The sequence below is a fragment of the Pseudomonas sp. Choline-02u-1 genome (assembly GCF_002836515.1).
Taxonomy (GTDB): domain Bacteria; phylum Pseudomonadota; class Gammaproteobacteria; order Pseudomonadales; family Pseudomonadaceae; genus Aquipseudomonas.
Genome location: NZ_PJBC01000013.1, coordinates 1 through 55,524 on the forward strand (window position 1 = coordinate 1; position 55,524 = coordinate 55,524).

General features: G+C 60.3%; 56 protein-coding genes (1 of these 56 only partly in view). 18 read left to right on the forward strand and 38 right to left on the reverse strand.

Features of this window, described 5'->3' with window-relative positions:
• Positions 1–18 precede the first annotated feature (18 nt).
• The 4 genes from CXF97_RS09980 to CXF97_RS09995 form a co-directional block, all read right to left on the reverse strand.
• Positions 19–972, reverse strand: a complete 954-nt coding sequence (locus CXF97_RS09980) for a hypothetical protein (protein ID WP_101158361.1) — start codon at positions 970–972, stop codon at positions 19–21.
• Between the two features lie 17 nt (positions 973–989).
• The gene (locus tag CXF97_RS09985) at positions 990–2,705 is read right to left on the reverse strand and encodes a proline--tRNA ligase (protein ID WP_101158362.1); all 1,716 of its coding nucleotides are present in this window, start codon (positions 2,703–2,705) and stop codon (positions 990–992) included.
• 129 nt (positions 2,706–2,834) lie between these two features.
• Positions 2,835–4,394: an AmpG family muropeptide MFS transporter gene (locus tag CXF97_RS09990; protein WP_101158363.1), complete on the reverse strand. Its 1,560-nt coding sequence runs from the start codon at positions 4,392–4,394 to the stop codon at positions 2,835–2,837.
• Positions 4,395–4,437: 43 nt separating this feature from the next.
• A complete protein-coding gene (locus tag CXF97_RS09995) occupies positions 4,438–4,791 on the reverse strand; it encodes an MGMT family protein (RefSeq protein WP_101158364.1) in 354 nt (117 codons plus the stop codon).
• 165 nt (positions 4,792–4,956) lie between these two features.
• Here CXF97_RS09995 and CXF97_RS10000 point away from each other — a divergent pair, with 165 nt between their 5' ends.
• Complete coding sequence (locus CXF97_RS10000; RefSeq protein ID WP_101158365.1) at positions 4,957–5,964, forward strand: DUF481 domain-containing protein; 1,008 nt, start codon at positions 4,957–4,959, stop codon at positions 5,962–5,964.
• A gap of 167 nt (positions 5,965–6,131) precedes the next feature.
• Here the strand turns inward: CXF97_RS10000 and CXF97_RS10005 are convergent, their stop codons facing one another.
• Positions 6,132–6,341 (reverse strand): cold-shock protein, encoded by a 210-nt coding sequence (locus tag CXF97_RS10005; RefSeq protein WP_002554837.1) that lies wholly within the window; start codon positions 6,339–6,341, stop codon positions 6,132–6,134.
• Between the two features lie 355 nt (positions 6,342–6,696).
• Here CXF97_RS10005 and dcd point away from each other — a divergent pair, with 355 nt between their 5' ends.
• Together dcd and CXF97_RS10015 are read left to right on the forward strand one after the other, a co-directional pair.
• Positions 6,697–7,263 carry a dCTP deaminase gene (gene dcd, locus CXF97_RS10010; RefSeq protein WP_007940589.1) on the forward strand — a complete coding sequence of 189 codons (567 nt, stop codon included), beginning with the start codon at positions 6,697–6,699 and terminating at the stop codon, positions 7,261–7,263.
• Positions 7,264–7,371: 108 nt separating this feature from the next.
• Positions 7,372–7,581 carry a hypothetical protein gene (locus CXF97_RS10015; RefSeq protein ID WP_016771389.1) on the forward strand — a complete coding sequence of 70 codons (210 nt, stop codon included), beginning with the start codon at positions 7,372–7,374 and terminating at the stop codon, positions 7,579–7,581.
• 44 nt (positions 7,582–7,625) lie between these two features.
• On the opposite strand, the gene pdeM is transcribed toward CXF97_RS10015, so the two are convergent.
• The 10 genes from pdeM to CXF97_RS10070 form a co-directional block, all read right to left on the reverse strand.
• Positions 7,626–8,279, reverse strand: a complete 654-nt coding sequence (gene pdeM / locus CXF97_RS10020; RefSeq protein WP_371918378.1) for a ligase-associated DNA damage response endonuclease PdeM — start codon at positions 8,277–8,279, stop codon at positions 7,626–7,628.
• Positions 8,276–10,765 carry a ligase-associated DNA damage response DEXH box helicase gene (locus CXF97_RS10025; RefSeq protein WP_101158367.1) on the reverse strand — a complete coding sequence of 830 codons (2,490 nt, stop codon included), beginning with the start codon at positions 10,763–10,765 and terminating at the stop codon, positions 8,276–8,278. Before CXF97_RS10025 ends, pdeM begins: the two co-directional genes overlap by 4 nt.
• Positions 10,766–10,947: 182 nt before the next feature.
• Positions 10,948–11,712, reverse strand: a complete 765-nt coding sequence (locus CXF97_RS10030; RefSeq protein ID WP_041478066.1) for an ABC transporter ATP-binding protein — start codon at positions 11,710–11,712, stop codon at positions 10,948–10,950.
• 12 nt (positions 11,713–11,724) lie between these two features.
• The gene (locus CXF97_RS10035) at positions 11,725–12,843 is read right to left on the reverse strand and encodes a succinylglutamate desuccinylase/aspartoacylase family protein (protein WP_101158368.1); all 1,119 of its coding nucleotides are present in this window, start codon (positions 12,841–12,843) and stop codon (positions 11,725–11,727) included.
• Between the two features lie 28 nt (positions 12,844–12,871).
• Complete coding sequence (locus CXF97_RS10040; protein ID WP_039762607.1) at positions 12,872–13,582, reverse strand: ABC transporter permease; 711 nt, start codon at positions 13,580–13,582, stop codon at positions 12,872–12,874.
• Positions 13,579–14,307, reverse strand: a complete 729-nt coding sequence (locus CXF97_RS10045; RefSeq protein ID WP_101158369.1) for an ABC transporter permease — start codon at positions 14,305–14,307, stop codon at positions 13,579–13,581. The genes CXF97_RS10040 and CXF97_RS10045 overlap by 4 nt, the downstream gene beginning before the upstream one ends.
• Positions 14,308–14,363: 56 nt before the next feature.
• Positions 14,364–15,146, reverse strand: coding sequence for a transporter substrate-binding domain-containing protein (locus CXF97_RS10050; RefSeq protein ID WP_042608231.1), 783 nt, complete (start codon positions 15,144–15,146; stop codon positions 14,364–14,366).
• Positions 15,147–15,473: 327 nt separating this feature from the next.
• Positions 15,474–17,162 (reverse strand): ATP-dependent DNA ligase, encoded by a 1,689-nt coding sequence (locus tag CXF97_RS10055; RefSeq protein ID WP_101158370.1) that lies wholly within the window; start codon positions 17,160–17,162, stop codon positions 15,474–15,476.
• The gene (locus tag CXF97_RS10060) at positions 17,159–18,193 is read right to left on the reverse strand and encodes a ligase-associated DNA damage response exonuclease (RefSeq protein ID WP_101158371.1); all 1,035 of its coding nucleotides are present in this window, start codon (positions 18,191–18,193) and stop codon (positions 17,159–17,161) included. The genes CXF97_RS10055 and CXF97_RS10060 overlap by 4 nt, the downstream gene beginning before the upstream one ends.
• A gap of 188 nt (positions 18,194–18,381) precedes the next feature.
• Positions 18,382–20,832: a penicillin acylase family protein gene (locus CXF97_RS10070; protein ID WP_101158372.1), complete on the reverse strand. Its 2,451-nt coding sequence runs from the start codon at positions 20,830–20,832 to the stop codon at positions 18,382–18,384.
• A gap of 201 nt (positions 20,833–21,033) precedes the next feature.
• Between CXF97_RS10070 and CXF97_RS10075 the strand changes: the two genes are divergently transcribed.
• Complete coding sequence (locus CXF97_RS10075) at positions 21,034–21,591, forward strand: cysteine hydrolase family protein (RefSeq protein ID WP_101158373.1); 558 nt, start codon at positions 21,034–21,036, stop codon at positions 21,589–21,591.
• 147 nt (positions 21,592–21,738) lie between these two features.
• Here CXF97_RS10075 and CXF97_RS10080 read toward each other — a convergent pair whose 3' ends face one another.
• The 4 genes from CXF97_RS10080 to CXF97_RS10095 all read right to left on the reverse strand — a co-directional run bounded on the left by CXF97_RS10080 (position 21,739) and on the right by CXF97_RS10095 (position 23,534).
• Positions 21,739–21,942, reverse strand: coding sequence for an SEC-C metal-binding domain-containing protein (locus tag CXF97_RS10080; RefSeq protein WP_003198420.1), 204 nt, complete (start codon positions 21,940–21,942; stop codon positions 21,739–21,741).
• Between the two features lie 5 nt (positions 21,943–21,947).
• Positions 21,948–22,433, reverse strand: a complete 486-nt coding sequence (locus tag CXF97_RS10085) for an LEA type 2 family protein (protein WP_101158374.1) — start codon at positions 22,431–22,433, stop codon at positions 21,948–21,950.
• 122 nt (positions 22,434–22,555) lie between these two features.
• Positions 22,556–23,032 carry a YchJ family protein gene (locus tag CXF97_RS10090; protein WP_101158375.1) on the reverse strand — a complete coding sequence of 159 codons (477 nt, stop codon included), beginning with the start codon at positions 23,030–23,032 and terminating at the stop codon, positions 22,556–22,558.
• Positions 23,033–23,036: 4 nt separating this feature from the next.
• Positions 23,037–23,534, reverse strand: coding sequence for a DUF6231 family protein (locus CXF97_RS10095; protein WP_101158376.1), 498 nt, complete (start codon positions 23,532–23,534; stop codon positions 23,037–23,039).
• Between the two features lie 199 nt (positions 23,535–23,733).
• Here CXF97_RS10095 and CXF97_RS10100 point away from each other — a divergent pair, with 199 nt between their 5' ends.
• The 4 genes from CXF97_RS10100 to CXF97_RS10115 all read left to right on the forward strand — a co-directional run bounded on the left by CXF97_RS10100 (position 23,734) and on the right by CXF97_RS10115 (position 26,435).
• Positions 23,734–24,429, forward strand: a complete 696-nt coding sequence (locus tag CXF97_RS10100) for an OmpA family protein (protein WP_101158377.1) — start codon at positions 23,734–23,736, stop codon at positions 24,427–24,429.
• A gap of 90 nt (positions 24,430–24,519) precedes the next feature.
• Positions 24,520–25,242, forward strand: coding sequence for an OmpA family protein (locus CXF97_RS10105; protein ID WP_101158378.1), 723 nt, complete (start codon positions 24,520–24,522; stop codon positions 25,240–25,242).
• A 160-nt stretch (positions 25,243–25,402) separates the two neighbouring features.
• Complete coding sequence (locus CXF97_RS10110; RefSeq protein ID WP_101158379.1) at positions 25,403–25,684, forward strand: DUF1145 domain-containing protein; 282 nt, start codon at positions 25,403–25,405, stop codon at positions 25,682–25,684.
• Positions 25,677–26,435, forward strand: coding sequence for a collagen-like protein (locus CXF97_RS10115; RefSeq protein WP_101158380.1), 759 nt, complete (start codon positions 25,677–25,679; stop codon positions 26,433–26,435). Before CXF97_RS10110 ends, CXF97_RS10115 begins: the two co-directional genes overlap by 8 nt.
• Before the next feature lie 42 nt (positions 26,436–26,477).
• On the opposite strand, the gene CXF97_RS10120 is transcribed toward CXF97_RS10115, so the two are convergent.
• Positions 26,478–26,936 carry a CopD family protein gene (locus tag CXF97_RS10120; RefSeq protein WP_076566254.1) on the reverse strand — a complete coding sequence of 153 codons (459 nt, stop codon included), beginning with the start codon at positions 26,934–26,936 and terminating at the stop codon, positions 26,478–26,480.
• A 97-nt stretch (positions 26,937–27,033) separates the two neighbouring features.
• On the opposite strand from CXF97_RS10120, the gene dinG reads away from it, so the two are divergent.
• From dinG to CXF97_RS10150, 6 genes are all read left to right on the forward strand, one after another.
• Positions 27,034–29,178 carry an ATP-dependent DNA helicase DinG gene (gene dinG / locus CXF97_RS10125; protein WP_101158381.1) on the forward strand — a complete coding sequence of 715 codons (2,145 nt, stop codon included), beginning with the start codon at positions 27,034–27,036 and terminating at the stop codon, positions 29,176–29,178.
• Between the two features lie 95 nt (positions 29,179–29,273).
• Positions 29,274–31,742 carry a beta-galactosidase gene (locus CXF97_RS10130; RefSeq protein WP_101158382.1) on the forward strand — a complete coding sequence of 823 codons (2,469 nt, stop codon included), beginning with the start codon at positions 29,274–29,276 and terminating at the stop codon, positions 31,740–31,742.
• Positions 31,743–31,929: 187 nt separating this feature from the next.
• Positions 31,930–33,075 carry a serine hydrolase domain-containing protein gene (locus tag CXF97_RS10135; RefSeq protein ID WP_101158383.1) on the forward strand — a complete coding sequence of 382 codons (1,146 nt, stop codon included), beginning with the start codon at positions 31,930–31,932 and terminating at the stop codon, positions 33,073–33,075.
• A gap of 113 nt (positions 33,076–33,188) precedes the next feature.
• Positions 33,189–34,298: an OmpA family protein gene (locus tag CXF97_RS10140; RefSeq protein ID WP_101158384.1), complete on the forward strand. Its 1,110-nt coding sequence runs from the start codon at positions 33,189–33,191 to the stop codon at positions 34,296–34,298.
• 24 nt (positions 34,299–34,322) lie between these two features.
• Positions 34,323–34,970 carry a pyridoxamine 5'-phosphate oxidase gene (gene pdxH, locus CXF97_RS10145; protein WP_101158385.1) on the forward strand — a complete coding sequence of 216 codons (648 nt, stop codon included), beginning with the start codon at positions 34,323–34,325 and terminating at the stop codon, positions 34,968–34,970.
• A 180-nt stretch (positions 34,971–35,150) separates the two neighbouring features.
• Positions 35,151–35,615, forward strand: coding sequence for a glycine zipper 2TM domain-containing protein (locus CXF97_RS10150; protein ID WP_016771369.1), 465 nt, complete (start codon positions 35,151–35,153; stop codon positions 35,613–35,615).
• 73 nt (positions 35,616–35,688) lie between these two features.
• Here the strand turns inward: CXF97_RS10150 and CXF97_RS10155 are convergent, their stop codons facing one another.
• From CXF97_RS10155 to nhaA, 5 genes are all read right to left on the reverse strand, one after another.
• A complete protein-coding gene (locus tag CXF97_RS10155; RefSeq protein WP_101158386.1) occupies positions 35,689–35,940 on the reverse strand; it encodes a pyocin S6 family toxin immunity protein in 252 nt (83 codons plus the stop codon).
• Between the two features lie 44 nt (positions 35,941–35,984).
• Positions 35,985–36,209: a colicin E3-like toxin immunity protein gene (locus tag CXF97_RS10160; RefSeq protein ID WP_371918379.1), complete on the reverse strand. Its 225-nt coding sequence runs from the start codon at positions 36,207–36,209 to the stop codon at positions 35,985–35,987.
• The gene (locus CXF97_RS10165) at positions 36,203–36,454 is read right to left on the reverse strand and encodes a colicin E3-like toxin immunity protein (protein WP_101158387.1); all 252 of its coding nucleotides are present in this window, start codon (positions 36,452–36,454) and stop codon (positions 36,203–36,205) included. Before CXF97_RS10165 ends, CXF97_RS10160 begins: the two co-directional genes overlap by 7 nt.
• Before the next feature lie 7 nt (positions 36,455–36,461).
• Positions 36,462–37,676, reverse strand: coding sequence for an S-type pyocin domain-containing protein (locus tag CXF97_RS10170; protein ID WP_101158388.1), 1,215 nt, complete (start codon positions 37,674–37,676; stop codon positions 36,462–36,464).
• Positions 37,677–37,839: 163 nt separating this feature from the next.
• On the reverse strand, positions 37,840–39,030 hold the full coding sequence (gene nhaA / locus CXF97_RS10175) for a Na+/H+ antiporter NhaA (protein WP_101158389.1): 1,191 nt from the start codon (positions 39,028–39,030) through the stop codon (positions 37,840–37,842).
• Positions 39,031–39,279: 249 nt separating this feature from the next.
• On the opposite strand from nhaA, the gene CXF97_RS10180 reads away from it, so the two are divergent.
• Entirely contained in the window at positions 39,280–40,374 is a 1,095-nt protein-coding gene (locus CXF97_RS10180) for a PLP-dependent cysteine synthase family protein (RefSeq protein ID WP_101158390.1), read from the forward strand.
• A gap of 134 nt (positions 40,375–40,508) precedes the next feature.
• Here CXF97_RS10180 and CXF97_RS10185 read toward each other — a convergent pair whose 3' ends face one another.
• Both CXF97_RS10185 and CXF97_RS10190 read right to left on the reverse strand, forming a co-directional pair.
• Entirely contained in the window at positions 40,509–42,122 is a 1,614-nt protein-coding gene (locus tag CXF97_RS10185; RefSeq protein WP_101158391.1) for an NAD(P)/FAD-dependent oxidoreductase, read from the reverse strand.
• A gap of 95 nt (positions 42,123–42,217) precedes the next feature.
• On the reverse strand, positions 42,218–42,871 hold the full coding sequence (locus CXF97_RS10190; protein WP_101158392.1) for a COG3650 family protein: 654 nt from the start codon (positions 42,869–42,871) through the stop codon (positions 42,218–42,220).
• A 137-nt stretch (positions 42,872–43,008) separates the two neighbouring features.
• On the opposite strand from CXF97_RS10190, the gene CXF97_RS10195 reads away from it, so the two are divergent.
• Positions 43,009–43,356 (forward strand): hypothetical protein, encoded by a 348-nt coding sequence (locus CXF97_RS10195; protein ID WP_101158393.1) that lies wholly within the window; start codon positions 43,009–43,011, stop codon positions 43,354–43,356.
• A 5-nt stretch (positions 43,357–43,361) separates the two neighbouring features.
• Here the strand turns inward: CXF97_RS10195 and CXF97_RS10200 are convergent, their stop codons facing one another.
• Positions 43,362–43,961, reverse strand: a complete 600-nt coding sequence (locus tag CXF97_RS10200) for a short chain dehydrogenase (protein WP_101158734.1) — start codon at positions 43,959–43,961, stop codon at positions 43,362–43,364.
• Positions 43,962–44,065: 104 nt separating this feature from the next.
• Between CXF97_RS10200 and CXF97_RS10205 the strand changes: the two genes are divergently transcribed.
• Positions 44,066–44,980, forward strand: coding sequence for a LysR family transcriptional regulator (locus tag CXF97_RS10205; protein ID WP_101158394.1), 915 nt, complete (start codon positions 44,066–44,068; stop codon positions 44,978–44,980).
• Positions 44,981–45,077: 97 nt separating this feature from the next.
• Here CXF97_RS10205 and CXF97_RS10215 read toward each other — a convergent pair whose 3' ends face one another.
• From CXF97_RS10215 to CXF97_RS10255, 9 genes are all read right to left on the reverse strand, one after another.
• Positions 45,078–45,554, reverse strand: coding sequence for a DoxX family protein (locus CXF97_RS10215; RefSeq protein WP_101158395.1), 477 nt, complete (start codon positions 45,552–45,554; stop codon positions 45,078–45,080).
• On the reverse strand, positions 45,551–46,309 hold the full coding sequence (locus CXF97_RS10220; RefSeq protein ID WP_101158396.1) for a DNA-binding domain-containing protein: 759 nt from the start codon (positions 46,307–46,309) through the stop codon (positions 45,551–45,553). Before CXF97_RS10220 ends, CXF97_RS10215 begins: the two co-directional genes overlap by 4 nt.
• The gene (locus tag CXF97_RS10225; protein WP_101158397.1) at positions 46,306–47,193 is read right to left on the reverse strand and encodes a DUF692 domain-containing protein; all 888 of its coding nucleotides are present in this window, start codon (positions 47,191–47,193) and stop codon (positions 46,306–46,308) included. Before CXF97_RS10225 ends, CXF97_RS10220 begins: the two co-directional genes overlap by 4 nt.
• A 25-nt stretch (positions 47,194–47,218) precedes the next feature.
• Entirely contained in the window at positions 47,219–47,524 is a 306-nt protein-coding gene (locus CXF97_RS10230) for a DUF2282 domain-containing protein (protein WP_101158398.1), read from the reverse strand.
• 297 nt (positions 47,525–47,821) lie between these two features.
• Positions 47,822–48,523: an ABC transporter ATP-binding protein gene (locus CXF97_RS10235; RefSeq protein WP_101158399.1), complete on the reverse strand. Its 702-nt coding sequence runs from the start codon at positions 48,521–48,523 to the stop codon at positions 47,822–47,824.
• Complete coding sequence (livG, locus tag CXF97_RS10240; protein ID WP_101158400.1) at positions 48,524–49,291, reverse strand: high-affinity branched-chain amino acid ABC transporter ATP-binding protein LivG; 768 nt, start codon at positions 49,289–49,291, stop codon at positions 48,524–48,526.
• A complete protein-coding gene (locus tag CXF97_RS10245; protein WP_101158401.1) occupies positions 49,288–50,544 on the reverse strand; it encodes a high-affinity branched-chain amino acid ABC transporter permease LivM in 1,257 nt (418 codons plus the stop codon). Before CXF97_RS10245 ends, livG begins: the two co-directional genes overlap by 4 nt.
• Entirely contained in the window at positions 50,541–51,464 is a 924-nt protein-coding gene (livH, locus tag CXF97_RS10250) for a high-affinity branched-chain amino acid ABC transporter permease LivH (protein WP_101158402.1), read from the reverse strand. The genes CXF97_RS10245 and livH overlap by 4 nt, the downstream gene beginning before the upstream one ends.
• Before the next feature lie 229 nt (positions 51,465–51,693).
• Positions 51,694–52,821, reverse strand: a complete 1,128-nt coding sequence (locus CXF97_RS10255; RefSeq protein ID WP_101158403.1) for a branched-chain amino acid ABC transporter substrate-binding protein — start codon at positions 52,819–52,821, stop codon at positions 51,694–51,696.
• 352 nt (positions 52,822–53,173) lie between these two features.
• Here CXF97_RS10255 and CXF97_RS10260 point away from each other — a divergent pair, with 352 nt between their 5' ends.
• Positions 53,174–53,479, forward strand: coding sequence for a DUF2288 domain-containing protein (locus CXF97_RS10260; protein WP_101158404.1), 306 nt, complete (start codon positions 53,174–53,176; stop codon positions 53,477–53,479).
• 283 nt (positions 53,480–53,762) lie between these two features.
• Here CXF97_RS10260 and CXF97_RS10265 read toward each other — a convergent pair whose 3' ends face one another.
• On the reverse strand, positions 53,763–55,524 hold the 3' portion of the coding sequence (locus tag CXF97_RS10265) for a hypothetical protein (RefSeq protein ID WP_101158405.1). 437 nt of this gene lie beyond the right edge of the window; the window shows 1,762 of its 2,199 coding nt (coding positions 438–2,199); the start codon falls outside the window, past its right edge; the stop codon is at positions 53,763–53,765.

A 55,524-nucleotide genomic window follows, 5' to 3' on the forward strand; every position in this document is an offset into this window, starting at 1 on the left:
GCTTCTAGCTTGTGCTTTTTAATTCGGTCCCGGATCAGCCACTAAACGCCCGGCATCCTTGGCCAGAGACTTGAGAAACTCAGCCTGCAACTCAGGGTCATTGCGGGTGAGTTCGATCAGGCTCTGCTCCAGTTCGCTGGCTTCTTCTTCCAGGCCCAGTTCCGACAGGCGTTTGACCCGGTGCACCCACTGGCTCACCTCGTCATCTTCCAGATCGTCATAAATCAGCCCGTGTGCTTCCAGCAATTTGCCGCGCAGGTGGCCGCTGAGCATCAGCGTCGAGTCTGAATGCACGTCGTCCTTGGCGTCTTCGACGCTGATCTGCAAGCGGCCGATATGATTGAGGTCATGCTCGGCAAACGGACTGTCGAGCAGATTCAAACGCAGCACGCCGTTGCGATCGGTGGTCATGTCGAAGGTCTGCTTGCCGGCCTTGACCTGCACCGGTCGCTCGCTCCAAGGCAGGCTCGAATACTCCGTGCGCTTGTCGCGCTGGACTTCATCGATGCCCGCAAGGTTCTGCTGTGCGCGGCCATTGGACTGCACATTCATGAACGGGTTGAGCCCGGCGAAACCGTAGCTCAGCCAATCTCTGGTGACGCTGTCCGGCAGGTTGCCGAGGGCGAACACGTTGACTACGTTCGCACCGACACCACCGACCACGGCTACCGCACCCAGCGGAATCTCATAGACTTCGCGCCAGGGCTGATAAGGCGTGTAACGGTCGTAACGGCGGGTAACCTCGAACTCGGTGACTTCGAAAGTTTTCTGCTCGTTGATCTTCACGCGTCGCTGCGGCAGCTCGAGCACCTTGGGCTCGCCGACATCGATTTGCAGGCTGTGATCAAGCAACTTTCGCTCGACCCGCTCTTCGTGCTCGCTGCGTTGCGACATGTGATTGGCGCAGCCGCTGACCAGCAGGGCGCCGCACAGGGCGGCGCCACCGAGGCCTAAGGTGTTTCGCTTGAACATGACGTCTCTATCTGGTTTCAGCGGCGGATACGGGCCTGAAGGAAGGACACAACATCGGCCACCGGCAGCGCTTGCGCCTCTGCTTCGGAACGACTCTTGTATTCCAGGTTGCCTTCGGCGAGGCCACGGTCGCTGACCACGATCCGGTGTGGAATGCCGATCAGTTCCATGTCTGCGAACTTGATGCCCGGGCTGGTTTTCTTGTCGCGATCGTCCAGCAGCACTTCGAAGCCGGCCGCCGTCAGTTCGGCATACAGCTTGTCGGTGGCTTCGCGCACCTGCTCGGTTTCATAGCGCAGCGGTACCAGAGCGATCTGGAATGGCGCCAGGGTGTCGCTCCAGATGATGCCGTTGGCGTCGTTGTTCTGCTCGATGGCCGCAGCCACCACGCGGGAAACGCCAATGCCGTAGCAACCCATTTCCAGGGTGACCGGCTTGCCGTTCTCGCCCAGGACTTCGCATTTCATCGCCTTGCTGTACTTGTTGCCCAGCTGGAAGATGTGCCCGACTTCGATGCCGCGCTTGATTTCCAGCGAGCCTTTGCCGTCCGGGCTTGGGTCGCCTGCGACGACGTTGCGCAGGTCGGCAACGGTCGGAACCGGCAGGTCACGCTCCCAGTTCACGCCGAAGTAGTGCTTGTCGTCGATGTTCGCGCCAATACCGAAGTCGCTCATCATCGCGACCGAGCGGTCGATGATGATTGGCAGTGGCAGGTTCAGCGGGCCGAGCGAGCCGGCACCGGCGCCAATCGCGTCACGCAGTTCGGCGTCGGAAGCCATGACCAGCGGGCTGGCCACGCCAGGCTGGTTGGCAGCCTTGATTTCGTTCAGTTCGTGGTCGCCACGAATCACCAGCGCGATCAGCTTGCCTTCTTCTTCGGCATGCACGATCAGGGTCTTGATGGTCTTTTCAATCGGCAGATTGAATTTTTCCACCAGCGCCGCGATGGTTTTGGTGTCTGGCGTGTCGACCAGGCGCAGCTCTTCGGTTGGCGCCGGGCGCGAGGTTTCCCGTGGCACGGCTTCGGCTTTTTCGATGTTCGCCGCGTAGTCGGAACCGTTGCTGAAAACGATATCGTCTTCGCCGGACTCGGCCAGCACGTGGAATTCGTGGGAGCCGGCGCCGCCGATCGAACCGTTGTCGGCTTCAACCGGGCGGAATTTCAGGCCCAGACGCGTAAAAATGTTGCAATAGGCTTCGTGCATGCGGTCATAGGTGACCTGCAGCGACGCCTGATCGGCGTGGAAGGAGTACGAGTCCTTCATGATGAATTCGCGGCCGCGCATCAAACCGAAGCGTGGGCGGATTTCGTCACGGAACTTGGTCTGGATCTGGTACAGGTTGATCGGCAGCTGTTTATAGCTGCTCAACTCGTTGCGCATCAGATCGGTGATCACTTCTTCGTGGGTCGGGCCCGCGCAGAAGTCACGACCGTGGCGGTCTTTGATGCGCAGCAGCTCAGGGCCGTATTCTTCCCAGCGCCCCGATTCCTGCCATAGCTCGGCCGGTTGGGTGCTCGGCATCAACACTTCCAGAGAACCGGCGGCGTTCATCTCTTCGCGAACGATGGCTTCGACCTTGCGCATGACTCGCAAGCCCATCGGCAGCCATGTGTACAGGCCGGAGGCAAGCTTGCGGATCATGCCGGCGCGCAGCATCAGCTGGTGGCTGATCACGACCGCGTCGGAAGGCGTTTCTTTCTGTGTGGCGAGCAAAAATTGACTGGTGCGCATGGTTGGCCGTTGTCGGTTGCTATGACTGGAAATGACGAAGCAGTGTACCGGCGAGTTTTGCTGACGTACAGAAGTGTGGCCGGCGTAAAGATCCAGCGGCGGGATTGCTCCCGCCATTGGCGAAGTGTCTTACGATTCTTCGGTGACGGGCGTCGGTGCTGGCTCGGGCGACGGTGTCGCGCCTTCGCGGCGGCGCTCCTGAAACCAGTGCAGCGCAATCAGCACCAGCGTCGGCACGCCGAGCAGGGCGGTGATGAGGAAGAAACTGTGGTAGCCGAACTTCTCGACCAGAACGCCGGAATAGCCGCCCATCAAGCGCGGCAGCAGCAACATGATCGAGCTGAGCAGGGCGTATTGCGTGGCCGAGAACTTCAGGTTGGTCAGGCTCGACAGGTAGGCAACGAACGCCGAGGTCGCCAGACCCGAGCTGAAATTGTCCAGGGAAATGGTCACGACCAGCATCTGCAGGTTCGGGCCCATGTCCGCGAGCATGACGAACAGCAGGTTGGTCCCCGCCGAAGCCACGCCGCCAATGAACAGGATCGGCAAGATACCGAAGCGCACGATTAACAGGCCGCCCATGCCGGCGCCGACGAGGGTCATGATCAAGCCGAAGATCTTGCTGACACTGGCGATCTGATCTTTGGTGAAGCCCTGGTCGATGTAGAACACGTTGGCCATCACGCCCATCACTGTGTCCGACATGCGATAGGTGGCGATCAGGCCCAGCAGCAAAAGCGCCTGCCAGCGATAACGCAGAATGAAGTCGTTGACCGGCGTCAGCACCGGTGCCAGGCCGCGCCGGCCCATGGCTGACAGACACATCCCCGTCAGCAACGTATAGAGAATGGCGCGCAGAAAGGCGCGGTCTTCGAGCAGCAGGTCGAGCGGGCTCATGTCGCCGAACAGCACGCCAGCGAAATCGGTGTTGTACAACTGAGTGAACATCGCCGGTACCGACACCAGCAGGATGATCAGCACGAACACCGACATCAGTTGATGCATGAAGGTGTAACGCCCGGCCTGCAACTGCGTGCGCAGCGGCACCGGCGGCTCGCGCATAAACAGCGAGGTCAGCAGCGCCGGCACCATCAATACGCCGAACAGCACATAAGTGCCGGTCCAGGCTGAATGCTTATAGTTGAAACCGGTGGAGCCGAAACCTTCGGCGAAAAACAGCGCGCCGGCGGTAGCGAGCAGGGCGGCGACGCGGTAACCCGACATGTAACTGGCGGCCAGGGCAGCCTGGCGGCTGTCATCGGCGATTTCCAGGCGATAGGCGTCGACCGCGATGTCTTGCGTGGCAGAGGCAAATGCGACGACCACGGCAATAGCGATCAGCCAGGACAGATGCTTCTGCGGATCACAGAAACCCATGCCGATCAGGCCGAGAATCACCAGTGCCTGTGAGAGCACCAGCCAGGAACGGCGGCGGCCGAGCTTGCCCAGCAAGGGCAAGCGCCATTGGTCGAGCAGCGGCGACCAGACCCATTTGAACGCATAGGCCAGACCGATCAGGCTGGCGTAGCCGATGGTTTCACGGGCCACGCCCGCTTCACGCAGCCACACGGAGAGCGTCGAGAACACCAGCATGTACGGCAGGCCGGCGGCAAAACCGAGCAACAACAGCACGAGCGTCGAAGGACTGGCATAGGCGGCGAGCGCGGCGCGCCAGGTTTTACGGGGCATGGGCTGAAGTCTGCCTCAAGATTGCGGAAACAAAGCGCGCACTCTAACCGCTGTGCTCTACCGGACGCCAGCCATGGCGCCGAATATCCACACGATTGTTCTGGACGCAAATGCCTTCCATGCGCAGTCGCGCGCGTTGTTCGTCGCCGGACGGGCTGCCTACTGGCAGGCTGATGCGTCCGCCGGCGCCGAGTACGCGGTGCCAGGGCAGCTTGGTATCGTCAGGCAACTGGCTCAAGGTACGGCCGACCCAGCGCGCGGCGCGGCCGAGTCCGGCGAGTTCGGCCAACTGACCATAACTGACGACTTTGCCTTCGGGCACTTGGGCAAGTGTCGAGTAGAGTGCCGTGCGTCGGATGTGCGCATCGTTTTCGACACTGTCGAGCGGGTCTTTCACGTGCGCGGCTCCTGAACATTGGTGTGGCGAAGGCGACAAGCGTAATCGCTCGCGGCCCAGTTGAGAAATGAACTCAATTGAAATAGTCCGGTCAGTCCTTGTCATGGGCAAAATCCTACGGATAATGCCGACCCTTTTCGCCAACTCTGAGCCCCCGATCTGCTTATGTTCTCCAGAACCTTGTTGTGCCTCGCTGTTTTCAGCGCGTCCACGCCCCTGCTTGCCGACACCGTCTGGTTGAAAAACGGCGACAAGCTGAGCGGCACTATCACGGTATTCGATGGCGGCAAGCTGTTGATCCAGACCAAATACGCCGGTGCGGTGGCGATTGACTGGAAAGAGGTCAAGACCCTGGACAGTGACCAGCACCTGCTGGTGAAGCAGGACGCCTACGCCGGCGAAGTGTCGAAATCGCTCACAGCGGCCGACGACGGCAAGGTCACTCTGGCCAATGGCGAGGCGCCGAAGACTGTCGAGCTGGCGAGCATTCAGCAGATCCTCAAGCCCAAGCCGATCGTCACCGACCTGGTATGGAAGGGCAACGTCGACCTGGCTCTGGATTATCAGCGCGCCGAGAAAGACACCGATGACTACGACGTCGCGTTCAAGACCTCGGCGCGTCACGGTCGCTGGCGCCATACCGCTGAAGGTGAGTACAACCGCGAAGTGCAGGATGCGCAAACCACCACCAACAACTGGCGCGCCGAATACTCCCTCGACCGCTTCATTACCGATCAATGGTTCTGGCAGGGTCGCCTGAACTACAAGCGGGATCACATCGAAGAGCTGGCGCGCCAGCGGGTGGTCGGTACCGGTCCTGGCTACCAGTTCTGGGACGATGAGTTGGGCGCTTTCTCGCTGGGCTCGTTGCTCAACCGCACTGATTACGAGTATCGCGATGGCAGCAAGGACAACTTTTATTCCGTCGCGATGAAGTGGGATTACAACCGCTATCTGATCGGCAAGAAGGTCGAGTTCTTCACCAACGGTGAAGTCGGCAAACCGCTGTCGGGCGTTGCCGATTATGCGCTGGATGCCGAGCTGGGCCTGCGCTACAAGGTCACCGACTGGGCCTCGCTCAACCTCAAGGCCGAGCGTGACATCATCAGCGGCACCAATGATGCGGATCTGAACAAGACGCGCTATACCGCAGGGTTTGGCGTGGCTTGGTAAAGGCTTTAAGCCAAAGATCGCAGCCTTTCGGCAGCTCCTGCAGGGTGCGCATCAACCCTCTGTAGGAGCTGCCGAAGGCTGCGATTTTTTTTGCGCCGTGGAAAAACAGACGCCCACAAAAAAGCCCCGCTTTTAAGGGCGGGGCTCTTTTCTAAAGAAGCTACAAGTTAGATAACTTGTACTTCTTCAGCTTGCATGCCTTTCTGACCGCGGGTAGCGATGAAAGAAACCTGTTGGCCTTCTTTCAGGCTTTTGAAGCCGTCGGATTGGATAGCTTTGAAGTGAACGAACAGGTCGTCACCGGATTGTGGGGTGATGAAGCCGAAGCCTTTTTCATCGTTGAACCACTTAACGGTACCGGTTTGGCGATTAGACATGGTGTAACTCCTTGAACAAAGATAACTGCGACTCAGGAAGAACCCTGGCCGAGACTGAGTGCAAAGAGCAGGAAAAATTCTTGTAGATGGTTGGATCGAAATTCAACATATCGTGTAGAGATTCTCAGTGACACAAGCAGCACAGTGGCGCCACCTTAACCCTTTTTCCGGAACGTGCCAATGCTTCTTGCAAAGGTTTCTCTGTTTTAGGGATCGGCGGTGCGACGGTTCGTCGCCACATCGCGTAAATACGGGGCGTTCGCCGAGAATTGCGTTGCGCACTTTGAACGAGGCGACGCGCCCGGTAAGATGCCGGACAGAATTTTTCCACCTCGCTATTCAGGACAACCCCGCCATGAGCATCAAATCGGACAAGTGGATTCGCCGCATGGCGCAGGAACACGGCATGATCGAACCGTTCGTCGAGCGCCAGATGCGCGGCAGCGACGACAGCCGGGTGATTTCCTACGGCGTGTCGAGCTACGGCTACGACGTGCGCTGCACCAACCACTTCAAGGTGTTCACCAACATCAACTCGGCCATCGTCGATCCGAAGAACTTCGACGCTGGCAGCTTCGTCGACATCCACAGCGACGTCTGCATCATCCCGCCGAACTCCTTCGCCCTGGCCAGCACCGTCGAGTACTTTCGCATTCCACGCAATGTGCTGACCATCTGCCTGGGCAAAAGCACCTACGCGCGCTGCGGCATCATCGTCAACGTCACGCCGCTGGAACCCGAGTGGGAAGGCCACGTGACGCTGGAGTTCTCCAATACCACCAACCTGCCGGCGAAAATCTACGCCAACGAAGGCGTGGCGCAGATGCTCTTCCTTGAATCCGACGAAGAATGTGAAGTTTCTTACAAGGATCGTGGCGGCAAGTACCAGGGCCAGCGTGGCGTGACGTTGCCGCGCACCTGAGGTCACCATCCGACGGATGTCGGGAATTCTTTGGCGGGCAGACACTCTATGGGGTGTACTGCCCGTTTTTGTTACACACAAAGACGGGCCTTCACTGAGGAGTGCCCTATGAAGATCGATCCGCGAATCAGCGCTGAACTGGCAAGGCTTGAGCCCAATCAGATAGGCGTTCTGGCCTGGTCGCTATTGGCGAATCCGTCGTTGAGCCTGTCCGGCGGCGTACCCGGCCAGCCCGATCCTGATACTCCCAACGAACAACCGACCGAACCCGGCGAACCGACACTTCCGGATGAACCGCCTCCGGCGCCTGTCGCCTGATCCACTGTCACGAATATGGCCCATTGGTCTGATCGTTTTACGATTTAGCTGACGGGCCATATTTCGTTGTCGCCGATCACAAAGACTTTGCAGTTGTCGTCGCGCTCGACCTGATAACCACCGGTAAACGCTCCAAACGCCGGCATCAGGCTGATGCGCTCACCCAACCTGAAACACGCCAGGCGCAAGCTTTGCCGGCCTTTTCCATGCAGTCGATAGACCGGGTGCACATGGCCGGCCAGCACGTGTCGGTCGGGATGCGCGTCGGGCTCGTGCTGCAACGCGAACGGCCCGAGCAACAGCGGTTCGGGCACCACGCGGATATTCAACGACGCCGGCGGGTCGCCCGCGCGTTTGTCATGGTTGCCGCGAATCAGCGTCATCGGCAGATGAGCGTGGCGTGCTCGCCACTCTGCCAGAGCGTTCAGTGTCGTCGGGACATGGGAGCCAGGCCCATGCAGAAAATCACCGAGAAAAATCAATTGGCGACACGGCAGCCGTGCCAGCAACGCGTCGATCACCTCGATGTTGCTCGCCGTCGTGCCATGCGGCACCGGTTGGCCAAGGCTGCGATAAGCCGCTGCTTTGCCGAAATGCACGTCGGCGATCAGCAGTGCTTCCTGCGCGGGCCAATACAGGGCTTTCTCCGGCAGCAACCACAACTCTTCGCCGGCCAGACGTATCGGGTACGCACTCACGACGATTTGCCGTTATCAGCGGTTTTTTCCAGGTCACCGACCATTCTTCTGATCCTGTCAGCCAGTTTTTCCGAACTCATGCTCTCGCGCATCCGCTCCACCAGCAGCGGAAAGCCCAGCGGTGTAGGACGTTTAACCTGATGCACGTCCAATTTCATCTGAGTTATGCGCTCCAATGTCTGTTCCAGACGATGAATATCCAGTTCTTCACGTAGAACTTCTTCCCCAGCCTGGGCCAGCAGCAGGTTGTCAGCGTCATATTGTTTGAACACCTGGAAAAACAGGCCGCTCGACGCCTGCACTTGGCGGGTACTTTTCGGCGCGCCGGGATAACCGGCAAACACCAGCCCGGCGATCCGCGCGATTTCGCGGAAGCGGCGCAACGCGAGTTCACCGGCGTTGAGGCTGGCCAGTACGTCCAGCAACAGGTCATCGGCGTTGAACAGGTGCGCGTCGAGATGCATGGCCCAATCCACCGGTGTGGCGCTGAGCAGTTCCAGGCCGTAATCGTTGACTGCGATCGAAAAGGTCACCGGCTGGCGCTGACTGACGCGCCACGCCAGCAGGCTCGCCAGCCCCAGATGCACCTGCCGCCCGGCAAATGGATATAGGAACAGGTGCCAGCCTTCGCGAGATTTCAGTACTTCAGCCAACAGATTTTCCGTGGTGGGCAAGCCGGACCAGCGCATCTGCGTTTCCAGCAACGGCCGCAGCGCTTGCATTTCCGGCCCGTTGAATTGACCTTGAGCAGCGGCGCTGAAGCGCGCGACCACCGCTTCGGCCAATTCGTTGGATAACGGCATGCGTCCGCCATTCCAGCGTGGCACCGCGGCTTTTTTTGCGGTGCTGCGTTTGACGTAGGCGGTCATGTTTTCCACCCGCACCAGCTCCAGCAGGCGGCCGGCGAAAAGGAAACCATCACCGGGTTTGAGTCGGGCAATAAAGCCTTCCTCGACGCTCCCCAACTGCTTGCCACCGCCACCCTTGCTCCAGAATTTCAGGTTGATGCTGGCATCGCTGACGATGGTGCCGATGCTCATGCGATGGCGCCGCGCCAGACGTGCATCCGGCACCCGCCAGACGCCGTGTTCGTCCGGCTCGACCCGGCGGTAATCCGGATACGCTGTAAGAGACATCCCGCCATGACGTACGAATGCTAGCGCCCAGGCCCAGTCTGCCGGCGTCAGGTCGCGATAAGCCCAGGCGCCACGCACTTCTTTGTACAAGTCCTCAGGGGTAAAGCCACCGCCGAGGGCCATGCTGACCAAATGCTGAACCAGCACATCCAGCGGCTTGTGCGGTGACAGGCGCGGCTCGATGCGCCGCTGTTCGACGGCATCGCGTGCGGCGACCGCTTCGATCAGTTCAAGACTGTGGGTGGGCACCAGCGTCACTCGCGAGGTGCGCCCCGGTGCGTGGCCGGAGCGCCCGGCACGTTGCATCAAACGCGCGACGCCTTTTGCCGAGCCGATCTGCAGCACGCGCTCGACCGGAAGAAAGTCCACGCCCAAATCCAGGCTCGAGGTGCAGACCACCGCTTTCAATTGGCCATTCTTCAAGGCCTGTTCCACCCAGTCGCGGGTATCACGGGACAGTGAACTGTGATGCAAGGCAATCAACCCGGCCCAGTCCGGACGCGCCTGCAGTAGCGCCTGATACCAGATCTCCGATTGCGCGCGGGTATTGGTGAACACCAGGCTGCTGGCGCAGGCATCAAGTTCGGCGACCACTTGCGGGAGCATCTTCAAACCGATGTGCCCGGCCCACGGAAAACGCTCGGTGGCCGGTGGGAGCAGCGTGTCTACCTGCAGGCTTTTTTCGCTTTTGCCCTGAACACTGGCGCCGCCACCCTGTGGGATCAGAACCTGCTCGGCGTGGGATTGATTACCGAGGGTGGCGGAAACGCCCCAAACGATCAGTCCTGGCTGCCAATGACGCAGGCGGGCGAGCGCCAGTTGCAGTTGCACGCCGCGTTTGTTACCGAGCAACTCGTGCCATTCATCGACGATGATCATGCGCAGGGTCGACAATGCCGTGCGCGCATCGGCGCGTGCGAGCAGCAGAGTCAGGCTTTCCGGGGTGGTAATCAGCGTTGTCGGCAGACGCCGGCCCTGACGGGCGCGTTCGCTGCTACTGGTGTCGCCGGTGCGCAGGCCGATGGTCCAGGGAATCTGTAAATCATCTACCGGGGTTTGCAATGCGCGCGCAGTGTCGGCGGCGAGGGCGCGCATCGGCGTGATCCACAGCACGGTCAGCGGTTCGGCCGTCGGTTTGCGTTTGCGCGGCGTGGCCACGGGCGGTTGCAGGCGGGCGAAGCGATTGAGTGCGGCAAACCACACCGCATAGGTTTTGCCGGCGCCGGTGCTGGCGTGGAGCAATCCGGATTCGCCGTTTTTAACCGCCGCCCACACCTGTTTCTGAAAGGCGAACGGCTTCCACGCGCGGGCACTGAACCAGCTTTTTGCAAAGTCGGGGGATTTCGCCATGCGGGCTGCGTGCGCTCTGGAGGGGTTGTTTCAGAGACCACAGCAACAGACCAAAGGTTTAAAACAACGCGATTCCCTTGTAGGCGCTGACGAGTGAAACGAGGCTGCGATTTTTTGATCTTTGAAGCAGAGCCAAAAGATCGCAGCCTCCGGCAGCTCCTTCGGGGGAATTGTGTGCGGCGTTATTTAAGGTTGCCGCTGAGAAATTGCTTCAGGCGTTCGCTTTTCGGATTGCCCAGCACGTCTTCAGGTGCACCTTCTTCCTCCACCAGACCCTGATGCAGAAACAGCACCTGATTGGACACCTTGCGCGCGAAACTCATTTCGTGGGTGACCATGATCATTGTCCGGCCTTCCTCGGCCAATCCCTGAATCACTTTCAACACCTCACCGACCAGCTCCGGATCGAGCGCCGAGGTCGGTTCGTCGAACAGCATCACCTCAGGCTCCATTGCCAGCGCCCGGGCGATCGCCACGCGCTGTTGCTGGCCGCCGGACAGAAACGCCGGGTATTGATCGGCGACCCGCGCCGGCAAGCCGACCTTGTCCAGATAGCGTCGGGCGCGATCCTCGGCTTCCTGTTTGCTGCAACCGAGCACCCGGCGCGGGGCCATGGTGATGTTTTCCAGCACGGTCATGTGGCTCCACAGGTTGAAATGCTGGAACACCATCGCCAGCCGCGTACGCAAGCGTTGCAGTTCATCCGCGTCAGCAACGTGCATGCCGTGGCGGTCGGTGACCATGCGGATCGCCTGGCCATCAAGGCTCATGGCGCCGTCATTGGGTTGTTCGAGAAAATTGATGCAGCGTAAAAAGGTGCTTTTGCCCGAGCCACTGGCGCCGATCAGGCTGATCACATCGCCGGTTTTAGCCTTGAGCGAAACGCCTTTGAGCACCTGATGATCGCCATAGCTTTTGTGCAGGCCTTCAACGGTCAGTTTGTACATGGACGAGCATCCTCAAGGCGAAAGTAGGTAGCCGCTGCGATAGGCTTCGGCGCCCGCGACGTGGGCGATGACCATGCCGGCGGTGGCCATGCGCCGCAGCGAGCGCGCATACAGCAGGCCGGCGGCGGTGCAATGAATGGGGGTGACCTTGTCGTGGACCGGGTCGATGATTTCCGCGATCTGCTGGCCGGCTTGCAGATATTGGCCGGGCGTGGCGCAGTACACCAGCAGGCCGCCGACCGGCGTGGTCACAGGTTCGACACCGGCCAGCGGCGTGGCCGGGTAAGGCAGTGGCGGTTGCGGCTTGGTCTCGCCGACGATGGCATCGAACTGGATCAGGTAATCGATCAGGGCCTGACAATCGCGGCTGGCCAGCGGGTGATTGACGTCGCCCTGGCCGCGCAATTCGACGGTTACCGAGAAGCTGCCCAGCGGAATCTCGAAGTGCTCGCCGAAGCGCTCGCGCAATTGCCACCAGAGCAGGGTGAAGCATTCGTCGAAGGATTGCCCGCCAGAGTCGGTGGCAAGCAGGCTGGCCTGCGCTTCGATATAGCGCGCCAGCGGCTCGACCTGCGGCCAGGCTTCCGGCGTGGTGTACAGGTGCACCACCGATTCGAAGTCGCAGTGCAAGTCCAGCACCATGTCGGCGTCGCAGGCCAAGCGTTGCAGGGTCAGACGCTGGGATTGCAGTTGCGTGGTCGGCGTCTGGCGGGCGAGGGCGTTGCGCAGGCTGGCACGGATCAGTTCAAGGTTGTGCTGTGCATCGTCGTTCAGTTGGCCTTCGATCGCGTTGCCGATTTCTTCGCTGAGGTCGACGAACCAGCGATTGAAATTCTGTCCACTCTCGAGGTCGTAACGGCCCAGCGGCACATCCATCAGCACTTGCTCGAGGCCGACCGGGTTGGCCACCGGCACGAGGACGATTTCGCTGCGCAGGCGGCCGGCGGCTTCAAGCTCCGCCAGGCGCTGTTTGAGATGCCAGGCGACCAGCATGCCCGGCAGTTCGTCGGCATGCAGCGAGGCCTGAATGTACACCTTGCCCTTGGCCTGCTGTGGGCCGAAGTGGAAACTGTGAATCTGCCGTGCGGTCCCCGGCAGCGGGGCCAGCAAGTCATGGATCTGGTGGCGCATTTTCTTCTCTTTATTTTTGAAGCCGTTGCTAGTGAGTCGGCCCGAGGAAGGCCAGCCAGCGGCGTTCGGCGAGGCGGAACAGGCCAACCAGCGCAAACGTAATGGTCAGGTAGATCAGCGCGGCGATGCCGAACGACTGGAACGTCAGAAAGGTCGCCGAGTTGGCGTCCCGCGCGACTTTCAGAATATCGGGAATGGTCGCAGTGAACGCTACCGTGGTCGAGTGCAGCATCAGGATCACTTCGTTGCTGTAGTAAGGCAACGAACGGCGCAGTGCCGACGGCATGATCACGTAGGCGTACAACTTCCAGCCGGTCAGGCCGTAGGCCTTTGCCGCTTCGACTTCGCCGTGGTTCATGCTGCGAATCGCCCCGGCAAAAATCTCCGTGGTGTACGCGCAGGTGTTCAGGGCGAAGGCGAGGATCGTGCAGTTCATCGCATCGCGAAAGAAGCTGTCGAGGATCGGCTGCTCGCGCACGGCCGCGAGGCTGTAGATGCCGGTGTAGCAGATCAGCAACTGGATATACAACGGCGTGCCGCGGAACAGGTAGGTGTAGAACTGCACCGGCCAGCGAATGTAGAAGTGCGGCGAAACGCGAGCGATCGACAACGGAATCGAGACGATGAAGCCGATGCAGATCGAGGCGGTCAGCAACCACATCGTCATCGCCAGCCCGGTGATGTTCTGGCCGTCGGTATAAAGGAAGGCTTTCCAGTATTCCTGCAGGAGTTCGATCATCGTATCGCCTCCCGGGCACCGGCGGCGTAGCGGCGTTCGAGCCAGCGCAGGATGAAGTTCGAAGCGCTGGTGATCAGCAGATAGATCAAGGCGGCGAGAACCAGGAAGTAGAACAGTTGATAGGTGCTTTTACCGGCGTCCTGGGCAGCCTTGACCAGATCAGCCAGGCCAATGATCGACACCAGCGCGGTGGCCTTGAGCATGACCATCCAGTTGTTGCCGATGCCTGGGAGGGCAAAGCGCATCATTTGCGGGAACACCACAAAGCGAAAACGCTGGCCGCGTTTGAGGCCATACGCGGTGGCAGCTTCGACCTGACCGCGCGGCACCGCAAGGATTGCGCCACGGAAGGTCTCGGTGAAATACGCGCCATAAATGAAGCCCAGCGTCAGCACGCCGGCACTGAACGGGTTGATTTCGATGTATTCCCATTCCATGTAGTCGGTCAGCGACGTCAGCCAGGTTTGCAGGCTGTAGAAGATCAACAGCATCAGCACCAGATCCGGCACGCCGCGAATCAGCGTGGTGTAGAGCTGCGCGGGCAGGCGCACCAGTTTGACTTGCGACAGTTTGGCACTGGCGCCGAGCAGGCCGAGCAACACGGCCACCAGCAGCGACATCGCCGATAATTTGATGGTCATCCAGGTGCCTTGCAGCAGCAACGGGCCGAAGCCCTGCAGACTGAACGAGGCCAGCCCCAGATTTTGCAGAAGGGTTTCAAACATAAATCAGCAACCTGAGCGGATGGAAAAGGCGCCCATCGAGGATGGGCGCCGGGGCATTATTTACCGCTGTAGAGGTTCAGGTCGCCAAAGTGTTTCTTTTGAATCTCGGCGTATTTGCCGTCGTCGTGTAACGCTTTGATACCTTTATCCAAAAGTGCTTTCAGCTCAGTGTTACCTTTCTTGATACCGACAGCCGTTTTGGCTGGCAGCAATTCGCTGTCGACCGGCTGGCTGATTTCATAATCGGCACCTTTTGGCGACTTCAGGAAGCCCAGTTCGGCTTGCAGCATGTCCTGGATACCGGCGTCGAGACGGCCGGAGGTCAGGTCGGAATACACTTGATCCTGGTTCTGATAGGCCTGGGTTTTCACGCCGGCCTTGTCCAGCACGGCTTTGGCGTAGGCTTCCTGAATGGTGCCTTGCTCATAGCCAACGGTTTTGCCCTTCAGCGACGCAACGTCAGCGGTGATGCCCGAGCCTTTCTTGAACACGTAAGCGGTCGGGCCGGAAAACAGTTCGCTGGAGAAGTCGATGACCTTCTCGCGGGCCGGGGTCACGGTCATCGACGAGATCACACCGTCGAACTTGTTGGCCTTAAGGCCCGGAATCATGCCGTCAAAGTCGCTTTCGACCCACTTGCACTTGACCTTCAGTTCGGCGCAGATCGCGTTGCCCAGGTCGATGTCGAAACCGACCAGGCTGCCATCGGCCGCTTTCGACTCGAACGGTGCGTACGAAGGGTCAACGCCAAAGCGCAGCTCTTTGTATTCCTTGGCCAGCGCGGAGCCGGCGGCCATGCACAACGCCAGTGCAGAAAGGGTCAGCAATGCTTTTTTCATTATTCAATCCCTAAGAACCAATATGAGCGCTTGTGGCGCAGAATTATTGTTACTGCAACGCTTACGACCTATAGAAACTAGCAATTTCCGAACCAGAGTGCCGAACAGGTGTTTTAAAAGGTTGTAGCACAGGGCAGGAAAGTTTTTGGTGCGGCGGGAAGGTTGACTGAAAATTTCTGCACTGTTTTGGCGCCAGGATGATTGATCGTTCCCACGCTCCTGCGTGGGAATGCATCAACGGACGCTCCGCGTTCGGGTCTGGAGGGGAAGCAGAGCGTCCCGGGCTGCATTCCCACGCAGAGCGTGGGAACGATCAGTGAAAAGGGGCTAAGCCAGCAGATCCTGGAGGGTAGCGAGGCTGTCGGCTTCTTCGACGGTCTTGTCCTTGCGCCAGCGCAGCATTCGCGGAAAGCGCACCGCGATGCCGCTCTTGTGCCGGCGCGACAGGGCGATGCCTTCGAAGCCCAGTTCGAACACCAGGCTCGGTTTGACGCTGCTGACCGGGCCGAATTTCTCCACCGTGGTCTTGCGCACGATGCTGTCGACCTGGCGCATCTCCTCATCGGTCAGCCCCGAATAGGCCTTGGCGAACGGCACCAGCGAGCGCTGACTGGATTCGGGCGGGCCGTCCCACACGGCGAAGGTGTAATCGCTGTAAAGACTGGCGCGCCGACCGTGCCCGCGCTGGGCGTAAATCAGTACCGCGTCGACGCTGAACGGATCGACTTTCCACTTCCACCACACGCCCATGTCCTTGGTACGGCCCACGCCATACAACGAATCCCGGGCCTTGAGCATCATGCCCTCGACACCGAGCTTGCGTGACGCCTCGCGCTGGCGACCGAGGTCTAGCCAGTCGTCGCCGGTCAGGACAGGCGAGGGCAGCAGGACCGGGCTGTTGCAACGCGCGATCACCTGTTCGAGTTGCGCACGGCGCTTGACCTGCGGTTGATTGCGCCAGTCCTCGCCCTGCCATTCCAGCAAATCGTAAGCGAGTACCACCACTGGCACCTCTTCGAGAATCTTCTTGTCGAGGGTTTTGCGGCCGATGCGTTGTTGCAGCAGGGCGAACGGTTGCACGGCGGGCGGCTCATCCGATTGCGGATCGAAGGCATCTTCGCTGCTCGGATGGGAGCTTTTCCATACGACGATTTCGCCATCGATCACCGTGCCATCGGGCAAGCCGTGAACCAACACATCGAGTTCGGGAAAGCGCTCGGTTACCAGCTCTTCGCCGCGCGACCATACCCACAGCTTGCCGTCACGCTTGACCACCTGCGCGCGGATGCCATCCCACTTCCATTCCACCTGCCAGTCGCTGGCCGGTCCGAGCAGTGTTTCGAATTCCTCGACGGGTTGCGACAAGGCATGGGCGAGAAAAAACGGGTAGGGCTGGCCGCCGCGCTGGGCGTGCTCGTCAGCCGACTCCGGGGCGATAAGTTTCAGGTAACTGGCCGCAGTCGGCCGGTTCGACAGATCGGTGTAACCGACCAGACGTTGAGCCACGCGTTTGCTGTCGAGCCCAGCCATCGAGGCGAGTGCGCGGGTGACCAGCAATTTCGATACGCCGACACGGAAACTGCCGGTGATCAACTTGATGCACAGCATCAGGCTCGGCCGATCCAGCTGCGCCCACAACATCGGCAGTTGCCGTGCCAGATACTCCGGTGTTTCACCGCGCAACGGCAACAGCTTGTCTTCGATCCATTCGGCAAGACCGGCCTCGGAGCTGTGGGGATTTTCCGGCAGCACCAGAGAAATGGTCTCGGCCAGATCGCCGACCGCCTGGTAGCTTTCTTCGAACAGCCACGGCTCCAGGCCCGAAACCTCGACGGCCAGCTCGCGAAGGATACGCACCGGCACCAGTTGCCGGGGCCTGCCGCCAGAAAGAAAATAAACCGCCCATGCGGCATCTTCTGACGCGGCCTGCGCGAAGTATGCCTGCATCGCCGCCAGCTTGGCGTTGCTCGACGTGGTGGCGTCGAGTTCGGTATATAACTCGGCGAATGCCTTCATACGTGGGTCTCGGCAACGGTGGGTTCGGTGGCGGTGTTGTCGTCTTCGTCATCGCCGTATTCGGTGCTGAAGCCTTGCGCATCAAGGCCCTGTTCGCGCAGATGACGCACGAGCACGCCGATCGAGCCATGGGTGACCATCACTCGTTCCGCGCCAGTCTGGTTGATCGCCCAGAGCAGGCCGGGCCAGTCGGCGTGATCGGAGAGCACAAAGCCTCGATCAACGCCGCGCCGCCGCCGGGTGCCGCGAAGGCGCATCCAGCCACTGGCGAAGGCATCGCTGAAATCGCCGAAACGGCGCATCCAGGTACTGCCGCCCGCCGAAGGCGGAGCAATGACCAGCGCCTGGCGCATGATCGGGTCGCTTTTTTTCACGTCGCCCGCATAGATCGTCGGCGGCAGGTACACGCCGGCATCGCGGTAGACGCGGTTCAATGGTTCGACCGCGCCGTGACTGAGGATCGGCCCGAGGGTTTCGTCGATTCCGTGAAGAATCCGCTGAGCCTTGCCGAAGGAGTAGCAGAACAGCACGCTGGCCTTGCCGGCGGCGATATTGGCCGCCCACCATTGATTGATCTCAGCGAAGATCTGCGCCTGCGGCTGCCAGCGATAGATCGGCAGGCCGAAGGTCGATTCGGTGATGAAGGTGTGGCAGCGTACTGGTTCGAATGGAGTGCAGGTGCCGTCCGGCTCGACCTTGTAATCGCCGGATGCGACCCAGACTTCGCCGCCATATTCAAGGCGCACCTGCGCCGAGCCGAGGACATGCCCGGCGGGGTGAAAACTCAGGGTGACGCCGTGGTGGGTCAGGCGCTGGCCGTAGTCGAGGGTTTGCAACTGGATGTCCTGACCCAGACGCGCGCGCAGAATCCCGGCGCTGGCGCTGCTCGACAGATAGTGCTGATTACCGGTGCGCGCGTGATCGCCATGGGCATGGGTAATCACCGAACGCTCGACCGGCCGCCACGGATCGATATAGAAATCCCCGGCGGGGCAGTAGAGACCTTCAGGTCGGGCGATAACAAGATCCATGTCGTGACCGGAATGGGGGGCTTGTTAACTATGAGGCGGGCGTGAGTCTGGAAGTTCGATCGGTTTTGAAGTGCTACGCAAAGGCCATGTGGGGGCGGGCATGCTCGCGAAAGCGGTGTTTCAGACGATACCGGTATCGACTGACAGGACGCCTTCGCGAGCAAGCCCGCTCCCACAGGTTGCAGCTGTTACTTGCCGGGAGTCAGGGTCAACCGTGTCTTGCCATACACCCGATCAAAGTTCTGCGGCTGCATCGGCAGGCCGATGTACTGACCCTTGAGCCACGCATCGATCCCGTTCAGGTAGTTGGGACTCAGTGGATTGCCCGACTGCCCCGTACCGTTCTGCGCCATCAGCGGTTCGCTCTGGCCGAAGTCGACGATAAAGCGCATCGACGGCGCGCGCGCGGTGACGAAGTCCTGGCCCCAGGCAAACGCCGAGCTGTTCAGCGTGGTGTGGTCGCCACCGGCCGCCAGCGGCCCGCGCACAGTCTGACCGTTGCTGTTCTTCCACGCATAGCTGTGCAATTTGCCCCACTGCCAGGCGCGATGATCGCCGCCCAACTGACTGTCGCCAGCCGTAATCGCCGCAGCGAGGCTGCGGGCAAGAATCACCGATTTATCTTCCTTCTGCGGCGTGCGCAGGTCATCCCAGAACGGACTGTCCTCGCGTCCCAGGAGATGGTCAGCCTGCGCTGCGTAGGACAGATCGCCATTGGCGACAAAGGCTTTCCACGCCGGGCTCGACTCTGGCCCCAGTTCGTCGAGGAAAATCTGCTTCATGCTTTCCTGCAGAAACAGTTCATAAATCGCCGCATCCGCCGAGGTCGGGCTGAGCTTGCCGTCGAAGGCCATCAAACGCATGAACGCTTCGCGAGCCTTGCTCCGCTCGGCTTCCGGCAGGGCGTCGATCGCCTGTTTCAGCGGCTGCTTCATGCCCGGTGCTTCGAAGACTTTTTTCAATTTCGCGGCGAAGGTGGTGGTCTGGTCGTACTGCATGGCGATCACGCTGCGGCTGTCGTGCTTGCCGCTGCCAGCCATTTCCGCCAAGCGTTCGCCACGCTCCGGTGCCGCCCAGGATTTCGACAACTGCATGCCGTAGCCGTCGGGGATGACGCGCTGGTTGGCGGTGCCGAGCCAGCCTTGCGCCGGGTCCTGATCGTAGGGGTGCAACATCGGGTCGGCGTAACCGTCCCAGTCGTAGCGACCGTCCCAGCCCGGCGAGGGCAGCAGGCCTTCACCTTCGCGACGGTTGGGGAAGCGCCCGGTGACCTGCCAGCCGATATTGCTCGCATCGGCAAACACCAGATTCAGGGTAATGGCGCGGATTTCGCGACTGGCGTCCGATGCGCGCTCGACGTTCTGCGCGCGGGTCAGGTCGAAGAAGGCGTCCAGCGATTTGTCGTCAGTGAAACTCGGTGTCTGCAAAGCGAGGCCGAAACCGCTGCCCTGCGCCGCTGCCTGGGCACTGTTGAGCAGCGCGCCGTGGCGGGTTTCGTATACGGCTTCGCGAATCGGTCGCTGGCCTTTGACAAAGTAGGTTTCGTTGCGCACACCCAGCGGCTGCCATTTGCCGTTGACTTCATAAGTGAGGCTGCTGCCCTGACGGCGAATTTTCTCAAGGAACAGGTCCTGGTTATCGCCAAGCACGCTAGTCATGCTCCACGCCACTTTGCCGTTGAAGCCGCCGAGCACCATCGGCAGGCCGGCAACCGTGACGCCAGCGGCCTGATATTTCGGCGCGCGGATCTGCACGAAACTCCACAACGACGGCGCGGCCAGTGGCCCGTGGGCATCGCTGGCCAACAGGCTCTTGCCGCTGCGGCTGCGTTGCGGGGCGATCGCCCAGTTGTTCGCAGTCGGCGTGCCGAGCAGGTTCAGCGCCGACAGTTGCTGGCTGGCGCTGCTCAGTTCCGTCAGGCCCGGAATCTGCCCATTGAGTTTGAGGCCCTGCAGCTTGTCGGCTTCAGCCACGGGCAGGTTTTCATCAGGCGCCGACGGAGTCAGCCAGGCGAGTTTGTCGGTGGTCACGGTTTGCGCGAGCACCAGTGACTGGATTTCCTCCGGCAGGTTGGCCGACTGGCTGAAGTTGAGCAGGGCAAAAATCAGCGCCGAATCTTCCGGTTTCCAGTATTCCGGTTTGTAGCCGCTGGCGGCGAGGTCGCCCGGCAACTTGTCGGCGTAGCGGAACAGATACGCATTGACGCCCCGCGCATACACTTCGAAGAAGCGTTTGAGTCGTGGCGACGAGGCCTTATACAGCTCGCCGGCGCTCTTCTTCAGATTGACCGCGCGCATGTAGCGGTCGGCATCGAGCATCGAGGCGCCGGACATTTCCGCCAGCCGGCCCTGAGCCAACAGCCGCAGGGTGACCATCTGGTTGATGCGGTCGCTGGCATGGACGTAACCGAGACTGAACAGTGCGTCATGGAAGCTGTTGCTTTCGATCAGCGGCATGCCCATCGCATTGCGCCTCACCGATACGTTCTGCGCCAGGCCCTTGAGCGGTTGCACGCCGGAGGTTGGTGGCAGGCTGTCCTGGGCATTCCAGGTCTGGCAACCGGACAGGCCGAGGACACCGGCCACTGCTGCGGCAACGCCGAACCGGGGAAGAAAATGTGTAAGGGCTGGCGAGGCCATGGCGAAGCTCCTGCGGGGGTATAAGGCTGGGGGTGCAATAAAGCCGCTACGTTAGTGACGGCGCGAGGGCCGCGCAAGCGGGGCGAGCGGTTATTTATGCAGTTGTCGGCTGATCGGTCAGAGGCTTGGCAGTTGCCTGTGAGAAAGCGCTGATGTTGAACTACGGAAAAAGTCCAGAGACCTGCCAGGAGTAAGATCGTCATGGAGCTTCAGAGCAACGCTGCGCTGATCATCATCGACCAGCAGAAAGGCATTCTGCATCCGCGTCTGGGGCGACGGAATAATCCTCAGGCCGAGGAGAGAATGCTCGAATTATTGGCGCTGTGGCGGCGGACCAGACGCCCGGTAATTCACGTCCAGCATTTGTCGCGCTCACCTGATTCGGTGTTCTGGCCCGAGCAGTCCGGGGTGGAGTTTCAGCCGCGCTTCGTTGCGCAGGACCGTGAATGGCTGATCCAGAAACAGGTGCCGGACGCGTTCTGCGCAACCGGGCTGCAACTGCGGTTGCACGAGGCGGGGGTTGGCCAATTGATCATTGTCGGTGTCGCGACCAATAACTCGGTTGAGTCAACGGCGCGCAGCGCAGGCAATTTGGGGTTCGACACGTGGGTGGCAGAGGATGCGTGCTTTACTTTCGACAAGGCTGATTACTTCGGCACACCGCGTAGTGCTGAAGAGGTGCACGGGATGTCGCTGGGCAATCTTGATGGGGAGTATGCGACGGTGGTCGGCTCTTCGCAGATTCTGGCGGCGGGCTGAAGTTTTTTAGTGGAGGCGCCGCCGCCTTCGCGAGCAGGCTCGCTCCTGCACTCGACCGCATTTCGTCAGAAGGAATGCAATTGACTGTGGGAGCGGGCTTGCTCGCGAAAGCGGTGTGTCAGGCGAAGAGGATCTGCGCCCGTGGCATCAAGCGCCGTGGCACTTCTTGAATTTCTTGCCGTTGCCGCATGGGCAAGGGTCGTTGCGGCCGACGTCTTTCAGGGCGTTGCGCACCGGTTCCTGGTGGGCGTGGCCGCAGTTCGGGCCGTGGACATGGCCATGGTCGTGATCGTGATGGTGGTCATGATCGTGGTTGCAGTCAGGGCCATGGACATGGGGTTGCTGGGTCATCGAGGTCACTCCGGAGTTAGATCGGCGGGGATTATCACGCCATTGCGCTCAAGGTGCACGTAGTGGGCGATGAATAAACCGGTTTCCATTTCCCCCTGCAATCGATAGGGAATCTGCTGGTTCGGATTTTTCAGCAGTTTCACCACGTGTTTGACCTTCGGCCAAAGGTTGGTGCGGATCGGGACTTTAAAGTAAGCGCTGCGTTTGGGCCCGACGGTAAACCAGTGCTCATGCTCGCCTTCAGTGAGCAGCATGTCGGCCAGGTGAATCCGATATTCGAGGCCACGCACAGTCAGGTCACTGTCGTTGGGATTGTCGACGCGAAAATGCAGGATGAATTTCTGCTCGAGCAACTTGGCCCGCACCACCTCGACTTTCACCAAATGCACGGTGGGCTCGACGCTGTCACCGCTGAACCACGAGGCACAGCCGCCGAGGTTTACGATCAGCATCAACAGCAGAAAATGTAATGTGCGCCGGCGACCAAGCATGGTGTTACTCCCTTTGGTGCCAGTCTAGACCTAAAAAGATCGCAGCCTTCGGCAGCTCCTACAGAATGGGCGAAAGTCCTGCGTCAGGGCTGGCGAAGGCTGGGATCTTTTGATCTTGGCTTTCAAGCGCCGAAATAACCCGCACAACACTTCTTGAACTTCTGCCCGCTGCCGCATGGGCAGCCGTCATTGCGGCCCAATTTCATCTGTACCGTCGGGTCGATGAAATACCAGCGTCCGGCGTTCTGCACGAACGAGGAGCGCTCGCGGTGGCTGTGCTCGCCCTGGCTGTCGTGCCAACGCGCAGTGAAGGTGACGAAGGCGTGCTCCGGCTGGCCGCCGAATACTTCCGAACTTTCGACCTCAAGGCCGAGCCAGGTGCTCTGCGCGCTCCAGTCACTGATCGATTGTCGGTTCAAACCTGTTTGCTGGGCGGGCAGGGTGGTCGCCACCAGATAGTCGACCAGGCCCAGCACATAAGCGCTGTAGCGCGAGCGCATCAAGGCTTCGGCGCACGGTGCCGGGTGGCCGTCGTGATAAGGGCCGCAGCAGGCATCCAGCAGATTGCCGCTGCCGCAAGGGCAAATGGCTGTACTCATTGCATTACCACCAGTATTTCCCGAAGTTTTCCGGATTGGCCCAAAAACGCGAATTGAGCCAGTCGGGGACTTGTTTGTAGTCGAGCAGATCGTAAGTGAACAGGGTCAGCACCTGCTCGTCGCGCTGGAAACGCTCGCTGGCCTGCAGGGCCAGCGAATAGAAATCGGTTTGATGCCAGCCGCTGGCCGCCAGATCCGCCAGCACCGCGATGCGGCTGGCGTTGAGATTGCGGATGCCGCCCAACAGGTTCAGGCCCTCGCGCTTGGGCAAATGTTCCAGGCAATCGACCACCAGCGCCAGATCAAAACGTTGCGCGGCCAGCTCGGCGGGCAAGGCGCCGGGCGCGGCATGGGCCACCAGCGTGTCAGGGTGCGCCTGTTTGAAGGCATCCAGAGCCGGAAATTCGCTGGCGCCAATCAGCAGCAGTCGGGCCGGGGCGTAGCGATCCAGCAAAGCGGCCAACGCCTGTTGCGGCGTGCGCGAAGAAATGGCGACGTTCATCGAAGCTCCTCAGTCAGACCGCCAAGACTAGCCTGCCAGACTGCGGCGGCAAAGCGCCCGGTTGCGTCGGTTTTCACTAAAAGTGGCAAACCCCTGTGAACACGGTCGCAAACAGCGGTGGCCTATTGCTGGCGGAGATTAAAACTCCGGTCTTTACTCCCTGAATCGGTTTCAAGCCGATCCCTCAGGAGAACACTAGATGAGCATAGTTCGGACAGCATTACCCTTGGTTCTGCTAACCAGTGTGTTGACTGGTTGTGCAGGTTTGCAGAAAACCGACTGGCCGACCTGTGCGGCGGTCGGTGGCGTGGTCGGTGCCGGTCTCGGCGCGACGGAAAGCGCTTCATGGGCCGGTTATGGTGCGCTGATTGTTGGCGGTACGGCGGCGGCCTATTGCTGGGTGCACGGTGATGGCGATGAAGACGGCGATGGCGTGCCGGACAGTCGCGACAAGTGCCCGGGCACGCCTAAAGGCGTACAGGTCGATGCGGACGGCTGCCCGCCACCGACGCCTGCGCCAGTGATCGAAGAAGCGGTTGTGGTCAAAGAAGAAACCATCGTCATTCGTGACGTGCACTTCGAGTTCGACAAAGCCACGCTGACCGGCCCTGACAAGCAAGTGCTGGACAAGGTCGCCGATCGCCTGAAACAGGAGTCCGCTACCGCGCAACTGACCGTAACCGGTCACACCGACAGTGTCGGCAGCGATGCCTACAACAAGAAACTCTCGGATCGGCGTGCGCATTCGGTGGTGGAATACCTGATCCAGCAGGGCGTACCGCGCGCCAGCTTCGTTTCGGTGTCGGGCCTTGGTGAAAGCCAGCCTGTCGCTGACAACAAGTCGGCCGATGGTCGTGCGCAGAACCGTCGCACCGAAATCAAAATCGTCCGCTAGCCCCTCTCGCATCCACGGCTTGTGCAGTCGCGGATGCGGGTCTTTACTCCTGTGTAACCGGTATGGGCCGGTACACAGGAGCGTTCACAAATGCGTGTTTTCTCAAGGTCCGTCTTGCCGGTGCTGCTGCTAGGCAGCTTGCTCACCGGTTGTGCCACTCACAGCGATGGCACCGCCCCCCTCAATCAACGTACCTGGCCGATCTGCAGCCTGCTTGGCGGCCTGGTCGGCGGCGGTCTTGGCGCGATCGAAAGCGCCGGCTGGGCCGGTGGTGGCGCGGCATTGGGCATCGTCGCCGGGGGGCTGATCTGTTACGCCCAGGATGGCGACGAAGACAGCGACGGCGTTTTTGACCGCCGTGACCGTTGCCCGGACACGCCGGAAAATACCGAAGTCGATCATCGTGGCTGTCCGCTGCCGCAATATCCGGCCGCAGTCAAACCGGTCGAACCGGCGCCGCAAACTGAAGTAATCACCCTGAGCGATGCCGGCAACGTGCTGTTCGATTTCGACAAGTCCGACCTGACCCCGGCGGCAAAAGCCCAGCTCGACACCTTGATGGACAAGCTGCGCAATGCCGATGTGGTCAGCATCAAAGTCATCGGGCATACAGACAGCAAAGGCTCCGACGCCTATAACCAGGCGCTGTCGGAGCGGCGCGCGAGCAGCGTTGCAGCGTACTTGCTGAGTCAGGGCCTGGCGCCGAACAAGCTTACCAGCGAGGGCCGAGGCGAAAGTGAGCCAGTCGCCGATAACGCCACCGATGAAGGCCGCGCGGAAAATCGCCGCGTCGAGCTGCACATCAATCGATAGAAAGCGTCTGTAGTACGCAGGCTAGAGCTGCCGGGTCGAGATCGTCGCCCCGGCAGCCATTTCATCAGCGTTTGCACAAATTTCATTTTTCCCTCTGGCTTATCCCCCGCAGAAGCCGGTACTGTGCGTGCAAAGAATAATTCGCAACACGGGGGAGCGTATGAAGGTGTTCTGGGGGCTGGGGCGTTTGCTGACCCTGCTGTTCTGCTGCGTGGTACTGGCCAATCAACTGGTGCCGTTTGTTCATCCGCTGCATCTGCTGGTCAATCTGGCCGGCGCTCTGTTGTTGCTGATTCATGTGCTTGAAGTGCTGCTGTGCAACCGCAGCCTCAAGGGGCGTGCGCACCCTTGGCGTGATCGTGGCCGCATCCTGTTGTTCGGCGTTTTCCATCTGCAAACCATCCCGGCCCCGGCCGCTCCGGAGGCTTCTTCCCATGCGTAAACTCTGCCTGCTTGCTGCATTCATCAGTCCACTGGCCTGCGCCCAGGTGGTCAACGTGCAAAGCAATTCGCTGATGCGTTTGCCCAACACCACCAGCACGCTGCAACTGGAGAAGCTGGAAGTCGCCGATTACGGCACTCTGCTGATCCCGTCCAACGTGACCGAATTGAACATTGATGAATTGCGACTGGGCCATGAAGCACGCATCGCCATCGTTCCGGCTGAGCAGGCGCTGGAGATGAAAGTGAAACGTGCTGAATTGAGCGACGGCAGCCAGATCACCGCACGTGGCGCCCCCGGCACTTACGAAAAAGCTGCCCGGGCCGGGCGCAATCTGAATCTGCAATTTCAGGCCCTGAGCGCGCCGCAACTGACGGTCGATGCCCGTGGTGGTAGGGGTGCGCCAGGTTTTGTCGGCCTCGACGGCGGCAACGGTGAAGATCCGGGCTGCACCTATGGCTCGGCCGGTCACGGCGCCGATGGCAGTGACGGCAGCGATGGCCAGCCAGGCGCGCCGGGAGCACTGGTGCGCCTGGCCGTGCCACGGGATTTTCCGGTCGAGCTGATCAAGGTCAACGTGGCTGGCGGTGCCGGCGGCCCGGCGGGTGTTGGCGGCAAGGCGGGCAAGGGTGGCAAGTCCAAGGGCTGCCTGGTCTATCGCGCTGACGGCGGCAAGAACGGCAAGGCCGGTGCGGATGGCCAGCCTGGGCCGGAGGGAGCGGCGGGGGCTGTGACTGTGCAGCGCCTTTAACGGCCAACCCGCTGATCGTTCCCACGCAGAGCTTGGGAACGGTCACGGCCGAGCCGCAGCCACCGCCACCAGCACCAACCCGACCAGCAGATTGAGCCCCACCACCCGGCGAATCCGCCCCAGCACCGCCGCACCCGCCGGCCAATCCTTCGCCTCAACCGCTTTGCGCAACTCCGGCAGCATCAACCCCTGAATCCGGATGAACAGCGCCGTCATCACCACATACAAACCGATCATCACCTGCACATACTTCGGCGCGGTTTCAAATCCGACCTGCTGCAGATGCAACATGCCCACGCCGCTGATCGGCAACAGGATCACCGCGACCCAGACCCAACGGAAAAAACCTTGAAACACTTCCACCCACAGGGTCAGGCGAGCGGGGCCGTCCAGGGCCTTCACAGCCGCAGGGCGCAAGACCATCCAGGCGAAAAACATACCGCCGACCCACACCAATGCGGCGAGGACATGCAGAGGGTAAACGAGGCTAAAAGGTGTCATTGGGTCACTCCGTTCTGCGCAGGATCGATTAGCGGGGTATGATAGCCGCCGAATCAAACCACTGAAAATTTATCCAGCGTTTTGCGCCCGACACTCAATGATCAGCACTGAACTCAAAACCACGATCCAGGGCGCCTATTCGCGTTTTCTAGAGGCCAAGAGCCTCAAGCCGCGTTACGGCCAGCGCCTGATGATCGCCGAAATCGCCAAGGTCCTCGGGGATATCGACACCGATGACGAAGGCCGGCGCAGTGGCGACCCCGCGATTGTCGCGGTGGAAGCCGGCACCGGTACCGGCAAGACGGTGGCCTACAGCCTGGCGGCGATCCCCACGGCGAAGCTGGCCGGCAAGCGTCTGGTGATTGCCACCGCGACCGTCGCCCTGCAAGAGCAGATTGTCTACAAGGATCTGCCCGATCTGATGCGCAACAGCGGGCTCAATTTCAGTTTCGCCCTGGCCAAGGGCCGTGGCCGCTACATGTGTCTGTCCAAGCTCGACATGCTGTTGCAGGAAGGCCACGCGCAAACCGCCACCGCGCAGCTGTTCGAGGAAGAAGGCTTCAAGATCGAAGTCGACGAGGCCAGTCAGAAGCTGTTCACCAGCATGATCGAGAAACTCGCCGGCAATAAGTGGGACGGCGATCGCGACAGTTGGCCGAACGCGCTGGAAGACGCCGATTGGGCGCGCCTGACCACCGATCACAGCCAGTGCACCAACCGTCATTGCCCGAACTTCGGCCAGTGCGCCTTCTACAAGGCCCGCGAAGGCATGGGCAAGGTCGACGTGATCGTCACCAACCACGACATGGTTCTGGCTGACCTGGCCTTGGGCGGCGGCGCCGTGCTGCCGGATCCGCGCGACACCATTTACGTGTTCGACGAAGGTCACCACCTGCCGGACAAGGCCATCGGCCATTTCGCTCATTACACGCGCCTGCGCTCCACCGCCGACTGGCTGGAAACCACCGCCAAGAACCTCACCAAACTGCTGGCCCAGCATCCGCTGCCGGGCGATCTGGGCAAGCTGATCGAGCAGGTGCCGGAGCTGGCGCGGGAGATCAAGACCCAGCAGCAGTTCATGTTCACCGCGTGCGAGCAGATCGCCGATTTCAAACCCGGCGAAGATGTCGAAGGCCGTGAGCGCCCGCGTCATCGCTTCGTCGGCGGAGTGATTCCCGAGCACATGCGCGAGATGGGCATCGAGCTTAAAAAAGGCTTTTCCCGTCTCAACGATCTGTTCCAACGTTTGACCGACCTGCTCAAGGAAGGCATGGACGGCGAGGTCAACATCGGCATTGCCAGCAATCAGGCCGAAGAATGGTATCCGCTGTTCGGCAGCCTGTTGTCCCGTGCTTCCGGCAACTGGGAATTATGGACCGCGTTCACCGCCGAAGACCCGGAAGACAGCCCGCCCATGGCGCGCTGGCTGACGTTGGCCGAAAGTGGCTCGCTGTTCGATATCGAGGTCAACGCCAGCCCGATTCTGGCGGCGGAAACCTTGCGTCGCAGTTTGTGGAATGTCGCTTACGGCTGCCTGGTGACGTCCGCGACGTTGACGGCGCTGGGCACTTTCGACCGCTTCCGCATGCGCGCCGGACTGCCGAAAAAGGCTGTCACAGCGGTGGTGCCGAGCCCGTTCCATCATGCCGACGCCGGCGTGTTGCGCGTGCCGGATCTGAAGGCCGACCCGCGCGATGCCGCTGCCCACACGGCGGCAATCATTCGCGAACTGCCCGATCTGGTCGAAGGTTCCCGCGGCACGCTGGTGCTGTTCTCCTCGCGCAAGCAGATGCAGGACGTGTTCGACGGTCTCGACCGTGACTGGCGCAAGCAAGTGTTCATTCAGGGCAACCTGTCGAAACAGGAAACCCTGAACAAGCACAAGGCGCGGGTCGACGGCGGTGATTCCAGCGTGCTGTTCGGGCTGGCCAGTTTTGCCGAAGGTGTCGACTTGCCAGGGGCTTATTGCGAGCACGTGGTGATCGCCAAGATTCCGTTCTCGGTGCCTGACGATCCGGTCGAAGCCGCGTTGTCGGAGTGGATCGAGGCGCGCGGTGGCAATCCGTTCATGGAAATCTCCGTGCCCGATGCCTCGCTGAAACTGGTTCAGGCCTGCGGCCGTCTGCTGCGCACCGAAGAAGACCGCGGCACCATCACCTTGCTCGACCGGCGTCTGGTCACCCAGCGCTACGGCAAGGCGATCCTCAATGCGTTGCCGCCTTTCCGTCGTGAAATATCCTGAGACACGGGTGGGCCGATTGGCCCGCCGCGTTGTCTATCTCTCTGCCACCGCTTTTTCACTGGCCTTGACTGGTCGTTAGGGAGAACTCCGTTCTTATGATCCGCCGTTCGTTGCCCGCTGTTTTCGCCTTGATCTTTGCCGCGCCTTCGCTGGCGGCGCCCGCCGGTCAGCAGACGCTGTTCAACTTCGTGCGCCCGGCCGACGTGGTCAAAATCGCCACGGAAAACGCCGACCTGCCGCAGGCCAATGCTGAGCAGACGCCCGAAGGCGAAGTGTTGCGCCGGGTCACGTTCAACCCGGTTGCACGGCCGACCTTGCGTCTGACCCCGCAGACCGGGGCTTGGGACTGGTCGCAGTCCGGCATGATGACCCTGCGTTTGCAGAGTGCGATGAACTGGGCGGTGACGGTTTATGTGCAGATCCAAAGCAACGATGGTCGTACCTTAGTCAGTCGTGTCGATCTGCCGGCCGGTCCTGCGCAAACGTTGCTGGTGCCGCTGGTGGCGTCGACTCCGTTGAGCCAAGGCATGAAAGCCGGCCCGCCGATGCCGATGACCGTCGATGGCCAGCGCATCCTGCTGGCCAGCAGCACCGGCGAAATCGATCGCAGCCAGGTGGTTTCGGTGAGCCTGTCGATGGATCAGCCGAAAGTCGCGCAGAACCTGTTGCTCGAGCGTTTTGGCGTGCAGGACGGCGAATCGGTGACACAGGCGGTGTATGGCAATCTGGTCGACGCGTACGGGCAGTCGAGCCGCAGCAAATGGCCGGAAAAAGTCAGCAGCGACGAGCAACTGAAAAGCGCCGCCAGCAAAGAGCAGCAACAACTGAACAACTGGCTGGCCGAGCGCGAAAAGTCCCCGCTGGACAAATTCGGCGGCTGGAATGAAGGCCCGGCGTTCAAGGCCAGCGGTTTCTTCCGCACAGAAAAACGCGATGGCCGCTGGTATCTGGTGACTCCTGAAGGCCATCCGTTCTACTCGCTGGGTGTCAATACGGTGAGCCCGCAGGTCAACCGGACCTACGTGGCGGGGCGCGAATACATGTTCGAATCATTGCCGAAGAACGGCGACCCGCTGGCCGCGCATTTTGGCGAAGGCGACAACCGTGGCGGCAACGGCGCCGATCAGGGCCGTGGCTACGGCAATGGCCGCTGGTACGACTTCTACGGCGCCAATCTGCAACGCCTGTACGGCGAACCGTGCAAACCGGACAGCGACAACAAGGCCGGGATCGCCGAAGCGGCGAAGGCGGGCGCGACTGAGGCCAGCTCGGTGCAGGCCGCTGAAACCGCAGCGGTGCCTGCCGAGCCAAAATCGGGTATTGCCGAAGCGGCGCAGACCGATGCGGTGCAAACGTCCAGCGCGCAAACCGCGCCGTGCACAGCCACGATTGATGAAGAGCGTTGGACCCGGCATACCCTCGATCGGTTGCAGGCCTGGGGTTTCAACACCGTCGGCAACTGGAGCGCGCCGTCGCTGGCGGACGCTGAGCGCGTGCCGTACACCTTGCCGCTGTCGATCGTCGGCGATTATGCCAGCATCAGCACCGGTAGCGATTGGTGGGGCGGCATGCCCGATCCGTTCGATCCACGTTTCGCGATGGCCACCGAGCGCGCCGTGGCCATTGCCGCTCGCGATCATCGCGACGATCCGTGGCTGATCGGTTATTACGCCGATAACGAGCTGGCCTGGGCCGGCTCTGGCGACGATCCGAAGGCTCGCTACGCGCTCGCCTACGGCACATTGAAAATGACCACCGACGTGCCGGCCAAACGCGCCTTTCTCAAGCAATTGCGTGACAAGTACCGCAATCAGGCCGGTCTGTCCAAGGCCTGGGGCATCGAGTTGCCGGCGTGGGAATTGATGGAAGACCCGGGCTTCGTGCCGCCATTGCCGAGTCCTGAGCATCCGGAAATCGAGGCGGATTTCAAATACTTCCAGAAGGTTTTCGCCGACACCTACTTCAAGACCATTTCCGATTCGCTGAAGTGGCACGCGCCGAACCAGATGTTGCTTGGCGGTCGCTTCGCCATCAGCACACCTGAGGCCGTGGCGTCCTGCGCGCAGTATTGCGATGTCTTGAGTTTCAATATGTACACGCTCAAGCCGCAGGATGGTTATGACTTCGCCACGCTGGCGGCGCTGGACAAACCGGTGTTGATCACGGAGTTCAACTTCGGCTCGGCAGACCGAGGCCCGTTCTGGGGCGGCGTGACGCAATTGGCCAGAGAAGAAGATCGCGGCCCTGCCTATGCCAATTTCCTCAAACAGGCGCTGAGCGAGCCGTCGATTGTCGGCGTGCACTGGTTCCAGTATCTCGACCAACCGGTGACCGGGCGGTTGCTCGACGGCGAGAACGGCCATTTCGGGCTGGTCGCAGTTACCGATCTGCCGTATCAGGGCTTTGTCGAGGCGGTGCGCAAAAGCAATCTGCAGACGCTTGAGCAGTTGGGCAAGGAGGCGCAGAAAACGCCGCGCTCCGAGACTGAAGGCGGGCGCAAGGCTGAGGCTGGCAACGCAGCAGGGCCCGGGCAGGCGGGTGGGCATTCGGGGAATGGTCATTAAGGCGTGACGCCCACAAAGATCGCAGCCTTCGGCAGCGCCTGCAGGGGACGTCATCCCATGCAGGAGCTGCCGAAGGCTACGGTCTTTAATTTGGCTTTTAACCGTCTGGCCCGCGCCTGTTCCCAAATCCCTCAAGGGCTGGAACAATGCGGGCCACTTTGTAGAGCGTTTTCGCGGGGAGTTGCGGGTGCAGATTCAGGGACATTACGAGCTTCAATTCGAAGCGGTGCGCGAGGCTTTCGCCGCACTGTTCGACGATCCCCAGGAACGCGGCGCAGCCCTGTGCATCAAGGTCGGTGGAGAAACCGTCCTCGACCTCTGGTCCGGTACCGCCGACAAGGATGGCGCCGAAGCCTGGCACAGCGACACCATTGCCAACCTGTTCTCCTGCACCAAGACCTTCACTGCTGTCACCGCGCTGCAACTGGTAGCCGAAGGCAAGTTGCAACTCGACGCCCCGGTTGCCCGCTACTGGCCGGAGTTCGCTGCCGCCGGCAAAGAATCTGTAACCTTGCGCCAATTGCTCTGCCATCAGGCCGGCCTGCCAGCGCTGCGCGAACTGCTCGCCCCTGAAGCCCTTTACGACTGGAAAACCATGGTCGACGCCCTCGCGGCCGAAGCGCCGTGGTGGACGCCGGGCACCGGTCACGGGTACGCCGCGATCACCTACGGTTGGCTGGTCGGCGAATTGCTGCGCCGTGCTGACGGGCGTGGGCCGGGCGAATCGATCGTCGCTCGGGTTGCCAAACCTTTGGGTCTGGATTTCCATGTAGGCCTCGCCGACGAAGAATTTCATCGCGTGGCGCACATCGCCCGCGGCAAAGGTAACCCCGGCGACGCCGCGGCCCAGCGCTTGCTGCAAGTGACCATGCGCGAACCAACGGCCATGACCACCCGCGCCTTCACCAATCCACCGTCCGTGCTGACCAGCACCAACAAACCGGAGTGGCGGCGCATGCAGCAACCGGCAGCCAACGGCCACGGCAACGCGCGTAGCCTTGCCGGTTTCTATGCCGGTCTGCTCGATGGCAGCCTGCTCGAGAGCGAGATGCTCGAAGAGCTGACCCGCGAGCACAGCCTCGGCGACGACAAGACTTTGCTCACGCGCACCCGCTTCGGCCTCGGCTGCATGCTCGATCAACCGGACGTGCCCAACGCCACCTACGGCCTCGGCCCACGCGCGTTCGGCCATCCGGGAGCGGGCGGCTCGATCGGTTTTGCTGATCCTGAGCACGATGTGGCTTTCGGTTTCGTGACAAATACCCTGGGGCCTTACGTTTTGATGGATCCGCGCGCGCAAAAGCTGGCGCGGGTGCTTGCCACTTGTCTGTAAAGCTTCAACTGCGGTTCCAGGGTCGGAACCTCATAGGGATTTTCGTTTCAAAACGGCTGTTTATCCGGGCGAAAGTGCTCTGATTTTTCATTACTTCATTTTGTGGATTTTCAATGTCATCTAAAAAGACCCTCGCCCTGGCCCTGTGTGTTGCGATCACCGGTTGCGCACAGACCCCGAAAAACGATGCGGACGGCGGCAGTTGGTGGCCGTTCGGTTCTTCTGACAAAGTCGCGGCCAAAGATCCGGCTCCGGCCCCGGCCCCGGCCCCGTTGAAACCGGCGGCGACCGCGCCAGTGGCCAAGGCCGAAAGCAGCAACCCGTGGTACTGGCCGTTCGGTTCGAGCGATGAAGCGGTCAAGGCCGATCTGAAAGCCGAGGTCAAACCTGAAGCCAAACCGGTCGAGGTGGCCAAAGCCCAGGCGCAGTCCAATGGCAAATGGTGGTGGCCGTTCGGCGGCAAGGATCAGCCAACCGCCAAAGCAGTGCCGATGCCGGATCCGAAGGTCACTCAAGCCTGGCTCGACGACTACGAACCGCGTCTGCGCGAAGCGGTGAAGGACAGCAAACTGCAACTCGAGCGTCGCGATAACGTACTGGTCGTAACAGCGCCGGTGGAAGGCTCGTTCAACCCGGACCGTCCGGCCATGCTGCTGCCGGTCACCCTCGGCCCGTTCACCCGCGTGGCGAAAATTCTCGAAGCCGACCCGAAAACCGCCGTGCTGGTGCTCGGTCACAGCGACACCAGCGGTGCAGCACCGGCCAACATCAAGTTGAGTCAGGAACGTGCGCAGTCGGTTGCAGCGATTTTCCGCCTCAGCGGCTTGCAGCGTGATCGCCTGATGCTGCGCGGCATGGGTTCCGAAGCGCCGCGTGCTGCCAATGACAGCGTTGAGGGTCGCGCCCTGAACCGTCGTGTCGAACTGCTGGTCACCCCGCAAAACACCATGGTCGCGCTGCTGAGCAAATACAACATGCCGGCGCCGAAGCCAGTCACCCTGGTCGCTGCGCAAGACGTCAAGCCAGTGGCCAAACCAGCTACTCCAGCGCCTGCCGCGAAGAAAGCTGCTGCCCCGGCGGCGAAAAAAGCGCCGGCCAAGAAAGCTGCCGCCAAGGCTCCTGCGAAAAAGGCTCCGGCCAAGGCTCCAGTGAAAAAGGCTGCACCCGCCAAAGCCGCCGCGACCGACAAGAAAGTCGCCGCAGCCGACCCCGCTAAAAAGTGATCCGCTAACGAAAAGGAATCCGCCATGACCCAGGCTCTGGCCGATATGCGTCGCGATTACACCCGTGACGGTCTGACCGAGGCGCAAGCCCCGGCCGAGCCGTTTGCGCTGTTTCACCAATGGTTTGCCGATGCGGTGAAAACCGAGCAGGCGCCGGTGGAAGCCAACGCCATGACCCTGGCCACGGTCGATGCCGACGGTCGTCCGCATTGCCGCATTCTGCTGCTCAAGGGCCTCGACGAGCAGGGCTTCACTTTTTTCACCAATTACGACAGCGCCAAGGGCCAGCATCTGGCGGCCAACCCGTTTGCCGCCATGACCTTTTTCTGGCCAACCCTGGAGCGCCAGGTGCGCATCGAAGGACGGGCGGTCAAGGTCACGCCGCAAGAGTCCGATGCGTATTATCAGGTACGACCCTTGGGCAGCCGTCTCGGCGCCTGGGCCTCACCGCAGAGCCGGGTCATCAACGGTCGTGGTGAACTGGAAGATCTGCTCAAAGCCACCGAGCAACGCTTCAGCGACACCCAGCCGCATTGCCCTGAACATTGGGGCGGTTACCGTTTGTTGCCGGAGCGCATCGAGTTCTGGCAGGGCCGTTCCAGCCGTCTGCATGATCGCCTTAATTACCGCCTCCAGGGTGCCGAGTGGATTCTTGAACGACTGGCACCCTGAGCAGTCTACCGAGCGGGATGAAGGGCGATGGCGCAGATTCAGTGATTTCACGCTACTTTAAGTGGACGCTCGCAGGCATCTGTATCCAGCCTGAATGGAAGCCAATTTTATCCGGATGGTGTCGTGACAGGCGCCAGGCCACGGAGTTTAATGAACACCTGTTCTTTTGGAGTTGATGCTATGCGTAAGTCTGTTCTGCTGGTTGCTTCCTTTTCCACGATGGCGATGTTGCTGACCGGCTGCCAATCGAGCCTCACCGGCGACTCCTACTCCCGTGACGAAGCGCGTCGTGTGCAGACGATTCGCATGGGCACCATCGAATCCCTGCGACCGGTCAAAATCGAAGGCACCAAAACCCCGATTGGCGGCGCAGCAGGCGCAGTGGTCGGCGGCGTCGGCGGCAGCGCTATCGGCGGCGGCAAGGGCAGCATCGTCGCTGCAGTCATCGGCGCAGTGGCTGGCGGCCTGCTTGGCTCGGCCACCGAGGAAGGCCTGACTCGCACCCAGGGCGTGGAAATCACCGTCCGCGAAGACGACGGCAGCATGCGCGCCTATGTGCAGCAGGTTCAGGAGAACGAAGTATTCCGCGTCGGTGAGCGGGTACGGATTTCCACCGTTGGCGGGACCAGCCGCGTTTCGCACTAAGCGAGAAGCCGGGTAAAAGAAAACCCCGATCAGGTGACTGGTCGGGGTTTTTCTTTGCTTGTGAATTGTTCATTCAGTATGTGGCGCAGGTGCCCATGAAGTATTCGAGGCCCTTTGGAAAACTGACGTCGAGCAGGTTTTCCAATGCGGTTACCTGATCCTGAGTCAACAACAGCTCGCCGGGTTCTACCTCATCCAAGGGCTTTGATTCAATGAGCTGAGCCACTTTTTCATTCATCTCGCTGCCTGTGATATCCAGCTCGAATTGCAAGGAGTCATCTTGGACTTCGTCAGGGAAGAATCCGGTAATCGAAAGAAAGCGCATGGAGCTAAACCTTCGGGCTGTCAGCCGTAGTCAAACGAAATTTGCTAGTAGTGGACTTTCGAATCGAGTTGATGTTGAAACGGCTGAATTGTGGACAGCCAGTTTTGAACGACGTTCAAGCTGCCATTATTGATGTCGTCCTCGGCGGGGATCCCCAAGGCGTTTAACACTGACTCATCATCACCCAGATCGTTTGGCGACTCTCCCCTTGATACTCCAACGTTGCTGTGTCGTACCATTCCAATCTTACTTTCAGTCCCATCTACCATTGATCACGGTAAACAAACGATACCTGATAGTCGTAAGACGAAAATTGGATTGAATGCTGGAAGTGGGGCTGGAGAGTCTCGACCCAATCGGCGTTCACATCGAATCCGCCGTTATTGAAGGTTTTCGACGGTAGGCCTAATGCTTCCATTAATGAAACGTCCTCACCGAAATCTTTCGACAGTTCCTCCCCTTCCCCCAGTTCGGTTTGTTGGTCATACCATTCGAGTCTGACTTTGAGTCCCATGCAATCCTCATAAATATTTTTTGATACTACGGTTCTTTTTTGGTGGATCTATCTGTTCACCAGTTCTATGGTCGTAAGAGCCTAAATGGCTACCATCGCTTGCGCGGTAGGCTTCAAGCTCGCCATGTAAATAGTCCCACTCATAGATTATTCGGCCTTTTGCATTGATCCAGCGATCGCGGAGCCCTCCGTTGAACGGCGTTTTCTTTTTTGCTCTTCTTAAATCGGGAAAGGCTGTGATATCCGACGTCTCGGGAGCGGGGTGATAAGTATGTCCCGCTTCAGCGGTGCCTTTCGCAGAGCTGACAACGGTGTAAATCGGTTTTACACCCGAATCTGCGGGAAACACCAGAATGAAATCTTTGTACTCCGGCGGATAAACCGGATTCACCAGTATCCAGTCGGCCGCTTTCGTCGGTGGATAAACCCAGATATGCGGTGCTTGCGGGGCAGCCTCCAGCGCCGGAATGCCTAGAATGTCCGAGCCATCCACCGCCGGGGTCCAGAGCAGTTCGACGCCTTCACCCAAATCCGCAACGAACCGGTCGCCGCGTGCAGTGAATTGCACGACATCGACCATTTCCCAATCGCGGTTCTTGCCGGTGTAGAAGCCGTAACCCTTGAGGCCCCCATCGGCCTGTTGCTCGACGCGCAGGCGCACGCGGGTTCGGGCTTGTTTGAGTGTGCTTAGTTGCTCATCGGTATAGAGCGCGCTGTCGCCCAGGCTTGATGGCATTAAAAGCGCAACCAGCCCGACCAAAGGCGCAGCGGTCGCACTGGAGAGGAGCGCCGGCAGCGCTTCGAAAGCCGAGCCTGCCAAGGCCAGACTGCCGAACCCGACCGGGATGGCGTTGGCGCTGATTTTCTTGAGAGGAATGCCGCCGCTTGGGTCGGCTTCGCGAGCACCGAGCAGTATCAGCTCGCCGTAATCCCTCAGGCTGTCGGTCGGCACCATGCCGGAAGGATTGCCGTAATCGATAATCGCATCCGGCAATTTGCAGGACTTGGCGAATACACTGCCGGCACGCACGGCTTGAGGTTTTTTCGCCGCCACTTCACGGCTGCGTTCGAACGCCTCCTGCCGCGCCAGCATCGCGTCGTAAGCGTCTTGCCCGGCTTCGCGCTCGGCCAGTTCAGCGGCCGTCATATCCCGCCAGGTTACGTGATGCCCGTCGCCCGCCGGTGGGTTCTTTACCTGGGGGATGTCCTTGTTCCGCGCCACTGATCGTCCCTTCGTTCACCATCGACAGCCCCGTTGAAAAGGGGCTGCACGACGTTATCGAAGCGGGGAAAATGTGGCTGTAGGACGCGTCGCTAAAAACGTAGGGATTGTTCGCTGCGTTGCAACAAAGCGGATGGCGAGAGGGCTCCTCTCGCCATATTTATTACACGGACGGTAACGCAGCCTGCTTGCGACTCGCCGCCGCCGTCACTGCATAACCAATCACTGCCGCGAGAATCGAGCCGGTGAGGATGCCCATGCGATCCATGCCGGCGTAATCACTCACGCCCGGTTCGAAGGCCAGCGAGCCGACGAACAGGCTCATGGTGAAGCCGATGCCGCAGAGGATCGCCACGCCGAGAATCTGGCCCCAGTTGGCGCCTTGGGGCAGGGCGGCGATGCCGATCTTGACCGCCAGCCACGTCAGCCCGAACACGCCGATGGTCTTGCCCAGCAGCAGGCCGATGGCGATGCCCATCGGTACGTCGTGGGTGAAGCTTTCGACGGTGACGCCGCTCAGCGACAGGCCAGCGTTGGCGAAGGCGAACAGCGGCAGGATGCCGTAGGCGACCCAGGGGTGCAGCGCGTGTTCGAGGGTCAGCAGCGGCGACGGCTCGGCATTTTTCGTGCGCAGTGGGATGCAGAAAGCCAGAGTCACGCCAGCCAATGTCGCGTGGACCCCGCTCTTGAGCACGCAGACCCAGAGGATCAAGCCGATGATCATGTACGGCCCGAGCTTGACCACGCCGAGCCGGTTCATCGCCACCAGCGCGGCAATGCACGCAGCCGCCAGGCCCAGGGACAGGGTCGAGAGTTCGCCGGAATAGAAGATCGCGATGATCACGATCGCACCGAGGTCATCGATGATCGCCAGGGTCATCAGGAACAGTTTCAGCGACACCGGCACGCGCTTGCCGAGCAGCGCCAGTACGCCGAGGGCGAAAGCGATGTCGGTGGCGGTCGGGATGGCCCAGCCACTCAGGGCGGCGGGGTTGTCGCGGTTGAGAAACCAGTAGATCAGTGCCGGGACCAGCATGCCGCCGATCGCCGCTGCGCCGGGCAGGACGATCTGCGAGGGCTTGGACAACTGGCCGTCGAGCACTTCGCGTTTGACTTCCAGACCGATGAGCAGGAAGAACATCGCCATCAGGCCGTCGTTGATCCATAGCAGCAGGGGTTTGGCGATTTTCAGCGCACCGATCTGCGCCACCACGGGGGTGTCGAGCAGGCCGGTGTAGAGCCACGACAGCGGCGAGTTGTTGATGATCAGCGCGAGGATGGCTGCCGCGATCAATAGCAGACCGCTGGCAGCTTCCAACTGAAAGAAACGCGTGAACGTGCTACGCAGAGGCAAGGTCGCTCTCCATCAGATCAAAAAAGGTGGTCTACCCTAACCCGTACGGTTAGTTGTTAAAACAAAAGTTATATTCTTTTTTGTTATATGTCGTTACAAGGTATCTGGCCCCGGCCACGTTGAGCCTAGCAGTTGCCGTATAGATTGAGACTCAGCTGTATCTTTGCCCGCTAGCCGATTCTTCCTAAGCTTGTCGTAGACCTTTTTCAGGAGTTCGATCTCCTGTCTGATTCAGTGAGAACCGAGACCATGAGCGACACCCGACAGTGGGCCCGTGAAGCCATCCGCATCATCGAGGCGGACTTCCAGCGCAGCGCCGACACCCACCTGATCCCCTTGCCGCTGCCTGGTTTTGCCGGCATCGAGTTGTATTTCAAGGACGAGTCCAGCCATCCCACTGGTAGCCTCAAGCATCGTCTGGCTCGTTCGCTGTTCCTTTACGCGCTGTGTAACGGCTGGCTGAAACCCGGCGCGCCGGTGATCGAAGCGTCCAGCGGCTCGACGGCGATTTCCGAAGCGTATTTCGCCCGCATGCTCGGTCTGCCATTCATCGCGGTGATGCCGGCGTCCACCTCGAGAGAAAAGATTGCCCAGATTGCCTTCTACGGCGGGCAGAGTCATCTGGTGCAGGATCCGACGCAGATCTACGCCGAATCCGAGCGCCTGGCCCGCGAGCACGGCGGTCACTTCATCGATCAGTTCACGTACGCCGAACGCGCTACCGACTGGCGGGCGAACAACAACATCGCCGAGTCGATCTTCCAGCAGATGCGCTACGAAAAACACCCAGAGCCGACTTGGCTGATTTCCAGTCCCGGCACCGGCGGCACCACTGCCACCCTCGGTCGTTACGTACGCTATCGCCAGCACTGCACGCGCGTGTTGTGTGCCGATGCCGAGCGCTCGGTGTTCTTCGATTTCTATCAGAGCGGTGATGCCAGCCTGCGGCTCGACTGCGGCTCGCGCATCGAAGGCATTGGTCGGCCGCGGGTAGAGGCGTCCTTTCTGCCCAACGTCATCGACGCGATGGTCAAGGTGCCGGACGCCTTGTCGCTGGCGGCCATGCATTATCTGGCGCAGCGTTTGGGGCGGCATGTCGGCGGGTCGAGCGGGACCAATCTGATCGGTGCGTTGATGGCGGCGCAGCAGATGAAAGCGGCGGGGCAGTCGGGGTCGATCGTGGCTATCCTGTGCGATGGCGGCGAGCGTTATGTCGACACCTATTACGATCAGGACTGGTTGAAAGCGCAGGGGTATGAACTGGGTGAGTTGATAGCAGCGGTGGCGGCGAGTGCCGAGCGTGGGGAGGTGCTGCCGGCGTCAGTGCTGCGCGCCAATATCTGACACCCCGAAAATCAAATGTGGTAGCGGGCTTGCTCGCGAAGGCGGTGTGTCAGGCGATAAATGAATCGACTGATACGACGCTTTCGCGAGCAAGCCCGCTGCCACAGGGGTTGTGTTGTGTCAGCTAATGCTGATTAGTCAGTGAGGCCGAGGATATCCCGGGCCACAGCCTCGGCAATGCGTATCCCGTCGACACCCGCCGAGAGAATCCCGCCGGCATAACCGGCGCCTTCACCCGCCGGGAACAGGCCCTTGACGTTCATGCTCTGCAGCGACTCGTTGCGGGTGATGCGCAGCGGTGATGAAGTGCGGGTCTCGATTCCGGTCAGCACCGCATCGTGCAGCGAATAACCGCGAATCTGCTTCTCGAAGGCTGGCAAGGCTTCACGGATCGCTTCAATGGCAAAGTCCGGCAGCGCCAATGCCAGATCACCCAGCGCAACGCCTGGCTTGTACGACGGTTCGACTTCGCCCAGTTCGGTCGAAGGCTTGCCATTGATGAAGTCGCCGACCAGTTGCGCCGGGGCCTTGTAGTCGCTGCCGCCGAGGATGAACGCGTGGGATTCCAGGCGTTCCTGCAATTCGATACCGGCCAGCGGGCCGCCCGGGTAATCGACTTCGGGGGTGATGCCGACGACGATACCGGAGTTGGCATTGCGCTCGTTACGCGAGTATTGGCTCATGCCGTTGGTGACCACACGATTGGGCTCGGAGGTCGCTGCGACGACGGTGCCGCCCGGGCACATGCAGAAGCTGTAGACCGAACGGCCGTTCTTGGCGTGGTGCACCAGTTTGTAATCGGCAGCGCCGAGTTTCGGGTGCCCGGCGTATTTGCCCAAGCGCGCACGGTCGATCAGCGATTGCGGGTGTTCGATACGGAAACCCACCGAAAACGGTTTGGCTTCCATGAACACGCCACGGCTATGCAACATGCGGAAGGTGTCGCGGGCGCTATGGCCCAGGGCCAGAACCACATGCTTCGAATGCAAGGTTTCGCCGCTCGCCAGTTGCACGCCGACCAGTTGGCCGTCTTCTATCAGCACGTCGGAAACGCGCTCCTGGAAGCGCACTTCACCGCCCAGCTCGCGGATCTGCTCGCGCATGTTTTCGACCATGCCGGTCAGGCGAAACGTACCGATGTGCGGTTTGCTGACGTAGAGGATTTCTTCCGGCGCACCGGCCTTGACGAATTCGTGCAGGACTTTGCGCCCAAGGAATTTCGGATCTTTGATCTGGCTGTAGAGTTTGCCGTCGGAGAACGTGCCCGCGCCGCCCTCGCCGAACTGCACGTTGGACTCGGGATTGAGCACGCTTTTGCGCCACAGGCCCCAGGTGTCCTTGGTGCGCTGACGGACTTCGGTGCCGCGTTCGAGAATGATCGGTTTAAAGCCCATTTGCGCCAGCAGGAGGCCGGCAAAGATGCCGCACGGGCCGAAACCGACGACGATCGGCCGTTGGCCAAGATCGTTCGGTGCCTGGCCGACGAATTTGTAGCTGACATCCGGCGCCACGTTGACGTTACGGTCGTCGGCGAACTTGCCCAGTACCTTGGCCTCGTCGCGTACGTTGAGGTCGATGGTGTAGATGAAGCACAGTTCGGAAGACTTTTTGCGCGCGTCATAGCTGCGCTTGAACAAGGTGAAATCGAGCAGATCATCGCTGGCGATGCCCAAGCGTTGCACGATGGCCGCGCGCAGGTCTTCTTCGGGATGGTCGATTGGCAGCTTGAGTTCGGTGATTCGTAACATGGCGGGATCCGGATTCGCGGGGCGCACAACTGCGCCAGGGCGTTTGAAGGCGGCGATTATAAGCCGCCGCGAGCGGATCCGTGGGGGAAAAACGATCAGTCGTTGCGCGCGCCGCCGAAATAGCCGCAGCCGCGCTGCACCTGACCGTCGATACGCAACTCGGCGCTCATGTGCTGCACGCTGCCGGTGCTGCTGTCGACGCAGCGCTGCGGCGCGACCCACAATTCGATGCGCTGGTTGTTGGCTTCGCTGCTGAGATTGAAGCGACCGTCGCCCAGCTGCTCTTCCACATACGGCACGGCGAGCGGGGGCTGGCCTTGGCGTTCGATGACCATCCCTTTGCCACTGACCTTGACGTTCCATTGGGGGCCATGGCCGGCGGCGCGCAGGATCAACAGTTTGAAGTTGGGGTCATCACAGGCTGTGCCCGAGCGTTCGACGCGATACAACTGGCCCAGGTCGAGGCGATCGCCGGAGACCTTGCCACGCACATCGGCAAACAGTTTGCCTTGCTCGTCGGCCAGAGTGGCGGCTTCTTGCAGGACGCTGGTACCGCCGATGTCGTTGACCACCAGCTGCCGCTGATCCTGACACGGCTGGAACACCAGTTTGCCGTCGGCGGCGGTCAGTTGCCCCTGCATGCGCGTCTGCCCTGCGTGGGACACACTCTGGCGCTGGCCATCAAACAACTGGCAGGCGGCAAACAACGGCAGCAGGGTAACGAGGACGATCGAACGGGCAACACGCATCTTTGGCTCTCCAGACAATTGTCGTCACGTTACTGAGGGTGGCTGTCGATCACAAGGCTTGAGTGGCCACTATTGAGTCCGGCTCTGCGGCGCCGCATAGTCTCACGCACTTTTTTTGATAGATCATGGAGTGTTCAATGCGATGGAAAATTGCGCTGTTGCTGTTGGCATCCGCAAGCGCTGCCAGCGTCCAGGCTGCCGATCTGAAATTCTCTTCGGCGGTTGATTTCACAAAGATGGAAGTGTTGCTCAAGGATGATCAAGGGGCCAATCCGGATCTTGTCCATTTATCCGTTGCTCTGGCACCCGCCGCCACTGAACGGGCGAGGGCAATCAGTCTGGAGGCGCTGGGCCAGCCATTGAATCTTTCGATCAACGGCCAGCACATTTCCACAGGCACCGTGCGATCCGAGCTGGGCGGGGAGCTCAGGATCACCATGTCGCGGTCCGTCGCCAAACGGCTCTTACCTACCTTGATCGATTAAGTGATTCAGCCCACGTGTAAAGTCTGACCAGTCTGCAGGCCTTCGACACTTTTCGCGTAGGCCAATGCCACTTCTGCTGCAGGAACCGGTTTGAAACCACGGAAGTAGGGCGCGTATTTGCCCAGGGCTTCGGTGAGCACGGTCGGGCTCACCGAGTTCACTCGCAAGCCACGTGGAAGCTCGATGGCAGCAGCGCGGACGAAGCTGTCGAGGGCGCCGTTGACCAGCGCTGCCGAGGCGCCGCTACGAATCGGGTCGTGGCTGAGCACACCGGTGGTGAAGGTGAACGAGGCGCCGTCATTGGCGTACTCGCGGCCGATCAGCAGCAGGTTGACCTGGCCCATCAGTTTGTCTTTCAAACCGAGGGCGAAGCTGTCTTCGGTCATCTCGCCCAGCGCCGCAAACGTCACGTTGCCCGCCGCGCAGATCAGCGCATCGAACTTGCCGGTCTGCTCGAACAGTTTGCGAATCGATGTGCTGTCGCTGATATCCACCTGCAAGTCACCGCTGTTACGGCCGATACGCACGACTTCGTGGCGTTGCGACAACTCCTTGTCTACCGCCGAACCGATGGTGCCGCCGGCCCCTATCAACAGAATCTTCATCGAGCTGTACCCCATGTGTATGAATGAGGTTGCAGTCTAGAGTGGTTTTTTCTGCGGATAAGCGCACTAATAGGCAATCTTTGGTTTTCAAATGGAAACAATCCATGAGCGAAATGGATGACCTTGCCGCGTTTGCCGTGCTGATCGAGGCCGGCAGTTTTACATTGGCCGCGCAGCAGTTGGGCTGCAGCAAGGGCCAATTGTCCAAGCGCATCAGCCAGCTCGAAGCGCAATTTAGTGTGGTGTTGCTGCAACGCACCACCCGGCGCTTGAGCCTGACGGCGGCAGGGGCGGCGCTGCTGCCGCAGGCGCAGGCGCTGGTGGCTCAGGTCGCACGCGCACGGCAGGCTTTGGCGCGGTTGAAGGACGATATGGCCGGGCCGGTGCGCATGACCGTTCCGGTATCGCTCGGCGAGACCTTCTTCGATGGATTGTTGCTGGAGTTTTCCGGGCAATACCCCGATGTGCAGATCGAGCTGGAGCTGAACAACAGCTATCGCGATCTGTCCCGCGACGGTTTCGATCTGGCGATTCGCGCCGAGGTGGCCAATGACGATCGGCTCGTGGCCAGGCCGCTGTTGGCGTGGCACGAAATGACCTGCGCCAGCCCGGCCTACCTCGAGCGATTCGGCGAGCCGGCGACGCCGCATGCCTTGGCTGAGCATCGTTGTTTGCTCAATAGCCATTACAGCGGGCGGGAAGAGTGGCTGTATCACCAGCAGCATGAATTATTGCGGGTGCGGGTGTCAGGCCCGTTCGCCAGCAACCATTACAGCCTGCTGAAAAAAGCCGCGCTGTCCGGCGCCGGCATCGCACGTTTGCCTTCGTATCTTCTGCAAACCGAATTGGCTGACGGCCGCTTGCGCTGGCTGCTGCGCGATTACCAGACCCGACGGATGCCGATGTATCTGGTGCACCCGTATCAGGGCGGATTGCCCAAGCGCACGCAGGTGTTGGCGGATCATTTGATGGGATGGTTCAAGCGCAGTGGCGAAGCGCTGGATCGGCTGCAGCGCTGATATCGAACCTGTATAGGAGCTGCCGAAGGCTGCGATCTTTTGATCTTGCTTTTAAAAATCAAAAGATCGCAGCCTTCGGCAGCTCCTACAATTCAGGTCAGCCTTGGAAACGGCGGGCAATCAGGTGATCGATCGACAACTTGCCCGGCCCGGTCGCCATCAGGTACAGCAACACCGCCGCCCAGGTGCCATGGGTCGGGTAGGCATCCGGGTAGACAAACAGTTGAATGGTCAGGGTCATGCCCAGCAGTGCCAGCGCCGAAAACCGTGTCGCCAGGCCAAAAAGAATCAACACCGGAAACGCGTGCTCGGCAAACGCTGCCATATGTGCGGCGAATTCTGGCGACAGCAGCGGCAGGTTGTACTCGCTCTGAAACAACGGAATCGTCGAGTCCGCCAAACGCGGCCAGCCCAGTTCAAAGGTGCCGTCAATCAAATCGACAGCCAGCCCTTCAACCTTGGTTTGTCCGGACTTCCAGAACACGGCGGCGATGGAAAAACGCGCGATGAAGGCAATCAGGCTGTGCGGGATTTTTTCGAACAGTGCGATGACACGCGCGATTAAGGTGTTCATGGCAACTCCATGTAATTCAGCTGAGTGATCGCGTTGTGCGCAATCAGCAAGGCGAGGGTTTGGGCGAGGTCGAACGGCGGGCTGTTCTCTACCGCCGCGAGCAGCGTTTGCCCCGCGGTCAACTGACGAATAAATACGCTCGCACCCGGTTCAAGAGCAAAAAGCTCAACCTCGAGACCGTTGCGCAGCACCAAGGCGTGCTGGCCTCGATTGATACCAATGCCTGCCAGGCTTTGCTCGTGCTGATGCGCCGCCCAGATCGCTACGACGGCATAGGCCGAGTCGAGCAGGTGCAGCGAGGGATGCAATGGGAGACACAGCGCGCTCAGCGACTGCGGATCGGCCAGCGCCGCGCTGACTTGCTCAGGCCGGATCGGCTGCGCATCGGCGGCGTGGTAGGCGAGCGTGCGCAAGTGTTCGAGTCGCGCGACATCAGCGACATAAGGCACGCCGGCAATAGGGTCGAATTGCGCGATGAAGTCGGCGAAGTCCTCGCCATAGCGGCTCATCAACGGACTTTGTGGCGGTTGAGCGCGGATGAAAATCGCCGCCATGGCGCGGAAGAATTCCTCACCGACCAATTGCAGCACCACCGGATAACTGTCGGCCAGGGCATTGATCAGCGAGCCCTGCACGTTGTTTCGATAGACCGCGAAACGCCGTGACGGGTCGACGCCGTTGCGACTGCACAGGCCCTTGGGATGAGGCAGTTGTACGTCAAGCAGCGCGGCGGCGAAGTCCGCTTGCGTGCTCATGCCGCACGCTCCGCGCGGCGCAACAGCGTCTCGGCTTGCTGCGCTTCGGCGAGCAAAACCTCGAAGGCCGGCACGTGATTATCACGTTCTATCAGCGTCGCCACCGGGCCGATACGCTGCAGTACTTGTCGGTACAGTTCCCAGACGGCCTGATCAATCGGCGCGCCGTGATCGTCGATCAGCAACCGATCGCCGAGGTTGTCGCAATCTTCAGCGAAGCCGGCCAGATGAATCTCGCCGACTGCGTGCAGCGGTAACGCATCAAGGTAAGCCATCGGATCGCGCTGATGATTGATGCACGACACGTAGACATTGTTGACGTCGAGCAACAAGCCGCAGCCGCTGCGGCGGATCACTTCGGCAATGAACTCGGCCTCGTCGATCGTCGAATGCTGAAACGCCAGATAGGTCGCCGGGTTTTCCAGCAGCATCGTTCGTTTCAAAGTGTTCTGTACTTGATCGATGTGCGCGCAAACGCGGTTCAACGTCGGCGTGTCATAGGCCAGTGGCAACAGATCATTGAGAAACACCGGGCCGTGGCTCGACCAGGCCAGATGTTCGGAAAAGGCTTGTGGTTGATAGCGTTCGATCAGCTCGGCGAGGCGTTTGAGGTGCTGGCTGTCCAGCGGGCCTTCGCCACCGATCGACAGTCCCACGCCATGCAATGACAGCGGGTACTGCTCGCGGATCAGACCGAGAAAATGATGAAACGGGCCGCCGGCCACCATGTAGTTTTCGGCGTGGACTTCAAAGAAACCGAGGTCCGGAATGGAGCCGAGCACTTCGCGGAAGTGCCCGGTCTTGAGCCCCAGCCCGGCGCGGGCAGGGAGCTCGGTGCGAGCTGCCTGAGTGCGCGGCAGGGACGGTTCGTGATGACTGAACATGGGCGTCACTCAGGCAGGTCGCTGATCAGGACTTGGCTTTGAAGGCTTCGAGCTGACCGAAACCGGTCGGCGAGGTTTTGCTTTCGGTGGTGGCGCAGGTGCCTTTCGGAACGAGTTTCCAGGCGTTGGCCTGATCATCCATTTTCGCCGTGCCGGCGCAGGTAGTACCGGCGCCTGCGGCGCAATCGTTTTTGCCCTTCATGGCCACGCCGAAGCATTTTTCCATATTGGCATCGGCGGCCTGGGCGGTGGAGACACTGGCAATGCTCAGTGCGGAACCGAGAGCCAGAACCAGAGCGGTGGCGGACAGGGTACGGGTAGTCGCAGTCATGATGTTTCTCCAGGTTTTATCAGGGTTTCTGCAAGCGATTTGCGCTTGCTTGTGCCTCTAGAGAACGCTCACCGCGATGCGTTACAGCGGGCCGCAAAACTTTTCCAGAGATTTTCCTGACACGGCTATCCCTTGTGGGAGCTGGCTTGCTCGCTAAAGCGGTGAATCAGTCGACATTTTGGTTAACTGACACACTGCTTACGCGAGCAAGCCCGCTCCCGCAGGGGGGAGTAGATCCGCGGTTTCGTGGGCACAAAAAAACGGCCCGAAGGCCGTTTTGTTGTTCAGCGAGAACACTCAACCGCCGAGGTACGCCTCGCGTACTTTCGGGTCGGTCAGCAGCGCTTCACCGGTGCCTTGCATGACCACGCGGCCGTTCTCCAGAACGTACGCGCGGTCGGCGATTTTCAGTGCCTGGTTGGCGTTCTGCTCGACCAGGAACACCGTCACCCCGTCCTTGCGCAGCTGTTCGATGATGTCGAAGATCTGCTGGATGATGATCGGCGCCAGACCCAGCGACGGCTCGTCGAGCAGCAACAGCTTGGGCTTGCTCATCAGCGCGCGGCCGATGGCGAGCATTTGCTGTTCGCCGCCGGACATGGTGCCGCCGCGCTGATTGAAGCGCTCTTTGAGGCGTGGGAAAAGTTCGAGAACCTTGTCCATCTGCTCCTGGTAATCGCCCTTGTTGGTGAAAAATCCGCCCATCGACAGGTTTTCCTCCACGGTCAGACGGGCGAACACCCGACGACCTTCCGGCACTACGGCGATGCTCTTGCGCATGATCTGCGACGAGTCCTGGCCGACCAGTTCCTCACCCATGTAGCGGATACTGCCGCTGTGTGCTTGCGGCGAACCGCAGAGCGTCATCAGCAGTGTGGACTTGCCGGCACCGTTGGCGCCGATCAGCGTGACGATCTCGCCTTGACGGACTTCGACGTTGACGCTGTGCAGGGCCTGGATCTTGCCGTAGAAGGTGGAAACGTTTTCAAACTGCAGCATTTACGCTTCCCCCAGGTAGGCTTTGATCACTTCAGGATTGTCGCGGATCTGTTCCGGCGTACCATCAGCCAGAGGCGTGCCCTGGTTGATCACGACAATGTGGTCGGAAATGCTCATGACCAGTTTCATGTCGTGTTCGATCAGCAGCACGGTGACGTTGTGCTCTTCACGCAGCACGCCGATCAGCGCCTTGAGGTCTTCGGTCTCTTTCGGGTTCAGGCCGGCGGCCGGTTCGTCGAGCATGAGAATCCGCGGGCGGGTCATCATGCAGCGGGCGATTTCCAGACGTCGTTGCTGGCCATAGGCGAGGGTGCCGGCGGTGCGGTTGGCGAACTCTTTGAGGTTGACCTTTTCCAGCCAGTACTCGGCAAATTCCATCGCCTCGCGCTCGCTTTTGCGGAACGCCGGGGTCTTGAACAGGCCGGACAGGAAGTTGGTGTTCAAGTGACGGTGCTGGGCGATCAACAGGTTCTCGACCGCAGTCATGTCCTTGAACAGACGCACGTTCTGGAAGGTGCGCACCACGCCTTTGAGGGCGATCTTGTGGCCCGGCAGGCCCTGAATCGGCTCGCCGTCGAGCAGGATGCTGCCGCCGGTAGGCTGATAGAAACCGGTCAGGCAGTTGAACACGGTGGTCTTGCCGGCACCGTTCGGCCCGATCAGGGCAACCACTTGTTTCTCTTTGACGGTCAAGGCCACACCGTTGACCGCGAGCAAACCGCCGAAGCGCATGCTCAGATTGTCGACTTTAAGGATCTCGCGGCTCATTTGCGCAACTCCATGTGTGGGCGTTGCATCGGCAGCAGACCTTGTGGACGCCAGATCATCATCAGCACCATCAGCGCACCGAACATCAACATGCGGTATTCGCTGAACTCACGCATCATTTCCGGCAACAGGATCATTACGATCGCCGCCAGAATCACACCCAGTTGCGAGCCCATGCCCCCCAGCACGACGATGGCGAGGATGATCGCCGACTCGATGAAGGTGAACGACTCCGGCGTCACCAGACCCTGACGCGCGGCGAAGAAGCTGCCGGCGAAACCGGCAAACGCAGCCCCGAGGGTGAACGCGGAAAGCTTGATCACGGTCGGGTTCAGGCCCAGCGCACGGCAGGCGATTTCGTCTTCACGCAGCGCTTCCCACGCACGGCCGATCGGCATGCGCAGCAAACGGTTGATCACGAACAGCGCGGCCAGTGCCAGCAACAGGGCAACGAGGTAGAGGAAGATCACCTTGTTGATCGAGTTGTATTGCAGGCCGAAATACTCATGGAACGTCTGCAGGCCTTCCGCCGCTTTACGCTCGAAGGTCAGGCCGAAGAACGTCGGTTTTTCGATGTTGCTGATGCCGTTCGGGCCGCCGGTGATATCGGTCAGGTTACGCAGGAACAGACGGATGATCTCACCGAAACCCAAGGTCACGATCGCCAGATAGTCGCCGCGCAGACGCAACACCGGGAAGCCCAGCAGGAAGCCGAACGTCGCCGCCATCAGCCCGGCAATCGGCAGGCAGATCCAGAAGCTCAGGCCGTAGTAGTGCGACAGCAGCGCGTAGCTGTAGGCGCCGACGGCGTAGAAACCGACGTAACCGAGGTCAAGCAGGCCGGCCAGACCGACAACGATGTTCAGGCCCAGGCCGAGCATCACGTAGATCAGGATCAGCGTGGCGATATCCACCGCGCCACGGGAGCCGAAGAACGGCCAGACCAGGGCGAGCAGAATCAGCGCAATGATGAAATAGCGCTGGGTGGTTGGCAGGGTCAGGAAGTTGCTGGCCTTGGCCGGGATCAGCGGCATGCCCGGGGAGGAGCGCCAGGCCTTGCTGATCTGCTGGTTGAACAGCACGCGCAAAAACATCAGCACCGAGCAGATCGCGATGGTCGCGAGTACTGCAGGGCTGGTGTTGTGCACTTCCAGGTTGATGCCGACGATGGTCAGTTTCAGACCGAGTACCGGGTAGGCCACGGCCCACACCAGCAAAGCGCTGAACAGCGCCTGTTTAAGATTCCTAGTCATACTTTCTCAACCTCCGGACGGCCCAGAATGCCGGTCGGACGGAACAAGAGCACCAGAACCAGCAGGCCGAACGCGACGACGTCCTTGTACTGGTCGCCGAAGATATCGGCACCGAACGCTTCCGCTACACCGAGCACCAAACCGCCGAGCATCGCCCCCGGGATGCTGCCGATGCCGCCCAATACCGCAGCGGTGAAGGCCTTGAGGCCGACGAGGAAGCCGGCGTTCGGGTTGATCACGCCGTATTGCATGCTCAGCAGCACAGCCGCCACCGCGGCCAGCGCAGCACCGATGACAAAGGTCAGGGCGATGATGTTGTTGGTGTTGATGCCGAGCAGGTTGGCCATCTTGATGTCTTCGGCGCAGGCGCGGCAGGCGCGGCCCAGACGAGAACGTGAGATGAACAGGGTCAGGCCGAGCATGGCGATCACGGTCACTACGAACACCACGATCTGCATGTAGGAAATCAGCACTTCTTGTGCGCCACCCGGACCGAAGACGAAGTTGCCCGGGATCAGGTTGGGGATAGCTTTGTCCTTGGAGTCTTGCGCCAGCAGAACGGTGTTCTGCAGGAAGATCGACATACCGATGGCGGAAATCAGCGGGATCAGACGGTTACTGCCGCGCAGGGGGCGGTAGGCAATCCGTTCGATGCTGTAACCGTAGGAACTGGTGACGACGATGCTGGCGATAAACGCTGCGGTCATCAACAGCGGGACACTGTCGAGTCCCATCATGGTCAACCCGGCGACGGCGATGAAGGCCACGTAGGAACCGATCATGTAGACCTCGCCGTGGGCGAAGTTGATCATTCCAATGATGCCGTAAACCATCGTGTAGCCGATGGCGATCAGGGCATACATGCTGCCAACGTTGAGGCCGTTAACCAGCTGTTGGAAGAAGTGATAGAGGTCAGGCATTACAGCGCTCCTAAAAACCTGTACGCATTTCACTGGTGGAGTCATTTTCCCGCCCGGCCCCGTGGATCTCTATCCACTTCGAATCCGGGTTTTGCCAGCGAACCGCTGATGACGGTTTTGAGATTTTCAGGTGGGCAGACTGGCGGATCACGCCAGCGCGGCCCATACATTCGCAAAACAAAGCCCACGGCACGCCGTGGGCTTTATTGGCAGTCAGTCGGGCAAGGCCTTACTGAGGCGAAACTTCGGTTTTAGGTTTGCCGTTGTGCCACTCGTACACGACAAATTTGAAGTCCTTCAGGTCGCCCTTGTCGTCGAAGCTCAGGTCACCGGTCGGCGTCTTGAACGAACCGGCGTGGATGGCTTCAGCCACTTTGGTCGCGTCTTCGGACTTGGCCGCCTTGATGCCTTCGGCAATCACGGTCACCGCCGAGTAGGACGGGAACACGAACGGACCGCTCGGATCTTCTTTCTTGGCCTTGAATGCATCAGCCAGGGCAACGTTGGCCGGATCCTGATCGAAGGATTTGGGCAGGGTCACCAGCAGGCCTTCGGATGCGTCCTTGGCGATCTGGGTGATCGAGTCGTTACCCACGCCTTCCGGACCCATGAAGCGGGCCTTCAGACCTTTTTCCTGAGCCTGACGCAGGATCAGGCCCAGCTCCGGGTGGTAGCCGCCGTAGTAAACGAAGTCGACACCGGCTTGCTTGAGCTTGGCGATGATTGCGGAGAAGTCTTTGTCACCGGCGTTGACGCCTTCGAAGACGGCAACCTTGGTGCCTTTCTTCTCTAGGGTCGATTTGACGGCGGTGGCGATGCCTTCGCCGTATTGCTGTTTGTCGTGCAGCACGCCAACCACTTTCGGTTTCACGTGATCGGCGATGTAGTTGCCGGCGGCAGGGCCCTGGGCGCTGTCGAGACCGATGGTGCGGAAGATCATTTTGTAGCCACGGGCGGTGATGTCCGGGCTGGTGGCGGCCGGGGTGATCATGATCACGCCTTCGTCTTCGTAGATGTCCGAAGCTGGCTGGGTGGAGCTGGAGCACAGGTGACCGACCACGAACTTGACGCCGTCGTTGACGACCTTGTTCGCTACCGCTACCGCTTGTTTCGGATCGCAGGCATCGTCGTATTCAACGGCTTGCAGTTGCTTGCCATCGACACCGCCCTTGGCGTTGATCTGCTCGATGGCCATTTTTGCGCCACTGAACTGCATGTCGCCGTACTGGGCTACTGGACCGGTTTTAGGGCCGGCAATACCGATTTTGATGGTGTCAGCTGCGAACGAATGGCTGGCAACCCCGGCCAGAACCATAGCGGCAAACAGTTTGGAAATCTGCTTAGTAGCCTTAGTCATAGTGCTCCACTCTTACTGTTGTATTTTTTAGAGTTCTGGCGCCGTAGCAGCAGAACCGGGTCAGATATCTTTGCGATACCCTCCGGAAAATGCCCCGGCAACTGTACCGGTACAGTGTAGAGCGCCGCTTGATCAACTGGGAAGCGGGCGCCACGGGGCAAAACTTGGGGGTGTCGCGTTTTTGAATGAAAGAGACAGAATTGCGGCGGGTCAATCGGGGGCGTATACCCCAAAAGGCAGCATCCATTGGCTTTCCTGCTCTTGTCGTTCAGTGCAGCGTTTTGCAACCGGGTTTTTCTGACGGACCACCAACGTTATTATTCGCGTCGATTTCTTTTCCGGACAGCTCCCCATGAATCAAGAACCTAGCACCCTCTATGCCAAGCTGCTTGGTGAAACGGCATCTATTACCTGGAAAGAGCTGGAGCCGTTCTTCGCCAAGGGTGCCCTATTGTGGGTCGACCCTGACCTCGATTTGATCGCTGCTGCCGAGGCCGTGGCATCGGACGAAGGCGAGAAAGTCGCAGCCTGGCTGGCTGAGGACAAGGTCGCCAAGCTGTCTGAAACGCGGGCGCTGGATATTTTCGAACGTGACCCGCAGTTGTGGGCGGTGGTGGTTTCTCCCTGGATTCTGATCCAGGAAAGGGCGAAGGTTTGAGCGGCTGCACCGTTTTGGTGCCTGCAGCGCCACACCGCAAGTGTGTAGCGGAGTAGCGTGATGGCACGTTGCCGTAGAGAAACACCACGCATCACGGTGACGTAAACGTAACGGGAACAGTTTATTGGGCGGCCCGAGGGTCGCTTAATTGTTTCTGGGTGTTGAGTCAGTGAAATATGTATCGGTGCAAAGGCCTCTTCGCGAGCAGGCTCGCTCCAACAGGGGAACGCATTCCAAATGTGGGAGCGAACCTGATCGCGAATAGGGGCGACTCGGTGCTGGATCAGACCGAGTAAGTCTTTCCGGTATGGTTATTGAGCGAAATCACCTTGGTCTTGCCAATCCGGTGACGGTAGATCTCGCGCAAGTACTTGATCGACTTCTTCACGCAATCGCGCGACAGGCGAATGTCATTGATCGAGACGAACTTGTCCTTGTCGTTGATCAGCTCGCGGTACTTCTTCTCATACATCGGTTTGATCGCGTACCAGTTGGTGTCGAGGATCTTCGCCGGGTTTTCGAATTCGTTGAGCAGGTCGTCGATCCGCGCTTCGTCGAAGTCTTCCTGAATGATGAAGTCGAGGATCGAGTTGTCCAGTGTCTCGTCGAAACGGTACGGGTTCTTCGCGAAGCAGCGCTTGATGAACGCCACGATCAGCGTCAGGAAGTCGTCCGACAGGCAGGGGCTTTTGGCGATCAGGGTGGTCAGCGACAGGTTGGCCGAAGCGCCGATCACCAGCGCGTAGCGCTTGAGCGTGGTGTTGGGGAACAGGCTGTTGAGGTGGGTCTTCAACCGGTTCAGGTCCATGTACGACAGTTTGTAGTCTTTGGGCAGCGAGACGATCGACACCACCGACGAGCAATTCTTGAAGAAATGCAGGTCGTGCAGCGCGGCGGCGTCGTAGCCGGAATTCTTGTACTGCTCAAGCGAAGCGCGATAACGCTTGGATTCGATCGGCAGCAGGCTGATGCCTTCGATGGCCTGGGTGACCTTGTTGAAGTGCGGCAGGTCGATCGAACGGAAGAACAGGTCGTCGATGTTCAGGCGTTGCGGCTCTTTATCGAAGACCTTGAACTTGTCGCTGCTCGGCGGCGGGGTTTCCGGCACCACCGATTCGGCGTAGGCAATCGCCACGGGTCCGGCCAGGCTCATGAACAGGTCGTTGGCATCCAGGCGGATGGTTTCGCCAATGTCGATGCCGGCGCGGCGGAAGTAGTTCTGGTCGTAGTCAGTGGTGACTGCCTGCGCTGTCAGAATGTTGAAGATCTGCTGCGATATGTACTGGTTGGCGTGCTTCTCCATGGCATTGACGTCAATGTTCTGGATGTTGCCGTCATCGCTTTCTTCGGCGTAACGCATGATGTCGTTGGAAATCAGCATCATCGCGTTCCACGGGCGGATACGCCCCATCACGCTGGCTTCGCTGCTGTCTTCGTTGGCGAAGTTGTAGGAGAAATCCCATTCTTCCGACAGGTATTTGCACAGCAGGCGCCCGGCGTTGATGTGCAGCGCCTCGGACATTTCGCTGCGGTGGTCGGAAATGTTCGGCAGCACGCAGATGCCGCTGGTGAAGATCGGCTCGAACACAAACGAATGCCCGCTCTTGCCGTCGTGCTCGTCCATCGGTTTGGTGTCGAACGTCTTGTTCATGTACGAGTGCTGCTGAGCGAGGCCGAACTCCGAGGCCATGCCCGAACCGGTACCGCCGCCGGCACTGAAAATCGAAAAGTACAGGCGCGACTGGTTGGCCTTGATCCCGCAGCTGTCGATCAGGTACGAGTGGATCATTTTCCAGTCGGGGCTGGAGAAGCGCTGGGTGTCCTTGTTGAGGATGATCTTCGCCAGGTACTGGCCGAGGATCGGCGCGTTACCGGCGCCACCGGCGTGGACTTCGGACAAGTCCATGATCTTCATCTTGCTGTAGTCGCGCAGGAAGCCGCTTTTTTCGCCCTTGCGGGAAAAGCGGATGCGCCCGGCGATGTCCTTGTCGAGGTCGCCGAGCATCACCAGCGGTTCGACCAGAAACACCGGTTTGGTCGATTTG

Excerpts from the sequence above, each read along its gene's own strand:
- CXF97_RS10115 (WP_101158380.1), top strand. The coding sequence starts at position 25,677 with ATGCGTAAACTCTGCCTGCTTGCTGCATTCATCAGTCCACTGGCCTGC.
- CXF97_RS10235 (WP_101158399.1), bottom strand. The coding sequence starts at position 48,523 with ATGCTGCAGTTTGAAAACGTTTCCACCTTCTACGGCAAGATCCAGGCC.
- CXF97_RS10105 (WP_101158378.1), top strand. The coding sequence starts at position 24,520 with ATGCGTGTTTTCTCAAGGTCCGTCTTGCCGGTGCTGCTGCTAGGCAGC.
- CXF97_RS10120 (WP_076566254.1), bottom strand. The coding sequence starts at position 26,936 with ATGACACCTTTTAGCCTCGTTTACCCTCTGCATGTCCTCGCCGCATTG.
- livH (WP_101158402.1), bottom strand. The coding sequence starts at position 51,464 with ATGCCTGACCTCTATCACTTCTTCCAACAGCTGGTTAACGGCCTCAAC.
- CXF97_RS10035 (WP_101158368.1), bottom strand. The coding sequence starts at position 12,843 with ATGCGCCACCAGATCCATGACTTGCTGGCCCCGCTGCCGGGGACCGCA.
- CXF97_RS10230 (WP_101158398.1), bottom strand. The coding sequence starts at position 47,524 with ATGACTGCGACTACCCGTACCCTGTCCGCCACCGCTCTGGTTCTGGCT.
- CXF97_RS10095 (WP_101158376.1), bottom strand. The coding sequence starts at position 23,534 with ATGAACGTCGCCATTTCTTCGCGCACGCCGCAACAGGCGTTGGCCGCT.
- CXF97_RS10165 (WP_101158387.1), bottom strand. The coding sequence starts at position 36,454 with ATGGGACTCAAAGTCAGACTCGAATGGTATGACCAACAAACCGAACTG.
- CXF97_RS10225 (WP_101158397.1), bottom strand. The coding sequence starts at position 47,193 with ATGTTCAGTCATCACGAACCGTCCCTGCCGCGCACTCAGGCAGCTCGC.
- CXF97_RS10055 (WP_101158370.1), bottom strand. The coding sequence starts at position 17,162 with ATGAAGGCATTCGCCGAGTTATATACCGAACTCGACGCCACCACGTCG.
- CXF97_RS10200 (WP_101158734.1), bottom strand. The coding sequence starts at position 43,961 with ATGAAGATTCTGTTGATAGGGGCCGGCGGCACCATCGGTTCGGCGGTA.
- pdxH (WP_101158385.1), top strand. The coding sequence starts at position 34,323 with ATGACCCAGGCTCTGGCCGATATGCGTCGCGATTACACCCGTGACGGT.
- CXF97_RS10260 (WP_101158404.1), top strand. The coding sequence starts at position 53,174 with ATGAATCAAGAACCTAGCACCCTCTATGCCAAGCTGCTTGGTGAAACG.
- CXF97_RS10045 (WP_101158369.1), bottom strand. The coding sequence starts at position 14,307 with ATGTTTGAAACCCTTCTGCAAAATCTGGGGCTGGCCTCGTTCAGTCTG.
- CXF97_RS10060 (WP_101158371.1), bottom strand. The coding sequence starts at position 18,193 with ATGGATCTTGTTATCGCCCGACCTGAAGGTCTCTACTGCCCCGCCGGG.
- CXF97_RS10220 (WP_101158396.1), bottom strand. The coding sequence starts at position 46,309 with ATGAGCACGCAAGCGGACTTCGCCGCCGCGCTGCTTGACGTACAACTG.
- CXF97_RS10110 (WP_101158379.1), top strand. The coding sequence starts at position 25,403 with ATGAAGGTGTTCTGGGGGCTGGGGCGTTTGCTGACCCTGCTGTTCTGC.
- CXF97_RS10150 (WP_016771369.1), top strand. The coding sequence starts at position 35,151 with ATGCGTAAGTCTGTTCTGCTGGTTGCTTCCTTTTCCACGATGGCGATG.
- CXF97_RS10205 (WP_101158394.1), top strand. The coding sequence starts at position 44,066 with ATGAGCGAAATGGATGACCTTGCCGCGTTTGCCGTGCTGATCGAGGCC.
- dcd (WP_007940589.1), top strand. The coding sequence starts at position 6,697 with ATGAGCATCAAATCGGACAAGTGGATTCGCCGCATGGCGCAGGAACAC.
- CXF97_RS10180 (WP_101158390.1), top strand. The coding sequence starts at position 39,280 with ATGAGCGACACCCGACAGTGGGCCCGTGAAGCCATCCGCATCATCGAG.
- CXF97_RS10000 (WP_101158365.1), top strand. The coding sequence starts at position 4,957 with ATGTTCTCCAGAACCTTGTTGTGCCTCGCTGTTTTCAGCGCGTCCACG.
- CXF97_RS10070 (WP_101158372.1), bottom strand. The coding sequence starts at position 20,832 with ATGGCCTCGCCAGCCCTTACACATTTTCTTCCCCGGTTCGGCGTTGCC.
- CXF97_RS10155 (WP_101158386.1), bottom strand. The coding sequence starts at position 35,940 with ATGCGCTTTCTTTCGATTACCGGATTCTTCCCTGACGAAGTCCAAGAT.
- CXF97_RS10085 (WP_101158374.1), bottom strand. The coding sequence starts at position 22,433 with ATGCTTGGTCGCCGGCGCACATTACATTTTCTGCTGTTGATGCTGATC.
- CXF97_RS10130 (WP_101158382.1), top strand. The coding sequence starts at position 29,274 with ATGATCCGCCGTTCGTTGCCCGCTGTTTTCGCCTTGATCTTTGCCGCG.
- CXF97_RS10195 (WP_101158393.1), top strand. The coding sequence starts at position 43,009 with ATGCGATGGAAAATTGCGCTGTTGCTGTTGGCATCCGCAAGCGCTGCC.
- CXF97_RS10190 (WP_101158392.1), bottom strand. The coding sequence starts at position 42,871 with ATGCGTGTTGCCCGTTCGATCGTCCTCGTTACCCTGCTGCCGTTGTTT.
- CXF97_RS10040 (WP_039762607.1), bottom strand. The coding sequence starts at position 13,582 with ATGATCGAACTCCTGCAGGAATACTGGAAAGCCTTCCTTTATACCGAC.
- CXF97_RS10075 (WP_101158373.1), top strand. The coding sequence starts at position 21,034 with ATGGAGCTTCAGAGCAACGCTGCGCTGATCATCATCGACCAGCAGAAA.
- CXF97_RS10005 (WP_002554837.1), bottom strand. The coding sequence starts at position 6,341 with ATGTCTAATCGCCAAACCGGTACCGTTAAGTGGTTCAACGATGAAAAA.
- CXF97_RS09985 (WP_101158362.1), bottom strand. The coding sequence starts at position 2,705 with ATGCGCACCAGTCAATTTTTGCTCGCCACACAGAAAGAAACGCCTTCC.
- dinG (WP_101158381.1), top strand. The coding sequence starts at position 27,034 with ATGATCAGCACTGAACTCAAAACCACGATCCAGGGCGCCTATTCGCGT.
- CXF97_RS10030 (WP_041478066.1), bottom strand. The coding sequence starts at position 11,712 with ATGTACAAACTGACCGTTGAAGGCCTGCACAAAAGCTATGGCGATCAT.
- CXF97_RS09990 (WP_101158363.1), bottom strand. The coding sequence starts at position 4,394 with ATGCCCCGTAAAACCTGGCGCGCCGCGCTCGCCGCCTATGCCAGTCCT.
- CXF97_RS10160 (WP_371918379.1), bottom strand. The coding sequence starts at position 36,209 with ATGGTAGATGGGACTGAAAGTAAGATTGGAATGGTACGACACAGCAAC.
- CXF97_RS10100 (WP_101158377.1), top strand. The coding sequence starts at position 23,734 with ATGAGCATAGTTCGGACAGCATTACCCTTGGTTCTGCTAACCAGTGTG.
- CXF97_RS10255 (WP_101158403.1), bottom strand. The coding sequence starts at position 52,821 with ATGACTAAGGCTACTAAGCAGATTTCCAAACTGTTTGCCGCTATGGTT.
- CXF97_RS09980 (WP_101158361.1), bottom strand. The coding sequence starts at position 972 with ATGTTCAAGCGAAACACCTTAGGCCTCGGTGGCGCCGCCCTGTGCGGC.
- CXF97_RS10025 (WP_101158367.1), bottom strand. The coding sequence starts at position 10,765 with ATGGCGAAATCCCCCGACTTTGCAAAAAGCTGGTTCAGTGCCCGCGCG.
- CXF97_RS10245 (WP_101158401.1), bottom strand. The coding sequence starts at position 50,544 with ATGACTAGGAATCTTAAACAGGCGCTGTTCAGCGCTTTGCTGGTGTGG.
- CXF97_RS10015 (WP_016771389.1), top strand. The coding sequence starts at position 7,372 with ATGAAGATCGATCCGCGAATCAGCGCTGAACTGGCAAGGCTTGAGCCC.
- CXF97_RS10050 (WP_042608231.1), bottom strand. The coding sequence starts at position 15,146 with ATGAAAAAAGCATTGCTGACCCTTTCTGCACTGGCGTTGTGCATGGCC.
- CXF97_RS10185 (WP_101158391.1), bottom strand. The coding sequence starts at position 42,122 with ATGTTACGAATCACCGAACTCAAGCTGCCAATCGACCATCCCGAAGAA.
- CXF97_RS10215 (WP_101158395.1), bottom strand. The coding sequence starts at position 45,554 with ATGAACACCTTAATCGCGCGTGTCATCGCACTGTTCGAAAAAATCCCG.
- CXF97_RS10090 (WP_101158375.1), bottom strand. The coding sequence starts at position 23,032 with ATGAGTACAGCCATTTGCCCTTGCGGCAGCGGCAATCTGCTGGATGCC.
- CXF97_RS10080 (WP_003198420.1), bottom strand. The coding sequence starts at position 21,942 with ATGACCCAGCAACCCCATGTCCATGGCCCTGACTGCAACCACGATCAT.
- CXF97_RS10140 (WP_101158384.1), top strand. The coding sequence starts at position 33,189 with ATGTCATCTAAAAAGACCCTCGCCCTGGCCCTGTGTGTTGCGATCACC.
- livG (WP_101158400.1), bottom strand. The coding sequence starts at position 49,291 with ATGAGCCGCGAGATCCTTAAAGTCGACAATCTGAGCATGCGCTTCGGC.